Below are 57,671 nucleotides of genomic sequence, written 5' to 3'. Positions count from 1 at the left end.
CAACAATGGTTGCCGGTGATATGTCCGTGTAATACGGAAAAAGCAATCGGCTTGATGATGAAGCCTCATATCGAATCAGGTCGGATCAGGCTGGATTTGGCCGGCTCAGGAAGGAATACTCTTTTGGTTTTGCATGTATCCCTCAGGAAATCAGTGACCGGCATCGTAAATTCAGGTTTCCGTGTGCCCCGCATCATGACGCTCGGAGCTTTGCTGCTGGCCAGCGTCACTTTGGGCGGATGCCTTGAGCAACGCAATTATCAGGGCTATCAGATTCCGGTTGATGCCGAGCAACAGGTCCCGATCGGTGCCAGCAAAGAGCAGGCCCTGTTGGCCTTCGGCACGCCCACCACAACGGCCGAATTCGGCAATGAGGTGTTTTATTACATTTCTCAGGTGTCCAGCCGACCGGTAGACTTTGCGCGTGCCAAGGTCGTCGATCAACGCGTGCTTGCGGTCTATTTCGACGATGATGACCGTGTCCAGCAAATCGCGAATTACGGGCTGCAGGACGGCCGGGTGTTCGATTTTGTCTCCAGAACCACACCGACGGGCGGAAGTGACGTCAGCTTTGTCAGTCAATTGCTGTCTGCTGCAGGCCGGACCAACCCGCTTGGTAATTAGGCCCTGTTCTAAAACACGGGGCGGTTGGATTATGAGACAGGTCCTCCATCGAGCTGGCCAATGCAGCGCATCGGGCAAACCGGCCGGCTGACGATGCCGGTCTATTTGCCGATGCGCGCCTGAAATTCCTCAACCACCGCGTCGGCAAGCCGTATGCTTTCCTTTTGAACGGGAAATGAGCGCTCCCGGACATCCTGGCGGAAGGCCGACAGGCCCTTCAACTGCCAAATGTATCTTCCCCCTTGAAAACCACATTTGGTATCAGCATTTCTGCCGTGAATCCGTCGTTTCCATAAGTTCGACTCATGGTCCCGCCGAGCTGATCTTCAAGCATCGCTCGAATCAGAAAGCTTCCATAGCCTTCTGCGTGGCCTGGTTCAGACTTTGAATCAGGTTCCCGCCAGAGGATCCTCAGCATGGAATCCGTTGGCATCTTTTCGACAGTGACACTTACGCCGCCATCGCCATCCGGATTTCCGTGCTTGAGATGATTTGTTACCAATTCATTGAATATGAGGGAAAACGGCATCACAGCTTCCGTCGTCACCTGAATGTTGGGCACGCTGAGTTGAAGCTGGTCCTTGTCGGCTAACAGCTCAAATGCTTCATCGAGTAATTTGGCCAAACTTAAATCTACGGACGAACGGGGGAATTCGCGGCAGGCACGTGCAACGGCGTGGAGTCGTGTCGTAAATGATGCTGCAAGTTCCGAAACGCTTGAAGCCTTCGCCGCTGAGGCTCTGAATATGGCGGACAGAATCGTCAGACTGTTGCCCAAACGGTGCGCCAGTTCCCGGCGCAGGATGGTGCGTTCTTCTTCCTCTGTTTTGCGCTCAATTGCTACTCCGATTTGTTTCGCAATAGTACGCACCAGACGGACCATCTCATCATCGAATCGGGCCTTTTCAGTGCCGAAGAATTCCATAACAGCATTTGTTTCGCCTCGTTGATCGATTGGCACAGCAATGCCGCGAACCAATCCAACGCTGCTAAAACTACCACGACGAATGAATTCCTTGTTCTCGGGAATGTTTTCTACAGCCACAACTGTCTTGCTCGCCCAAGCCTGTCCCGGCAGACCCTCGCCTTTGGCGAAAAGTTGCCTCTCTGTGTCCTCGACAACTGCCTGAAACTTTTCGTCAGAAATATACCATATGCCTGACGGTTGAAGTCGGCGATTTTCCGCATCGCCGCGAATGTGAAAAAGATGCGCCGCATCAAGTCCCGCGACCTCACAGATCTTGCGCAAACACAATCTGGTGAATTCTTCTAACGAAATATCCTCTATCAGACTGGTCGCAACTGCCAGGAGCACCTCGGCCTCCTGGGCTCGCGTTTCCTGTTCTTGCCGGTAAGCCTCTTCGATGCGCAAGCTGCGGATAAAGGCATAAAAGATGTTGCCGTCGGATTGCCGCATAGGAAAAATTGACAGCTCGATAGGGAATTCAAGGTTTTCGCGATTAACGGCTGTTATCTTTATTCGCTGTTCGAGAACCGGGCCTATTCCGGTTTCGTTATAATGCGCGAGACCCTTCGAATGTGCCGATTTATGCTGCGGTGGGACAATCAATGTTGCCAGTGATTGACCGATTGCTTCGTCACTCTTCCATCCAAATAAATCTTCAGCAGCTTTGTTCCATGCGATGACATTTCCGTCATGATTCATACCCACAACGGCGTCCAATGCTCGATCAAACAGCGTGTTCAAATGATCCATATATTTGCTCCGGCGCATGTTACAGGTGTTTGCGTTGAAGTTCGGTCGAGCACAAGTGGCTTTTGCCGGATGCTGGCACGAAATCAGAATTCGACTCACCCGCCCTCAACTAATCGGTAAGACAGGACGCGAAGATGGCACTTTCGAGAGGCCAACTTTACCTATGATGAATTCCAGCCCGGACTTAGCCCCCTGCACACATGGAAAGGTATGCAATTGCGTTGGACATTATATTTGGCCCAAGCAATCTTGCAGAGCGCGGTTGACAACGGGGTTTGACCACATGAAGTTCCAAAAATTGTTTTCTGATGAAAATGGCAAAAGTCATTGGGAAGACATCGATGTCGCCATGGAGGTGCGCAGCTTCGCGTCACCAGCGCAGAATATCGAAATTTCTGAGCCTGAACTGGTGAAACAGGCGATGTTTCTCAGGCTACGGTCAGGATGGAATGAACCAATCCATCCGACACCAGTTGCGCAGAAGCTGATTTGTCTGGCAGGCACCGTAAGAGTCACCGCCAGTGATGGTGAATCCCGCGACATTGGCCCCGGCGATGTTTGGCATATGGAAGACAGGCACGGGAAAGGTCATCATACGATGGTAACAAGCAAAGAAGACTTTGAATCGATGATCATTCAATATGAATGAGCGGTCCACACCCGCTGCACACTTCTGAGCTGGCGTTTGATCATTGGCTGGGTATCCAGAAGCAGACATTGGGTGGCTTGCCTGCTTCTGGAAGCCGGGAGTGTGAACGCACTGCGGCTAGGCCGTGTCCTGATCACATTGCAGCATTTTGCTGACACCGACAAAATCCACTTTTCCCGTGCCCAAAACCGGCACATGTTTGATGACCCGGACTTCTGCAGGGCTCATCAGATCCTGCGCACCCCTGGCGGTCTGCTTCGACTGCACAGTTGCCGCATCTAAGCTGCCTTCCGTTCACGCGTGAAGAACAGCATTGCAAAGGCGATTGCAACAATGGGGAACACGATCAGATTGATCGCGCTCCAGCCGAAAGCGTTCAGCACGCCGCCTGAGGACAGCGAGGCGACCGCTACAAAGCCGAAAACGATGAAGTCATTAACGGCCTGGACACGGTTTTTTTCTTCCGCACGATACGTATCGGTCAGCATGGAGGTTGCGCCGATAAATCCGAAATTCCAGCCAACGCCCAACACCACCAGCGCACCCCAGTAATTGGCCAGGTCCTGGCCCGACAGAGCCAACACGGCACTGGAAGCGAGCAGCACCAATCCGGTCGCGACAATGCGTTCTTTACCGAAGCGCTGGATCAACGACCCGGTAAAGAAACTGGGACCAAACATCGCCAGAACATGCCACTGAATACCCAATACGGCATTTGCAGTGCCGTGACCGGAGGACATCATCGCCAAGGGCGCAGCAGTCATGACAAAACTCATCAGCGCGTAGGAGCTGACCGCACACAGAACCGCGATGATAAACCGTTTCTGGCGCATGATTTCAGGAAGCGGGCGGCCCCCTGCAATGACCTGCCGTTTGACGACAGGGGGAAATTTCAGGAAACTCAATACCACCCAGGACAGGGCCGCCAGCGCAGATAGCCCGACAAATGCTCCGGCAAACAATGTCGGTGCCAGCAAATCCCTTGTCAGCGCTGCAGTCTGCGGGCCGATAATTCCGGCCAGCACGCCACCGGCCATAACCCAGGAAATGGCCTTTGGCCGAAAGCTCTCACTGGCGGTATCGGCAGCGGCAAAGCGGTACTGTTGAACAAAAGCGCTGTTGGTTCCGGCCAACAGGACACCAAGGCAGAACAGCCAGAAAAAGCTGAGAAATATGCCATAGGCCGCCAGCAAGCCACCGCAAATCCCGATCAGTGATCCGGTCATCAGACCCTTGCGCCTGCCGAATCTTTTTGCCAGCACACCGGCTGGCAGGGTGGCAAGCGCCGTTCCGACAACGAAGGCGGTGACAGGCAAAGTGGCCAGAGTCTTGTCGGTTCCCAGCAGGTAGAAACCGACAATGCCACCCAGAGAAATTGCAATCGGCGCACCGGCACCGGCCAGAGCCTGTGCGGAAGCCAAAACTAGCACATTGCGGCGCGCCAGATGGTCATCTGCCGCCGGTGTTGCCGAGGCAGGCGGTAAAGTGCTCTCTGTCATGAAATCCCGGGTCCGATCCGAATCTGCCTCCTCTTACTCCGGTTTGAAGTAAGACGAAAGCAAATCCATTGAATATTTGGATTTCGATACAAGCTGGATCCTGCTTAGCGCTTTGCATGCGAACAGTGGCATGGCACTTTATTGCAATGCAGGTTCTTGATTTCTGGTTTGACTTTGCCAGCACCTACTCCTATCCGGCGGTGATGCGGTTTTCTCCACTGGCAACCGCGCTCGGCGTGAGTGTGCGATGGCACCCGTTTCTGCTCGGCCCGGTGTTCCAGGCTCAGGGGCTTGCCACCTCCCCGTTCAATGCCTTTCCGGCAAAACGCGCCTATCTGCCGCGGCTGTGCCGAGGCATAAACCCAGCAAGTGAAAGACCGTCTGCGCAGCAACACGGATCATGCGATTAGTCTGGGTATATTTGGTGCGCCGAGCTTGACTGGGCCAGTCAGGAAAAATGATCGAATGAGGACAGATCGGCAGGCAACGCCTGTCCCTGCGGATCAAGCAAGCGCACACAATCGCCCATAGTCGCCTGACCAATACAACTGACCGGTATACCGGCCTGCATCATCGCCGCTTCAAACGGAGCGCAGTTCTGCGGCGGGACTGTGCACAGGATCTCGTAGTCGTCGCCCCCGGTAATCAGCCGGATGCGCAAGTTACTTTCGCCGAGATGCGGCTGTATCAACGGATGGTGCGGAATATCATGCAGATTGATATCCAGGCCGATGGCGCTGGCACTGGCAAGCGTCCTGGCGTCTCCTGCCAGCCCGTCAGAAATATCCATCGAGGCGGAGGCATAGCGCAGCAGAACCGGTGCTGCCGCGACACGCGCAGGCGGTTCCAGATAGCACAATTCGAGTTGGTTGCGCTGTGTTGGCGTCAGCTGTGCAAGCGTTTGTTGCTCAACAGAACCCAGCTCGCTGTCCGCCAACAGTCTGGCACGCCGTGTCCACAGGCCGAGCGTGCTGTCGCCAATCGTCCCGGTGACATAAAGCCGGTCTCCCGGCTTTGCCGTGGATCGCTTTACCATCTTTCCAGTCGGGATGAACCCGAAGGCACAGATGGTGATCGATGCAACCGTATCGGTCATTACCGTATCGCCGCCCATGATCTGCAGGCCGAAAGCCTGCTGGTCCCCGGCCAGGGCATTGCTGAAAGCGCTCATCCAGTCATCGGAACGCAGCCGTATTTCCGGCAGCGCCAGAGACAGAAAATAGCCTTTCGGATCGCAACCCTTTGCCACCAGATCCGAGATATTCACCCGCAGCGCCTTTCTGGCTATGGAAGCGGCGGGATCATCGGAAAAAAAATGAATGTCAGACATGATGGTGTCAGTGGAAATCACCAGAGACAGGCCTGCGGGCACATCAATCTGGGCCGCATCATCATGCAGCCCGAGCGCTGCCTTGTCACCCGCGAGCGGAGCAAAATAGCGTTGGATAAACCGATCTTCGGCTTTTCCCGAAGGGCTCATTTTCCGGTAAACTCGGATGCCCTGATATCCCGGGCGATATGATCGAGAACCCCATTTACCATTTTTGGCTCATCGTCCAGAAAATAGGCTTTGGTGACATCAACATATTCACTGATGATGACTTTTGCCGGCACATCTTTTCGTTTCAGCAATTCAAAAGTGGCTGCCCGCAAAACCGCCCGCAACAGGCTGTCAATGCGCTTCAGCGGCCAATCGGGCGTCAAAGCCTTGTGAATGATCGGATCAAGCTGGAGCTGTTCCTTGACCACACCTGCAAGAATGCCGCGGAAATAGGCGGTGTCCGCTTCCAGATACTGTTCGCCGTCGATCTCCTTGCCAAGCCGTACATTTTCAAATTCAGCGACGACCTGCTGCAGGCCGGTGCCGCCAATATCCATCTGGTAAAGCGCCTGCACCGCGCCGAGACGGGCGGCACCGCGTTTGTTTGCCGGGCGCGGTTCGGAGACTGTATTCTCTGGTTTGGACATCTCAGGTCAATCCGAACTGACTGCGCAACCGGATCATGGCAATGGCAGCTGCTGCGGCGCCGCCGCCCTTGTTCTTGTCGCTGCGTTTTGCGCGGGCCCAGGCCTGATCAGTGTTTTCAACAGTCTGGATGCCGTTGCCAAGGGCGAGCCCTTCGACAACTGCCAGATCCATTAATGCCCTGGCAGATTCTCCCGCGACAATATCGTAATGGGTGGTCTCTCCGCGAATGACGCAGCCAAGGGTGACGAAGCCGTCATACTGAACACCGCCATCTAATTCGCCGCCGATCAGGGCCATGGAAAGCGCCGCCGGGATTTCCAGAACGCCGGGAACGGCAATTCGATCATACTCAATCCCCGCCGCCTCAAGCGCAGCAATCGCTCCGGCGATCAACTCGTCGGCAATATCTTCATAAAAGCGCGCTTCTATGATGAGAATTTTGGGGCTTTTGTCAGCCATAGAATTCAGTCCTATCGGGTTTCCAGCAGCCTTGCAGCATAACGGGCCATGGTGTCGACTTCCAAATTAACGTCATCGCCCGTGACGCGCGTTCCCCATGTGGTAACGGCCAGGCTGTGGGCGATCAGCAGCACGTCGAAATGCGCCTCTGAAACGCGGTTGACGGTCAGCGAGGTGCCATCTAGCGCAACCGAGCCTTTCGGCGCAATGAATTTCGCCAGGGGCTCCGGTGCACGCAGCACAAATCTGGTCGCATCCCCCTCCCCGGTAATGGCTGTGATTTCGGCTTTTCCATCAATGTGTCCCGATACGATGTGGCCACCCAGTTCATCGCCAACTTTCAGGGCGCGTTCCAGATTGACCCGGCTTCCGACAGTCCAGTTGCCCGCTGTGGTGAGGCGAAGCGCTTCCTCCCAGGCTTCCACGGTGTAGCGCTGAGAGGCGGGATCCAATTCAGTTACGGTCAGACAGACACCGCTATGGGCAATTGAAGCGCCGATCTTAAGGGTGCTGTAATCCAGATCGGCACTGATCTGAAAGCGACGCCCCTCTGGCAACGTGTCAATTGCCGTGATCGCGCCGATATGGCTCACAATACCAGTGAACATGTTCAGCCCTTTCGCCAAAGCAGGGTCAGACGGTCTGCACCCAGTTGCCTGCTGTCAATCTCTTCAAACCGATCAGCATCCAGGATCAATTCCAGCGGAGCCGCCACTCCGCCGCTGCCGATGAAACTATCACGGGACCGGATCAAATGGCATGCATTCACCAACCCGGCTTTGAGAAAAGCGCGGGCGACCCGGGCACCGCCCTCTATCATCACCGTCTGGATGCCCTGCCGCGCCAGAACTTCCAGCACCTGCTCGCAGGACCGACCCTCGAAAATGCGGGTTTCGGCGATTGACTGATCCTGCAGTATTGCGGCGTTTGCCGGCAGACGATTGCCTGAATCCAGCACGACGCGCAATGGCGAGCGCCCGGCAAGACCGGGCAAGCGGCAGGTCAGAGAGGGATCGTCACTGATAATCGTGCCAACACCAACCAGGATGGCATCGCTGGCTGCACGCAGGGCATGCACATAATTCCAGGTTTCCGGCCCGGTAATCGCGACCTGTCCGGCATCGGCCAAACCGATCATGCCATCGGATGATACCGCCAGTTTCAACACCACATGAGGTCCCAGACCCAGCCTTGCCGCGATGTGGCCGGCGTGAAAGCGACGCGCTGCGGGTTCCAGTACAGGGGTCACGACTGTCACACCGGCGGCTTTGAGCCGGGCAAATCCAGCCCCCGCAACACGCGGATCGGGATCTGCCGTACAGGCCACGACCCGGGCAATACCGCTGCTCAAAATGGCGTCCGTACAGGGCGGCGTCATGCCATGATGGCTGCACGGCTCCAGGGTGACATAAAGGGTTGCCCCTACTGCCTCCGCCGCGGCCTGCAGCAAGGCCTGCGCCTCGGCATGAGGGCGGCCGTCTGGGCCAGTCACACCACGACCGACCACGTGATACGCATCGCCGGTTTTGCGCACCACGATAGCGGCAACACACGGATTTGGACTGGTCAGGCCTTCATGCCGCCTGCCAAAGCGCAGTGCAGCGGCGGCAAAGCGCAGATCGAGGTTGGAAACCGGGCTTGTCATGATGTTCGATCGCGCAGACAGGACGGTGGATCAACTGTCTCTGTCATCATCTCCGCTGTCCTGCGCATCTTCTTCCATGTCACCAAGAAAACTGGAGAAGTCTTTTGCTTCACGGAAGTTCTGATAAACCGATGCAAAGCGCACATAGGCTACATCGTCGAGATGCTTGAGCGCTTTCAAGACCATCGTGCCGATTTCATCGGCGTTGATTTCCGGCTCCCCGCGGCTTTCCAGACGCCGCACGATGCCAGACACCAGACGCTCGATGCGTTCCGGTTCGACATCGCGTTTGCGCGTTGCCACCTGAACGGATCGCACCAGCTTGTCGCGGTCGAACGGCGCGCGCCGGCCGCTTTTTTTCAGCACTGTCAGTTCACGCAACTGAATGCGTTCAAATGTGGTGAAACGCCCGCCGCAATCCACACAAATGCGGCGCCGGCGGATCGTGGTATTGTCTTCGGTGGGCCTGGAATCCTTGACCTGTGTATTGTCAGCACCGCAATAGGGACAACGCATGACCGGCTAGCCCTGGTAAATCGGGAAGCGGTCTGTCAGCGCCAGAACCTTTGTCTTCACGCCGGCTTCAATATCTGCATTGCTGTCCTCGCCATTTGCGGCGATTCCATCCAGAACCTCGACAATCAGCTTTCCGACATCTCGAAATTCGGCCACACCGAAACCCCGGCTTGTGGCCGCTGCCGTGCCCAGCCGAATACCGGATGTTATGGTCGGCTTTTCAGGGTCGTTGGGGACACCATTCTTGTTACAGGTGATGTTGGCCCGCTCCAGCGCTGCTTCCGCAACCTTGCCGGTGACATTTTTTGGTCGCAGATCAACGAGCATCAAATGATTGTCAGTTCCACCGGAAACGATCGCCAGACCTTCTTCCGTCAGACTGGCTGCAAGGACCTTTGCATTGTCGGCGACGGCGCGCATGTAACTCTTGAAGTCATCACTCAGGGCTTCACCGAAGGCCACTGCCTTACCGGCAATGACATGCATCAGCGGACCGCCCTGCAATCCGGGAAACACTGCAGAATTGATTTTCTTGGCGATGGCTTCGTCATTGGTCAGCACCAGACCGCCCCGCGGTCCGCGCAACGTTTTGTGCGTGGTGGACGTGACAACATGGGCATGCGGGAACGGGCTTGGATGCAAGCCGCCCGCCACCAACCCGGCAATGTGGGCCATATCGACCATCAGATAGGCACCAACCTCATCGGCGATTTCGCGAAATTTGGCGAAATCGATAATCCGGGAATAGGCCGACCCGCCGGCGATTATCAATTTTGGCTGGTGCTGGAGGGTCAATTCGCGGATCTGCGCAAAATCAATCAGATGGCTATCGGCCTCGACACCATATTGAACTGCGTTGAACCATTTGCCGGACAGATTGGGCCGTGCCCCGTGGGTCAGATGTCCGCCCGCATCAAGGCTCATGCCGAGAATCGTGTCACCGGGCTGCAGCAGCGCCAGAAATGCCGCCTGATTGGCCTGGCTGCCGGAATTCGGCTGAACATTGGCGAAACCGCAATCGAAAAGCTGTTTAACCCGGTCTATGGCCAGAGTTTCGGCAATATCGACAAACTCGCAGCCGCCATAATAGCGCCGCCCGGGATAACCTTCCGCATATTTATTGGTCAGCACCGATCCCTGGGCTTCCAGAACCGCGCGGGACACAATGTTTTCCGAAGCGATCAGTTCGATCTCATGCTGCTGCCGCCCCAGTTCGCGGGCGATGACATCGGCTATGGCCGGGTCTGCTTCTGACAGATTTTTCGAAAAGAAACCGGAGAAAAGATCGGATTGTGCGGGATCTGAACTTACGGACATGGGCTTGACCTTTTTCATGGGTTGAGCGTGGTGTGGTTAGCGTCTTTGGGAACCAAACCGGTTTTCGGACGATTACCCTTTGGGATGCGGGGGCGGACATCTGTCCATTGTTGCTGGATTTCAGCCAGATAACACAAGCCAAACCACAGACCAAGCGGGGAACACCGGACAGACAATTTATTATTTCGCAGTTTACCGCTATGACACCTCACTGTAACGCCCTTCCGCTAGCATAATAACCGCCACTCACAACGTATACTGGAAGACATGAATGGAAAATCTCATCACCCTGTTTCAAGACCCGGCTGTCTGGGTCTCGCTGATCACTTTGATTGTGATGGAGGTCGTTCTGGGCATAGACAATCTTCTGTTTATCTCGATTCTGACCAACAAGCTGCCTGAAGGCCAGCGCGACCGGGCGCGAAAACTCGGCATCGGTCTGGCTCTCATCCTGCGCCTGCTACTGCTCAGCGCCGTCGCCTGGATCGTCAAGCTGACAACGCCGGTGTTTGAGTTGTTCGATCAGGGCTTTTCCTGGAAAGACCTCATTCTGATTGCCGGTGGCCTGTTTCTGGTGTGGAAGGCGACCAAGGAAATTCACCACTCTGTTGACCCGGAACCGACACCGGATATGTTCGATTCACGGACACTAAGCATGACCTTCACAGCCGCAATCGGTCAGATATTATTGTTGGATGTGGTGTTCTCAATCGACAGCATAATCACCGCAGTCGGCATGACACCGCATATTCCTGTGATGGTAATCGCCGTCGTCGTGGCCGTTCTGTTGATGCTGCTTGCCGCCAATCCGCTGGCACGTTTCATTGCCGCGAACCCGACGATTGTCATGCTCGCCCTCGGATTCCTGCTGATGATCGGCATGACCCTTATTGCCGAAGGATTTGGCGTCAAGGTTCCGAAAGGATACGTCTATGCAGCAATGGCGTTCTCTGCGGCCATCGAGGGGCTGAATATGCTGTCGCGCCGCTCCAAACGCAAAAAACGCGAAGCCAGTATGCAAAGCTCATAGCGCTGACAACAATGCTGCTCCGCTCGCCGGAGCAGCATTCGGGCCGTCCTATTCCGCAGTGACCTCGATTTCCAACAGATCGATCAGTGTGCCCGGCGCTGTGGCACCACCGGCAATGACCTGCATCATGGAAACTGGCGCGCCGGGTTTGGCGGTCGCTTTCAAGGCACCGCCTTCGTCCAGCAGTTTGGCAACCACTGTTCCAACATTCTCGACGAAATCCGGTTTGTTGAGTGCTCCCAGCAGAAATGGCAGCGCTCCCACAACTTCCTGTTTCAACTGGTCGGGTGCTTTGCCCTGCTGCTCTGCTGCTGCCGTCACCGCGCGGTCCAGAAGCGAATTGTCGTCAAACACGACCGAGGCGGCATTGAAGGTAAGCAATGCCAACACATTCTGTGCGGTTTCAGGATTTTCGAAAACGCTTCGGGGGATACCGCCAATTTCCAGATCCGCGTCCAGCGATCCGCCATCTTCAAGAGCGTTGCGGCTGATCAGCGACAACACTTCCCTTGCTTCATTCCACACCAGGGAAAGTGAATAGGATACATTGAGCCGCTCATAGCCCATTCTTTCAAAGATCTGTCTGCTGCCTTCTTCCAGACTGGCAACTGCGATTTGCAGATTTTCAAGTGTTGACGTGACTTTGGTCGGAATACGTTCGATGAAGTTCGCCATTTCCAGACGGTTCACGTCCATTTTCAAACGCGTCCCACCCACTACATTAATATCAACACCAAGGAACTCGATCAGTCCCAGTGTCGGCAGGGCAGCAATTATTGCGCGAATGTCGTTTTCTTCGTAAGCGCGTTCAGCATCCAGCAAGGCGTCCAGCGTGGGGAAACCCACATCCCTGATCTGAAACACATCCGTGCGCACGGCATCGCCAAACCGCTCAACATTCAAACCTTTCGCCGACAGTTCACCCAGCCCGCCGGACCATAAATCCGCGATGCGGAAATTATCCAGTTCAGCGGTTATTTTGGTTAGGTCTTCGGCCTCGATATCATCCAGTTTGAGGCCGCTCATCTCGAACGCGCCGAGGCGAAACATCGAATAGAGCGAGGCGACCGCTCGCACTATGGTTTCATCTTCCGGCTCCGATCCCTCCTCGGCAGCCTTCAGATAGAATTCGTCGGCCTGCGCCAGCAATGGTTGAGCTGACGGGCGAATACCTATGTCTGTGTAAGAGACTTCATCAAGTGTGACGGTCATACCTTCACGGCCGCTCAGTTTACTGCCAAGAACCGCGAATCTGTCGAGCAACGGTTTGAACGGTGTGTCACGCTGGCTGGCCGGCAGATCAGGGTCAAACTGGCGCAGGAAGGTGCCGATATTATAGCCCTTGCTTTCGAGCCGGGTGATGGTCAGATCAAATGGTTCCGCATCTGTCTGGTCGGAATCCGGCCGTGCGGCGGTCCTGATGGTCATGCCATCAACTGTTACGCTGGAAAAATTACTGGCTTTGACCTCACCCGCGACCATCGGCCCGTACTCGGATATCAACAAGGTGTCGTCGTCCAATTGCTGCGCGCTTTGCGCTCCGGCAATGGCAAATGATCCGAAATTCACATCAGCCAGGGCGGCAAAGAACGGATAGTATTTCGATATCGGTTTTTTCGGATCATTCACGATGTCAGGCAGTTTGGCCCACTTTGCACCACGCACAACCATGCCATTATAGCTGCCGCGGGTCTCACCACCGGGAACCGTGCCATCGCCGTCGTCAGAGTCGTCGTTGGGGCTATCGTCAATGGAAAGCGAGAAACCGATTTCCTCGGCGATAATCAGTTCGGCAAGATAGCTGCTGGCGTTCTCGGTCAGGCCAGTGTAGCGCAACATCGGGGCTTCGAAGGTGTAGCTGACATGAAGAGCGTCTACTTCGTCCAACGAAGGAGCCGCCAGTTCGGGGGTAAAGACCGCTTTCAGGCCGGTCACCGTTGTCACGTCGGTGGCCTCATCATAGCTCAATCCCTGGTAAGACAACTCAAAAAACGAAAAGGCGTCTGACTCTGCCACCCAGCGATCAATAATCGCCGGACCCTCGCCGGCCGCAAAAGCTCCCGGTGCAACCAGCAGACAAGCAACAATGACAAGTCCCTGATATGTAATGTGTTTGTTGCGAATTGCAGACATTTCAGCAGATCTCCGTTTTAGAGCTCGGTGTTTTCCGGTATGGCAGCGTCGGGGGTCTTTGTGAGCAGACCAAGGCCTGCGGCGCGTTCTTCCCACTGCTTGCGTGCCTGTGCCTGAAGGTCTTCTATTGTGTCTGCCTCATCCACAATTTCCAGACCCAGCAAGGTTTCCACAACATCCTCCAATGTGACGATACCGGCGGTGCCGCCAAATTCGTCAACCACGAGCGCAATATGGCGGTCATTTTCCAACAACAACTCAAACAATTCCCGCAGATGCATCGTCGCATTAATATGGGTCAGATCCCGGCGCAGGTCGGAAACCGGGATGTCGAGCTTGTCCTGCACCGCCTTGATCAGAATTTCGGTCTTGAGAACAAAACCGGTGACCTGGTCAACTGTCTCTTCATAAATCGGAATTCTCGAAAAGCGGATGGCCTCCAGATCGTCCAGCAAGGAGGCGATTTTCGTCGTCTGCGGCAGCGCATAGACAACTGTTCGCGGCGTCATGATGTCAGACACGGTCAATGCGTCAAACCGCAGCAGGTTCTGGACAATGCGTGTTTCGCTTGCGTCGACAACCCCTTCCCGTGCCCCGACTGTCGCCAGAGCGGATAGTTCCTCACGGCTGATGACATGCCGCTTGTGTCCGCGCGACAGAAATTTTGTCAGGATCTGCGACATTTTCACCAGCGGCCACAAAGCCCAGATGAGCGGCGGCAATATCCGCGAGACTACCGGAATCAGTGCACTCCAATAGGTTGCTCCAAGCGTTTTGGGAATAATTTCAGACAGCACCAGAATCAGAAAAGTCAGAACCGCTGAAAACACGCCGAGCGAGGCATCGCCGAACACCACCGCAGCCTGAGCGCCGGCCCCTGCCGCGCCAACGGTATGGGCAATTGTATTCAGCGTAAGAATCGCCGCCAGGGGTCGGTCAATGTCCTCTTTCAGCCGCGCGATCCGCGCTGCAAGAACGGGCCGCGTATTTTCCAGCGCGGCCAGATAGGACGGAGTTACGCTGAGCAGAACGGCTTCCAGAATCGAACACAGAAAGGAAACGCCAATCGCCAGCGACACAAAGAAAACGAGAAGAATCATATACAGGTTCCACGCAATGGCTGGCCCGCAAATTTTGTTGCGCGACACTTTTACCAGTGTGCCGGACCCGGTGCGGCGAAGCAATCGCCTGCGTCAGCCTTTTTGGCCAAGGCGATCCAGAGCGCGTTGCAGTTTGCGCACTGCCAGGGTTTCCATATCTTTTCGCAAGGTGGCGCGCGGCGCAATAATGCACACTTCAGTGCGCGTAACAGCGTCAATAGCACTCACCTTGACCTGCGCCCCGATAGGCAAAAATTCAAAATAAACCTGACGCGATGAATTCCCGTCCGACGCACTCTTCATATCCTGAACCTATCCCGGCCGCTTTTCCAACGCAAAACGAGTTGACCAACTGGATACTCGCCAGAGATATCATCGCGGAAATGGGAGCTGCCGTCTATCGGCGATCATATGATTGCGGTGCAACAGAGCGGATTGTGCACAAGGTCACTGACATTGCCGGTCAGCAATTCCTGTGCTGGAATTGCATCCACGAGCAATGCATCACCGCTTGACGGTCCGGGCAGTCCATCTTCTGCTAAAGCCGGTACAGAATCTGGTCGGTCCAGAACCGTTCGAGCCTTTGCAGGGATCTGTTGAGATTTTCGAAGTCTGCTGTGGCAAGGCCACCGACCTTTTCGATCGAGCGCATGTGGCGCTTGTAGAGCCCGTCGACAACGGCAGCGATTTCCTTGCCCTTGTCGGTCAGCCGGACGCGGACCGATCTGCGGTCCGTGCGCGAACGCTGATGATGGACATAGCCCATATCGACCAGCTTCTTAAGATTATATGAGACATTTGAGCCAAGGTAGTAACCGCGACTGCGCAATTCACCTGCCGTCAGTTCCGCGTCGCCGAGGTTGAACAGCAGCAAGGCCTGTACCGCATTGATGTTGCCCTCGCCGGTGCGCTCAAATTCGTCTTTGACCACATCCAGCAGGCGACGGTGCAGCCGCTCCACAAGCGTTACGGATTCCAGATATAGTGGGAGCCCGGATTCTACTTCTTTGTCGCTTCCCGCATCAACCGGGGCTAGTTGTGTTGTTTGTTTCATCTTTTATCCAGCCAGTTTTATCTTGCACATATGAGGGGAATATCCCTCGTTGATAAGTACAAACTAGGCATGGCGCGTCAAAAACCACTTAAGTTTCAGGCTTAAGGAAACCTTACTCCCAAATGCTTGATTTGATGGTTTAGAATTTATGTATTCCGGATTCATTTTTCATTTATATTACTGAACCTTAACCAGATATTCTGAAAAATTGAATCATCCTGGAAGAAGCAGCTTTGCCGCCCAGCCGAAATGGGGCTGTGTCTGGCGTTGAGATTGGTTTCAGCGCAGCCGTGTGCGACGTATGAGCATCGTCAAAGTGACATAGATGATGATCATGATCAGGTGAAAAATCAGCGTCAGGGGAGAAATCCCGAAGGTGCCGGAAAAGAAAACCTGTGAAAAAAAGTCCACGCCAACCGTGATCAGCCACACGACAATGCCCCATGGCATCTTGTTCCACAGACCAACAGCAGCTGTGAAATTGAAAATCGTAAAGAAAATCAGCAGGACGCGACGCTGCATCGACAGCGCCAGAAATGCCTCCTGCGGGTCCGACACCACGCCGAAGATGATCATAGCGCGCATCAGACCGGCCAGCAGCAGCAGCACGCCGAGAATGCGCATGAAGTTTTCAAGCGCCGCCACCAGGTAACGCCGGGCGGACAGATCGCCTTCTAGAATTTGTTCAAACATGAGTGCATCCTTGCCAGAAGCTGTGACCGCTGCCAAGTCGCTTATCAAGTGGAATTGGGCATGCTATGGCGGTTTTGATTATTTTTCGGAGTTAGCCATGACAAATGATGAATTGCCAATCAGCCTGAGTGCTTCGGATGTGGCAGGTCCCATCCGGATGCGGCGCAACCGGCGGCATGACTGGTCACGCCGTCTGGTTCAGGAAAACAGACTGTCAGTCAATGATCTGATCTGGCCGATCTTCGTCAGGGACGGCGACAATCAAAGTGAAGCGATCGCATCGATGCCCGGTGTCTTTCGCTACAGTGTCGATCAGGCAGTAAAGCAGGTCCAGCGTGCCGCGCGCCTCGGTATACCGGCGGTCGCCCTGTTTCCCTATACTGATCCGGCTCTGCGCGATGAAACCGGCAGCGAAGCGCTGAACAGTAACAATTTGATCTGCAAAGCCTGCCGGGCGGTCAAGGCTGTGGTTCAGGATGTCGGTATCATCACTGATGTGGCGCTCGATCCCTACACCTCCCATGGTCATGACGGCCTTCTGGAGGGAGATGAAATCGTCAATGACGCGTCGGTGGAGATGCTGGTCAGACAGGCGCTGAACCAGGCTGCGGCCGGTGCCGACGTCATTGCACCCTCGGATATGATGGACGGACGCGTTGGCGCGATCCGTCACGGGCTTGACCAGAATGGCTATCAGCATGTCCAGATCATGGCCTATTCGGCCAAATATGCCTCGGCGTTTTACGGTCCGTTCCGCGATGCCGTCGGCAGTAGCGGCACTCTGAAAGGTGACAAACGGACCTATCAGATGGACCCGGCCAACAGCGACGAGGCGCTGCGTGAGGCTGAACTTGATATTGCCGAAGGCGCTGACATGCTGATGGTCAAACCCGGCATGCCCTATCTCGACATTGCCCGCCGCCTGAAAGATACATTCCAGATGCCAACCTATGCCTATCAGGTGTCCGGGGAGTTTGCGATGATTGAAGCTGCAGCTGCCAATGGCTGGATTGACCGCGAGAAAGCCATCCTGGAAAGTCTGCTTGCTTTCAAACGCGCGGGTTGTGACGGGATTCTGACTTACTTTGCAGCGGAAGTTGCCGAATTGATCGGCCAATAAATAGTTTTGGCTCTGCCGCGAAGCTACCTATATCGATGTCAGAAACCAATACCCGAGGATGATCTGAATGTCAGTGCTGGAAGAAATCGATATCACATCGCGGCGCGAGCTTTATGATGGAATCCTGTCGCGCCGTGTCTTTGCATTTCTGTTTGATTTCATCGCGATCTCCATCGTTTCGGTGGTAGCTGCCCTGGTTGTGTTTTTTCTCGGCATTTTTACCTTCGGGTTGGGATGGGCCTTGTATCTAATCTTCATGCCGCTGGTCATCGCCGGATATCTGGCTTTTACCCTTGGCGGCCCGGATGCGGCCACCCCAGGTATGAAAATCATGGGAATCCAGATGCGATTGCATGATGGCAGCCGGACCGGACCATTTGGCGCAATGGTGCACGGTTTGTTGTTTTATCTGTCAGTTTCCTTCCTGACTCCGTTTGTTCTGCTGGTTGGGCTGTTTACACAAAGGGGTCGACTGCTGCATGATCTGGTTCTGGGAACATATATTGTCAGAAGCGACTACCTGTAACGCATCAACACTGAATCCCAACGGCATTCGAACCCATGACAGAACGGCCCTCTCATACGTCCCAGTTCTATCTGACAGCACCTTCTCCGTGCCCCTATCTTCAGGGTCAGGAAGAACGCAAGGTCTTTACCCATCTGGGCGGCGAGCGGGCCTCGGAGCTGAATGATATTCTCACCCAGGGCGGATTCCGGCGCAGTCAGAACATTGCCTACCGGCCCGCTTGTGAACGGTGTCGTGCCTGCATGTCGGTTCGGGTTGTGGTTTCCGAATTTGAAGCCAACAAATCGATGCAGCGCATTGTCCGGAAGAATCGCGATCTGATTGTGCAGGAACGTGCTGCCGAATCCAGTTCGGATCAATATGATCTGTTCCGTTCCTATCTGGACTCACGCCATCCGGGCGGTGGCATGTCAGATATGAGTGTCCAGGATTACACCTCGATGGTGGAAGAGAGCGAAGTGGAAACCCGGGTCTTCGAGTTTCGCCAACGCGACGTCGATAGCGGCATTACCGGGCGCAGCCAGCAGCCGCTTGTTGCAGTCGCCCTGACCGACATTCTGGGGGACGGCCTGTCGATGGTCTACAGCTATTTCGACCCCTCGGAAGCTGCCCGCAGCCTTGGCACCTATATGATTTTAGAGCATCTGGAACGGGCCAGCCGTCTTGGCCTGCCCTATGTCTATCTGGGGTATCTGGTCGAAGGCTCGCCGAAAATGGCCTATAAGGCCCGGTTCCAGCCGCAGGAGCGGCTTGGCGGCAAAGGCTGGGAGCGCCAGCAGATACGGGATTTTTTCTAGAGCTTTGAGCCCAGGGCTCTAGCCGCCAAACCTGTTGCTCCGCGGAAAGCCCTGAGGTGCCATCCTGCCGGCCTGGGCACGCTCACCGACCCATTCTGCCAGGTCTTCCAGGCTGCGATTGTACTGCCGCCCGGAACTGTCGGACCATGTCAGCCCGGCTTCTGCCGCGAACACTTTGATATCGGCGACCGTGCCATCCTTATAGCGTTGCAGGCGGACGCCTTTGCCGCGGCTCATCTCGGCAATCTGCTGCAGCGGGAAGACCAGCAGTTTTCGGTTTTCGCCGACAATCGCGATCCAGTCGCCTATCGCTGGCGGGCACAAGACCATTTTGTGCGGTGCCGACATGTTCAACACCTGCTTGCCTTTGCGGGTATTGGCCAGAAGATCATCTTCAGAGACTACAAATCCACGCCCTTCTGTGCTTGCGACAAGACGTTTGCGACCCGGCTGATGGGTGAAGATGGTCAGGATGTCCTGGTCTGCTTCCATATCGACCATGATTCGGACCGGCTCGCCATGACCACGTCCGCCAGGCAGTTTGTCCGCACCTAGGGTGTAGAATTTCCCGCCGGTTGACGCGACCAGCAACTTGTCGGTGGTCTCGGCGTGGAACATCAATTTCAGAGCATCGTCCTGCTTGAAGGTCAGGGTCTCGGCATCGGCAAGATGCCCCCTCAGAGCGCGCACCCAGCCCTTTTGCGACAGCACAATCGTCACCGGTTCGCGCTCGATCATGGCCTGATGAATATCATCGAGATTGTGTTCAGGCGCGATTGCAAAGCTAGTCCGGCGTTTGCCAAGGGGGGTATCGGGTCCGAAAAACTTTTTCAGATCCCTGATTTGTTCGGTAATGCGTGTCCATTGCAGATCTTCCGAAGCGACAAGTTTCGCCAGTTCGGCGCGTTCGGCGGTTAGATTTTCATGTTCCTGGCGCAGTTCTATCTCTTCCAGCTTGCGCAGGGACCGCAACCGCATATTCAAAATGGCCTCGGCCTGAATATCTGTCAGGGCAAAGGTCTTCATCAGATCCGCCTTGGGATGGTCCTCTTCGCGGATAATCCGGATCACTTCATCCAGATTGAGAAATGCCACCAGATAGCCGACCAGAATCTCCAGCCGGTGATCGATCTTGCGCAGACGGAAATTGGCGCGCCGCACCAGCACCACCTTGCGGTGGTCCAGCCATTCGCGCAAGACGCCGCGCAGGCTCAGGACTCTCGGCACCCTCCCATGAGACAGCACATTCATGTTCAGCGAAATTCGGTTCTCAAAATCGGTCAGCTTGAACAGTGATTCCATCATCAGCGCCGGGTCGACGGTACGGCTTTTCGGCTCCAGAACAACGCGGATATCTTCAGCTGATTCATCGCGGATATCAGCCAGCAGCGGCAACCGCTTGGCCTGCAGCAATTCGGCGATTTTTTCGATCAGTTTCGACTTTTGAACCTGATAGGGAATTTCGGTGACAACCACCACATAGGCACCGCGTGACAATGTTTCGGCATGCCAGCGCGCGCGTACACGAAATCCACCGCGCCCGGTTTCATAGGCGGTGCGGATCGAGGCTTCGTTCTCAACGATGACACCGCCTGTCGGGAAATCAGGGCCTTTGACGAATTCGCAAAGTTTTTCGATGCCGGCATTGGGATATTTTACCAGATGCAAAGAGGCATCGCACAATTCGACAATGTTATGGGGCGGAATCGAAGTCGCCATACCGACGGCAATGCCGGTTGAACCATTGGCCAGAAGATTTGGAAAATTCGCCGGAAGAACAATCGGTTCCTGTTCCTCGCCGTCATAGGTCTCGCGAAAATCAACCGCATCTTCATCAAGGCCTTCGAGCAGACGGTTGGCAACTTCGGTCATGCGCGCTTCGGTGTAGCGCATCGCGGCTGCATTATCGCCATCGACATTGCCGAAATTGCCCTGCCCGTCGACCAGCGGATAGCGCACCGCAAAATCCTGTGCCAGGCGCACCAGCGCATCATAGACCGACTGGTCGCCATGTGGATGGTACTTACCAATAACATCACCGACTACGCGGGCCGATTTCTTGAAGGAAGAGTTCGGGTCCAGCTTCAACTGGCGCATGGCATATAACAGGCGGCGATGCACCGGCTTCAGGCCATCCCGCACATCCGGCAGGGCACGGTGGGTGATGGTTGACAGCGCATAGGCTAAATAGCGCTCCTCCAATGCGGAGCGCAGATTAATGAGTTCTATCTCGCCTTCGGGAATCAGTTTTTCGCCCATTGAAATGAATTAGAACATTTTTTGTTGATCAACCAGAGCACGTTTCATGAAAGGCCGGACTCTGCTGGTCTAATCAAATTGCGGCTGAAATCCCGGCGGTACCGAGAAGCCCAGATCACCGCGTGCAATGACGGCATCCCTGCCGCCCTTCTTGGCGAGCAATTCGGCCTGCATCGCCCTGGCGTCGCGATCCATCGCTTCGGGATCGCTCACCTTCAGGAGTTCTGCCTTCAAATCTTCCATGATGGGTTGAGCATCGGCGTGCAGAGATAGATCCGCAAGTTCCTCGGGATCATTGGTCAGATCGAAAAGCTGGGGCGGATAGAGTGTATAGTAAACCAGCTTGTAGCGCCCTTTCCGCACCATATAGGCAGCGCTCTTCGGACATAAGAATGATCAGGTTTTTCGGCTCCAAACTCTGGTCCCTCCGATTTGCGTATTCATGTTTAACATCCGGGATGCCCACAAGGCGTTGGCCGATGGCCGGTTCCACTTCATCGGAGTAGGAAAATTTCTTGCCGGTAAACCGCTTTTTCCTGTCTTTCGCAGCGGGTCACAACGACATTTGGCATTGTCAACCGAGCAGGGAGGTGGTCCCCAGATCAAGCAGGTAGTTGGTCGGCGGCATATGAAAGTCCTGATAATACATCGGCGTGCCTGACAGATCATAGGCGATTACATTGAGCACCGTTGCCAACTGTCCAGCTACACAATCGCAATGTTCGGTAAAGTGATCGGGAGGGATTTCGAACCTTATTTCCTGGCGAATGCGGTGAACGGGCATCTGGTGATGCCGGGCAATCAATATCTTGATGTTCTGACCGGAAAGTTGTTCCAGGTCGCCATCGGCCAGTTCAGGAAACCGTTCAGCTATGGCATAAAAGGTTGAGTAGACTCTCAGATCATTGTTGATGCTGAAGATCCGGTCGATACGAATAATATCCTGATCCTTCTGGCCCAGAGGAGCCGACCAGTCTCCGGTTTCCTGTGACATCCTTCTGCCGATTACGTGCGTGTAGGCGGGCAGTGTCTGTTTCGTTTCATCGTCCCTTCGATGAAACCGCATGTGCCAGGGCTGTTCGATCGGACGGTTCAGATCAGCTACAACGGACCCGCTGCCGCGTCTGCGCGTGATGACGCCTGCCGATGCGAGATCGCGCAAGGCACGCTGTACCGTGCCGAGACTGCAAGGTGTTGCCGCGACAAGCTGGGCTTCCGTGGGAAGACGCGATCCGGACGACCAATAACCCTCCATGATTGATCGGGTGAATGCCTGCGTCAGTTTCACGTGTTTTGGAATGCTTTCGCTTTCATCCCAATAACGCACGACGAAATCGGATGCAGTCTGCTGGGGAAATGCTGCCATGGAATTCATACAAGCCAATCTATCAGTCGTACCTTGATGCTATGCATAACGCGAATGTGCCCGGGTTTACAGGTCACGTTAATAGATCATGGTTGACCGGACAAGATCACTATGTCTTAATTGCTATATAGTAATTACACGGCAGAACCACCTGCCGTGCAACGTCCAAAAAATTTAACATGTTCTGGGAGGAACTTTCATGCGTAATTTTCTGTATGGAGCAATCACGAGCGCTGCGATTGCAACTCTGACCGTCTCAACTCTGACGGTCGCACCGGCGCTTTCAGCTGAACGGCTTTCACTTTCCACTTGGGGCAGTCCGGCCCATTACCAGGTGGCGGAATTCGTTCCGATGTTCAAGCAGCTGCTGGAAGAAAAGTCGGACGGCGACATTCGTTTGAAGACATTCGAAGGCGGAGAAATGGTCAAGCAGCAATTTGTTGCCACCGCAGTACCCCAGGGAACAATCGATATATCCCTGACGACCCTCGACAACTGGTCAGGGCGCGTTGCCGATGTGGGTATCCTGACCACCCCGTTGTGGGACAAATCAATGGAATGGACCCGCGACAACCTGAAACCGGGCAATCCTGTGTTCGATTACTTTGATGCGAAATTGCGCGACGAAGGTGCCATCATTATCGCCATGTTCGACATTGGAGCGCCGGTGGTTTCGACAAGTTTTGAGATTACGGGCCCCGAAGCATTCGCCAACATGCCGATCCGAGCCTACTCCAAAGGGTCGGCCCAGGTCCTGCAGACTTTGGGAGCAGCTCCGACAATCATGGGGGTTGGAGATGTGTATTCGGGTCTGCAACGCGGCACGGTCAAAGGCGCAATGGGCGGTCTTGGGGGTGCGGTTGGCCTCAAACACTACGAAGTCACCTCGAATATGTTCGTACCCAACGGCGTTATGGGAACGCTCATCCATGCCTATGTCATGAACAAGGCAAAGTTCGAGGGCATGTCTCCTGAAAATCAGAAAATTCTCATGGAAGCTGCAGCGGAAGCCCGCGACCACATGCAGCAGGTGGCCATCGACCAACTGGCCAGCCTTCTTGATACGGTTCGCGAAAATGGCAACACGGTAACCATTGTCGAGCCGGGTAGCCCGACTTGGGAGGCGTTTGCCAAGCAGCTGGAACCGCTTGCCAGGGAAGCAACACAGAGCTATCCCCAGGAAGTTCAGGACTTGATTGCAGCTGATTGAACCTTTTGCGGTGATGGGACCCGGTTCTGCCGTGTCCCATCATCCAAACTGGCGCTGCCGACCTCTGCATGCCTTCAAACCGATGCAAGCAGCGCCTGAACCAGAGCACGTTTTATGATCAGTTTTGCCCGCCTGATCGGCAGGATAATGACCTTCATCTCCATCTGCCTGATGGTCCTGTTGTGTCTGCCCATTGCCTATGAAGCAATCATGCGCTCGTTCAACGCCCCCACGATCTGGGTGTTTGAAACCACGCTTTACGCCTTCATATTCCTTGGTTTTCTCGGCAATGCGCTGGCCGTCAAGTCCGGTGCTCATTTCCGCGTGACGTTGCTGATGGAAGTGTTTCCGCAGTGGACGCGGCTGTTCAACCGTATCTCCGAATTTTCCACACTGCTGCTTGCGCTGCTGATCATTTCCTCGGGCATCTACTTCGTCAACAATATGGTGCAAATGGAGATCGTTTCGGCGACCCTTTTGGAGGTGCCTTTGTGGATACCCGCCCTGGCGATACCAATCGGCGGGTTCGGGCTGTTTCTGCAAACTCTGGTTCAGATGATAACCGACGAAACAATCATCGATTCTCACATGGTGGGAGACTGACGATGATTGAAGATTTCGTCTATGATTACGCCGGATTCATCTCGATTTTCCTTCTGTTCTTTTTCATGCTGCTCACCATACCCGTCTTCGTATCGATGGGATTGGCAGCTTTCATTGCAGCCTTGCTGGTCGACGATCCGTTTCTGGTTTTCAAAACTCTGGTCAACACCAGCTGGCAGGGTGCCTCGATCTTTGAGTTGATTGCTTTGCCGTTGTTCATATTCACCGGCACCATCATGCAGCGCACAGATGCCGGGCGCGATCTCTTCGAGGTGACCAAAGCCTGGGCCGGAGCGATTCCTAACTCGCTCGGGGTGTCGACAATCATGGCCTGCGGCATTTTCGCAGCCATTTCCGGCTCGTCCGTCGCGACCGCGGCTACTGTCGGGCTCGTCGCCATTCCCCTCCTCCTGGAGGAAGGCTATGGCGAACGACGTTCCGGCGGCTTTGTGGCCGGAGGCGGGACGCTGGGGATTATTATTCCCCCGTCGATCCCCCTTATTCTTTACGGAGTGATTACAGAAACCTCAATCGGGCAACTGTTTATCGGCGGCGTTGTGCCCGGCATCATCATGATGTCGTTGTTTACCCTGTATGTCCTGTTTTCCCGGCCACGGATAAAAATTACGCACAACGTTCCGATGCGCGAACGGGTGAAAATCACGTTCAGTTCCCTCGGGGTCGTTTTACTGCCCGTCGTCATCATCGCTGCAATCTACACAGGTATCTTTACACCAACTGAAGTGGGTGCGCTGAGTGTCATCTATGTCACCATTCTGGGACTGGTACAGGGCCGACTGAACTTCGATAAACTGAAGAGCGCCGCTATTGTTGCCACAGCCACGACATCGATGCTCTTCATGCTCATCGTTTACGGGCAGTATTTCGCGCATTTCCTGACATTCGAACAGGTGCCTCAGTCAATCGCCGCCGCCATCATCGAAAATGCCAGCGGGGTCTATGCGGTTACGCTGATGATCCTGGCTTACATTGTTCTGGGCATGTTTCTTGAAAGCGCAGCGATGCTGCTGATCTCAATTCCCATCTTTTTTCCGGTTGCCACCCAGTTGGGAATGGACCCGCTGGCATTCGGTATTTTTGCCGCCATTGCGATGGAGATTGCACAGATTTCTCCGCCAATCGGCGTCAATCTCTTCACCATACACGGAATTTCAAAGATCAATTTATGGACGCTTGCACGCGGTGCCCTGCCCTTCCTGCTGATCCAGATCGTGATGCTTTACGTCGTCTACTTCTTTCCGCAAATCGTGACCTGGCTGCCAAGCCAGATGCGTTGAGGCAAATTTTATGATTGTTGGAACAACGACTTTTCAGGAGTTTTAATAAATGAGACTGACCGAAGAAGAGCAAGCCATGCTGGCTGGCGAGCGGGGCGAAGCCATGCAATGGGCCATCGACCATCAGCTCAAGGTTGGCCGGATGTTCGATGCCGATGATCTCGTTGAAATCAGCCAGTCTCACATGATGGCTGATCCGGAAAGTGTCGGCGAAGCTGGTGTCGAATTTCTGGAAAAGATGGCCGATACCGGTTCTCAAGTGGTCGTCCCCATGATTACCGATCCACGCGGTGTTGACCTTGATTATTACAGCCCGCTTGGTCAAACCGAGCAAATGGCGGATTTGGACCGGCGAACAATTGCCGCTTGCGAACGTATGGGCATTTTGATGACCAACACCTGCATCAATTATCAGACGATCATGCCACCTGTGCTTGGCGATCACGTTGCGTATGGCGATACGGGCGTCGTGATCTATTCCAACAGCGCGTGTGGTGCGAGGTCGAATTTCGAGGGTGGGCCTTCCGCTCTTGCCGCAGGTCTCACAGGGCGGACACCGCGTTACGGCCTTCATCTGGATGAGAACAGACGCGCCACCAGGCGTTTTGTCGTAAAGCACCAACCACAGGAGCTAACCGATTGGGGAGTGCTCGGCGCGGTTGTTGGCCGCAAGGCCGGTTCCTATTGGGAAGTTCCGGTTATTGAAGGCCTGGAAAAGGTGCCGACCTCAGATGAGATGAAGCATCTGGGCGCGGCGATGGCCAGTTATGGGTCTACTCCGCTGTTTCATCTGGCGGGAATCACCCCCGAGGCGCAGGCTCTGACGGATGTCGGCGGTGATCGATTGCCGGCTGAAGATATCGCTGAGGCCGATCTGGAGGCAATGCGTTCGAATTTCGGGCGCAGGGGCGACAAAATCGATGTGGTTGTGTTTGCCGCACCGCAATTATCCATCGTGGAAATGCAGCAGGTAGCCAATCTGTCACGGGGGAAAAAATTCAAGGTTCCTGTCATCGTTTGTACCGCTCCCCAGGTCTATCCCGATGCGGTTCGCATGAAACTGGTAGAAGCCATCGAAAATGCCGGTGGCAAGGTGCTTCAAGGCACCTGTTTTTATAATCAATATGCTCGGGAAATTGGACAGGCGAACGGCTGGACCCGGCTTTTGAGCAACTCTGCAAAAATCGTCAACATATTGGGTGGCTACGGCTATGAGCCGGCGCTTGCCGGGATGGAAGACTGCATAGATGCGGCTGTAGCAGGGGAGATCGTGTGATGGTGGTCCTGAAATGTCACAAGGGTATCGGCCCGAAAGTAACGGGCGAAGCGCTGGTTGCAGACGACAATTTTTCCGCGCGTTATGACCTTGATCGCTTGAAGGGTACATTTTCGCGACCCCAGCATAAACTGGTCGGCCAATCCTATGATGGAAAGATCCTGGTGCTGAACACGGCCAAGGGCGGAGTTGCTTCAGCCTGGATGCTTCATGAAATGAAATCGCGTGGAATTACGCCAAGGGCGATCCTGTTCAATCAGGCCAATACGATCCTGGCTCAAGGTGCTGCATTGGCGAACCTTGCCATGTGTGACCGGTTCGAAGACGGCGACGTGACAACACTGATCAGGAATGGTCAACGCGTCGAAGTCGACCCGGATGCTGGAACCGTGACCATCCTCGAGGATTGAGATACTTTGTTACCACCAACATCCGGGATCAGACAGCCAGGTTGGAACGCTGCGCTGCGGCAAGGATCAGGCGCACGGCTTCTTCACGCGATGCCGAGGCGCGCAGACCACGAGGCTGGTAGACGTGGCGCTGCAGAAAGAAATGCGACAGGGCAAAGCCGTGCGACAGGTCCTCAGGCGTCCGGTCCGCGGTCATCGCATGCTCCCTGGTCAAAAACGACGGCAATGGCAGCAACCGGTCCTTATAGGGCGCGCCGGCATCGGACCCGACCGCCCTGCCCGACTTTGGTGAAACATATATCAGGCCGGCCTTTGCACCTGTCTGGGCGCAGGCCTGGAGATCCAGTCCGAAGCCGAGTGCATCCAGCATGGCCAGTTCCAGCCGGACCAGCAATTCGGCCAGCAAGGTCGGGGCATCCAAATGCTCAAGGCAGACCTGAAGCGCGGAAAACAGCTGAGTGTTGGGTTCTCTTTCCGGCAGCAGGCGCAGCAATTCGGTCTGCATCTGCAATGCGCTGAGCGCCATCCGGTCCTGCAGAATTGCGCCCGCCCGGGATTTGAGCGGTTCGATGGTCATAACGCCGAGATGCTCGTCAAGGCGTGCCCGCCAGATGACGGTGACATCATTTCCCGGTTGCAGCACCGGCTGCAATCGCTTCGAGCGGCCCCCGCGCACCAGCCCCAGATGGCGCCCGCGCAATTGCGTCATCAATTCCACAATGACACTGGTTTCACCGTGGCGCCGTGTGCCCAATATTGTGCCGCGATCCGTCCATTCCATGCATCAAAGCCCTCGGGCTATCGCGTTACGGTGTGAAATCAATTCCCATTTCACGGTAACGTTCAGGATCATCGATCCAGTTTTCGCGCACTTTGACAAACAGGAAAAGATGGATTTTCTGGCCGTAAATTTCGGCCATTTCGCGCCGGGCGTCGCTGGAAATGCCGCGAATGGTCTGGCCTCCCTTGCCGATGACAATCTTCTTCTGGCTTGCGCGCTGCACGTAAATCGTCTGTTCGACCCGGGCACTGCCATCCCTCAGGGTTTTCCAGTCCTCGGTTTCCACAGTTGAGGCATAGGGCAGTTCTTCATGGAGACGCAAAAACAGCTTCTCCCGAGTGATTTCAGCAGCAAGCTGGCGCATCGGCAGATCCGATGCCTGATCCTCCGGGTAAAGCCACGGCCCGATGGGCATCTGCGCGCACAGATATTGCATCAGATCGGCGACGCCATCGCCATTCAGCGCTGAGACCATAAAGGTCTCATCAAATTTGCAGATGGCATTCGCTTTTTCCGTCATTTCCAGAAGTTCGTCTCTGGGCACCAGATCAATTTTGTTGAGAACCAGCAATCGCGGCTGGCGGACTGTTTTCAGCCGCTCCAGGATTTCAACAACAGACTTGGTAAGCCCGCGTTTGGCATCAACCAGCAGGCACACCACATCGGCATCCTGGGTGCCGCTCCAGGCAGTCTTGATCATGGCGCGGTCGAGCCTGCGCCTTGGATCAAAGATGCCGGGCGTGTCGACGAATATGATCTGGGTCTCCCCCTGCATGCCAATTCCCCGGATCAATGCCCGGGTGGTCTGCACCTTGTGGGTGACAATTGACACTTTTGCTCCGACCATATGGTTCAAAAGCGTCGATTTTCCCGCATTTGTCGCCCCGAGCAGGGTGACAAATCCGCACCGGGTCTGAACATCATTCATCATTGGCCTCGTCTTCCTCTTCGGCCTTGATCACACCTTCACGAAGCAGCAGGCGGTATGCCGCTGCATGTTCAGCGGAGCGTCTGGACGCACCTGCTGCGAGCATCGGTTCACTACCTTCTACAAAGACGCTGACGAGAAATTCCGGGGCGTGATCCGGCCCGCTGCGGCGAACAATCTGATAATCTGGAACCGCCTGTCCCCTGGCCTGCGCCCATTCCTGCAACTCGGTCTTGGAGTCCCTGTGAGCCTGGTTGTAGCGCTGCATTTTCGGCTGCCAGTAGCGTTCGATGAAGCTGCGCGCCGCTTTCAGGCCACCATCCTGATAAATTGCTGCAATGACGGCCTCGCAGACATCGCCCAAAATCGCTTTCTTGCGGCGTCCCCCGGAACCGGCTTCGCCCAGCCCAAGATAGATCGCGGGACCCAGATTCAGCTCGCGGGCCACTTCCACACAGGTTTCATTGCGCACCAGAGCCGTCAGCCGGCGTGCAAGATCGCCTTCATTGGAATGCGGAAATTCGGCCATCAGCATATCGGTCACCACCAGTGCCAGCACCCGGTCGCCCTGAAACTCCAGCCTTTGATAGCTTTCGCTGGACTGCTTGTCACCAATGACGCTCATATGCGTCATGGCGCGTTTCAGCAGTTTCAAATCCTTGAAGTCGTGCCCCAGACGACTGGCGACTTCTTTTAGCCTTGCGGTATCCTTGCTGGTCAGAGCGCTCAAAGCGTGTTCATCAACCGGTCGAACCGAACATCATTGGGCCAGCGCCAGATGTGGCGCGCCCGCGCGGGCGGCTCAATGGAGAAGAAAATAATCTGGGCCTTTCCGACAAACAGCTCCAACGGCACGGCGCCCAGACCAAAACGGCTGTCGCTTGAGCCATCCCGATTGTCACCCATCATGAAATAGTGCCCTTTGGGAACGGTGAAAACCGCCGTGTTTTCGCCAGCAGCACTGATCGGACTGTCGAGGGTATAATGGGTCACGCCATTGGGCAACGTTTCCACATAGCGGCGCGATCTGAGCTTGCTTCCATCCGGCCGTGTCATCGAGACATCATCGAGAAATTCTTTGGGAACGGCCTCATCATTGATGTAAAGCACTGCGTCCTTCATCTGAATTTTATCACCAGGCAGCCCGATAACGCGCTTGATATAATCCTTGTCACCATCAGAAGGCACACGGAACACCGCGATATCGCCGCGTTCCGGGGCGTCTTCCAGAATCCGCCCTTCGAAAAGATCGGGCGCAAACGGAATTGAATATTTGCTGTAGCCATAGGAGAATTTCGACACGAACACATAGTCGCCGATAAGCAGCGAGGGCATCATCGATCCGGAAGGGATGTTGAAAGGCTGAAACAGAAATGTGCGAAAGATCACTGCAATCAGTAGCGCCTGAACGATCACCACGATCATTTCGCGGACACCGCCGTCTTTTTTATCCGCTTTGGAATGTGCCGTGCTCATGAAAACTCGCAATTCTGAGAAATTGACGGTCCAGATTGCTGAAACGGATCACAGTCTTCAAACTGCCATTTGAACCAACAAGGACGCTTGTTGAGGCCGTATGTAAACCCTCACTTACGGTTTCGCAATGTGTAATGGGTTACAATTCAGACAGACCTGTTTATGGCGGTAATGATGACAATTGCCTGGGCAAGCGGATAGTCATCGGTAATGGTGAGATCAAGCTGGGCAGCCATGCCGTCCGGGGTAATCTGTTGCAACCGCGCCAGCGCACCGCCGGTCAGTATCATCGTTGGTTTGCCGCTGGGCATGTTCGCAACGCCAAGGTCGCGCCAGAACACACCTTTGCGAAATCCGGTGCCCAGAGCCTTGGCACAGGCTTCTTTTGCGGCAAACCGTTTGGCATAGGAGGCGGCCCTTTGATGGCGGCGCTCGGATTTGGCTATTTCAATTGGTGTAAAAATACGCTCGATAAAGCGGCGGTCGAATTTCTCAAGTGTTTTTTCAATGCGGCGGATGTCGCACAGATCACTGCCGAGGCCGATGATCACAGGACGGCCCTGTGCGAGGCAGACTGGCGTGCCTGCTGCATCAGCCGCCGCATTTTGGCAATCGACTGTTCCAGCCCGACAAACATCGCCTCGCCCATCAGGAAATGACCGATGTTGAGTTCCCGGATTCCCAGCATGGCAGCAACGGGCTGCACCGTATCGTAAGTCAAGCCATGCCCGGCATGCACTTCCAGACCCTTTGCCACCCCGACATCAGTCATTGTCTGAAGACGTGCGCGCTCGCGCTCAAATGCATCCATATCGCCGCAAAGCCAAGCTTCGCAATAACTCCCCGTATGCAGTTCGACCACCGGCGCGCCCAGCAGAACTGCCGCATCCAGCTGGCTTTCATCTGCCTCGATAAACAGGGAGACGCGAATACCGGCGTCGCGCAACTGCCTGACCAGAGGCGCCAGGCGGTTATGGGATGAGGCCGCATCCAGACCGCCTTCGGTGGTCCGTTCTTCACGTTTTTCAGGGACAATGCAGGCGGCATGCGGCTTTTGCGCCAGCGCGATGTCGAGCATTTCATCGGTGGCCGCCATTTCGAAATTCAACGGTATGGTCAGATCGCGACGCAACCGTTCAATATCCCTGTCGGCAATGTGGCGGCGGTCTTCGCGCAGATGCGCCGTGATGCCGTCAGCACCGGCCTTTTCGGCCAGAAGCGCCGCCCGGACAGGATCGGGATGCGGGCCACCGCGGGCATTTCGCACCGTGGCAACATGGTCAATATTAACGCCCAGTCTCAGTTCCGGCGTGCTGCCGGATTCATTGTTCGGAAGGTTTGCTTGGTTCGGCATGGCCCTCTCCTCGGTGCAGCATCTTGTCCAGAACGCGCTTTTCTGTCCGCCTTGCAATGGCAGCCAGTCTAGATCGTTGATAGACAAAGACAAGCCGCCTGACGATGAAATAGGAAATGAAAGCCGCCGGAACGCCCAGCAATATGCCGCCTATAGTCATTGGCTTCAGCAGTTCGATGAGATTGGCGAAGGACACATTCAGCAGCCGGCCGGAAATCTGCCCCATGGTCAATGCGCCTTCATGGCCATGCAGCACAAGATTGCCCAGCTTGTAGGTGTAGAACCATATAAAGGGAAATGTGAATGGGTTGCCGACCCACGTTCCCAGCGCTGCTGCAACCAGATTGCCGCGCATGAAATAGGCTAAAATGAAACAGATTACGAAATGAAACCCGATAAAAGGTGTAAAGGATGCAAACACCCCGGCGGCAAATCCAATGGCCACCACATGGGGCGATGCGGACAGGCGCAACACACGTTTCGACACATATTGAAACGACCGCCACCAGTTCCTGCGCGGCCAGACTGCGACCCTCAGTCGCTGCCAGATATGTTCAGGTTTTTTGCGTCTGAAGAGCATGGGATTAAAGAATCAACGCGCTGACTTGAATCTGGTTTCAGGTAAAAAATGCCGGGCGAAAAACAGGTCCATAACTCTCTGAAACCGGGATTTTCCGCCGAACCTGCGACCACTCTCACCAACAACAGGCAAAATGATGGCGGTGGCAAATTTCTTGCCGGGGGCAACATAGTTCTGCAGAGCACAAGCAATGCTGAAAACGTCCAGATTTTCAGCTTGTCGCATTGATGGTTCCTTTCTGACTGGCTCGTATCTGCCGGTTCGTCACTCACTGATCCTCTCGACAAGCGACACCATTTTCAGATCACGCACCTCATGTATGATCCGCATCAGATGTTTCAAATCCCAAACTTCCAAATCAATTGCCATTTCGGTGAAATCATCCGCGCGCTTGGTCATTTTGATATTGTCAATATTGCCGTCAGTCTCACCCACAATATTTGCAACTTTGGCAAGTGATCCGGGCTCGTTGATCAGCGACACGAACAGGCTGGCCGGAAAGCGTTCATTGCTGGCCGGATCGACATCCCACTGAACGTCGAGCCAGCGGTCGGGTTCCTCGTCAAACCGCATCAGGCTTTGAGAATGGATCGGATAGACTGTGATGCCCTCGCCTGGCGTGATAATGCCGACGATGCGGTCTCCCGGAACAGCACCCCCGCCTGGAGCAAAATGGACGGACAGATTTCCGGCCAGTTGACCGATATTCAGCATATTTCGGTCTAGATTGCCAGTGTCCTCACCGGTATCAAGGCCGTTGGGCAGGCGGAAACGCATGGCCCGATTGGTTTCCAGACTGAACCAGCCTTCACTTTCCGGCAAAGGCTTGATCATGGCCCGGTTCTTCTGAAATTCGGGAAAAATGGTCTTCATCACCGTATCAATGCCAAGGTCCCCTTCCCCCAGGGCTTCCATCAGATCCTCCCGGTTGCCGCGTTTCAATGTGCTGACGGCCTTGTCTATCAGGTCCGCGTCAAAGCTGTGATCGACCGCACGGAAGCCCCATTCCAGCATCTGCCGGCCGAGTGAGACGAATCTTTCACGCTCAATCGCACGGTTGGCCCGGCGGATGGCTGACCGGGCGCGGCCGGTGACCGCGATCTTCTCCCAGGCAATTGGCGGTGTCTGGCCCGATGACGTCATGATTTCAACCTCATCGCCATTCTTCAAAGTGCTGGCAAGTCCGATGATCCGGCCATTGACCTTACAGCCAACGCAGGTATTGCCCACATCGGTATGCACAGCATAGGCGAAATCAACCGGCGTCGCGCCGGTTGGCAGCGCAATCAAACGGCCCTTGGGAGTGAAGCAGAAGACCTGATCGTGAAACAGCTCAAGTTTGGTGTTTTCCAGAAATTCTTCAGCAGTACCCCCGGTTGAAAGTGATTCAATTGTGCGGCGCAGCCAGGAATAGGCGTTTGATTCAAAAACGACTTCGCCGATGCGCTCTTTGACGACCACCGGATCCTTGTAAAGGCTGTGGGCAGCAATTCCGTATTCTGCAATCTGATGCATCTCTTCAGAGCGGATCTGCAATTCAACCCGTTCCCGGGCCGGTCCGACCACTGTGGTGTGAATCGAGCGGTAATCATTCTGCTTCGGCACGGAGATATAATCCTTGAACCGGCCGGGAACCAGCGGCCAGGTGGTGTGGATGATACCAAGAACGGCATAACAACTAGTCTCGTCAGCGGTGATGATCCGGAAGCCCAGAATATCCGGCAATTGCTCGAAGCTGATCGATTTGCGCTCCATCTTCTTGAAAACGGAGTAAGGCTTTTTATGGCGGCTGGTGACCCTGGCGCGGATGCCGGCCTTTTGCAGCCGTTGGTGGAGTTCCTGCTCGATCTTCTCTTTGACGGTTTCGTTTTGCTCGGAAAGCTCCTTCAGCTTCGAGCTGACGGCATTATGGGCTTCGGGATTGCTGTGGAAGAAGGCCAGATCCTCAAGTTCCTCCCGCATGTCCTGCATGCCCATCCGGCCCGCCAGCGGGGCGTAGATATCCAGGGTTTCCTGCCCGATCCGGACGCGTTTCTCCGGTGCCATATGGTCCAGAGTGCGCATATTATGCAGACGATCCGCCAGCTTCACCAGCAAGACCCGGACGTCGTCAGAAATCGCCAATAGCAGTTTGCGCAGATTTTCCGCCTGCTTGGCTTTCTTCGAGACCTCCTGGCGGGAATCCAGATTGAGTTGCTTGATCTTCGTCAGGCCATCGACGAGACGGCCGATTTCTCCGCCGAACAGATCGTCAATTTCATCGCGGGTTGCATCGGTGTCTTCAATGGTGTCGTGCAACAGGGCAACGGCAAGGGTTGCATCATCCATCTCAAGTTCTGTGAGAATGGCCGCAACTTCAAGGGGATGGGAAAAATAGGGATCGCCAGATGCACGCTTCTGTTTGCCGTGCTTCTGCATGGCGTAAATATACGCCTTGTTCAGCAAAACCTCATCGGCTGCCGGATTGTAACGCTGAACGCGCTCGAGCAGTTCAAACTGACGCATCATTGGCGTCCAAACACCTTTTCATTCCCACAATTGACGGCAGGCATCCGCTTGCCTTGTAACATTGTGCAATTGCGAAAAGGTTACAAGATAAAGCCGCTCCGGAGTTTGTTCCGGCGCGGCTGAAAGTCTTAAATACCGAACTGTTTAATCGTCTGAACGCTCCGGCGGAACCAGGCCTTCCAGACCGGCCAGAAGATCATCTTCCGACATCTGGTCAAACGTCACTTCCGGCTGGTCACCGTTTGCAGGCGCGGCTGCCGAGGTGTGTTCCAGCATCGGTACCGGAGCAGATTCGGGCTCATCCACTTCAACATATTTCTGCAGAGAGTGGATCAACTCTTCCTTCAAATCATCCGGTGAGATCGTCTCATCTGCAATTTCGCGAAGCGAAACGACCGGATTCTTGTCGTTGTCGCGATCAATGGTCAACTCCGAACCGGTGGAAATCATCCGGGCACGGTGAGCAGCCAGAAGCACGAGATTGAAACGGTTTTCGACCTTATCGACGCAATCCTCAACGGTTACGCGTGCCATGATATACTCCTTGTATGGGAATTAAACGCCGATATACGCGCCCTGTATGTCAATTGCAAGGCATGTTGATGTGGCGCAAGTCTTTCAAGATGTTTGCCTGGCCAATAAAGAATGTAATCGTGTCCCGAAAGCGGCGAAAAATCTGGTCGAGACATCCCGGCGGTGCAAGATCAAAGACAGACTGTCCATGTAGGTTGCCGTCCGAGCCAGGCAGTCCTAGCTAACCGGCACTGACCGGAAAGCAATTTGAAGTCGGGTCTTGAAGACCTACCGCCGACGCGATACCGATAGCAATATCAACAGAGAGCCGCTTTCCGGGTCCCTATGTGTCACGAGGAGCCGCCCTGTCCATCATGATTGCCGATCCGAACACTGCGACAGACCCTGAGCGTGACTGCCCGCGATGCCCCCGGCTGGTGGAATTTCGCGAGAAATGGCGCGCCGCGCATCCGCAATGGCACAATGCGCCGGTTGCGACCTTCAGCGCAGCCGAGCCGCGGCTGCTGATCCTGGGTCTGGCGCCGGGAATCAGAGGCGCGAATGCCACCGGACGGCCCTTCACGGGAGATTATGCGGGAGATCTTCTCTACGCGACTTTGAAAAAATTCGGATTTGCCAGCGGTGACTATCAGGCGCGGGTTGATGATGGTCTGACACTGATCGATACCGCCATCACAAATGCGGTGCGTTGCGTGCCGCCGGACAACAAGCCGGTGGGTGCGGAAATCAATGCCTGCAGGCCGTTTCTGCAGAACACGCTGCATGCAGATAGATCCATTCAGATCGTAATGGCGCTTGGCCGTATTGCCCATGAAACCTTTTTGCGGATGATGGGCCTACGGCTGGCGGCCTATCCGTTCAGTCATGGTGCGATTCACAACTTGCCGCAGTGGCAGTCCCGTTCGTTCACGCTCGTCGACAGCTATCACTGCTCGCGTTACAACACGAATACACGGCGGCTGACGCCAGAGATGTTTGAAGCTGTGTTTCAGGATATTCGCGATCTCGTCGACAGGGGCAGTTGACCGGAAACAGCAACAGGCAATGGCAATTTGCCGGATAAACCAGCTTCAACCGTAATTCTTCAGTAACCGGCTTTTTTCCCGATTCCAGTCACGTTGTTTCTCGGTTTCGCGCTTGTCGTGGCTTTTCTTGCCTTTTGCCAATGCCAGCTCGACTTTGACCAGACCACGTTCGTTGAAATAGGTTTTGAGCGGCACAATGGTCATGCCCTCGCGCTGAATTCCGTTCAGCATCCGGTTGATTTCGCGCCGGCTCATCAGCAGCTTTCGCGGCCGCCGCGGTTCATGATTGTTGCGGTTGCCTTCGGTATATTCGGGAATATGGAAGTTGAACAGAAACAGCTCGTTGCCATTCGGCCCGGCATAGGATTCCTGAAGATTGGCGCGGCCATTGCGCAGCGCTTTGACTTCTGTTCCCAGAAGCATGATGCCGGCTTCGACCACATCACCGATTGCATAATCAAACCGCGCCCGGCGGTTGTCGGCAATGATATTGCGCTTTGGCTTTTCAGCCTGTTTGGCACTCACGGCAACATTCTTCCAGTCTTTGGGGCTACAGCAATCCGGCGTGTTGCATTGCAGAGCGGATTTCAGCTCGGGTGTTTTCGGATGCGGGCACCATGGGCAGACGCAAGTCCTCGCCGCATATATCTAGGAGCGACAAGGCGTATTTGCTAGGCGCAGGATTGGGTTCGATAAAGAGGGCTTTATGCAGCGGGTATAATTTATCCTGAAGCTCCAGCGCGCGGGCATAATCCCCTGCCAGACAGGCGTCCTGAAATTGTGCACATAAAGCGGGGGCAACATTCGAGGCAACTGAAATGCAGCCATGTCCGCCATGGGCCATATAGCCGATGGCGGAGCCGTCTTCTCCGGACAATTGAAGGAATTTGTCACCCATCGCAAGACGCTGATCGCTGACGCGTGTGACATTTGCGGTGGCGTCCTTGACCCCGACAATATTGGCGCATCCGTCGAACAGGCGCTTCATGGTCTCTACCGACATATCCACCACGCTGCGCGGCGGAATATTATAAATGATGATCGGAATGTTGATCGCATCATTGATCGCCTTGAAGTGCTGGTAAAGTCCTTCCTGGCTGGGCTTGTTGTAATACGGCGTCACCACAAGAACCGCATCGGCACCTGCACTTTGCGCATGTTGGGCAAAATCGATGGCTTCGACAGTATTGTTGGACCCGGCACCGGCAATCACTGGAACGCGGCGGTCGGCCAACGCAACAGTCTGAGTTACTACCCGCTTGTGCTCGGCATGAGTAAGGGTCGGCGACTCCCCGGTTGTTCCCACCGGCACCAGACCATGTGTGCCCTGATCGATCTGCCAATTGACGAGGCGCTCCAGGCCCTTTTCATCCAATGCTCCACCTGGAGAAAATGGAGTCACGAGCGCTGTCATTGAGCCTTTAAACATGGTCATTTCCGTTGTTGGATGCGGCCCTGATGAAGAAACCGGCTTGTCATGGTCTGAAAGTGAACGGGACCATAGAGGGGCGATCCTGTTTCTTCAAGCGCTTAGGAACAGTGCAAGCGTCGCAAACACGCCACACAAGCGTAACTTTGTGCTGCAAATGACAGAAATTTACCCCAATTGTCTGGTTTCAAAGCCTCGGTTAACAATTTTCAGCTACAATCAACCACACAGAATCTTTCGTTGAAAAGGGCTCTAGCGCCAATGTATCACCGTACGGCTTCAGAACACTCGATTCACTCTGCGTCGAAACGCTTCCCTGTGCATCCTTTGCGACTTGTATCGCTGTTACTGTTATCCTTGGTGACAGTGCACAGTTCTGCGTCCAGCGCCGCGCCTCAGGCGGATACAATTGCCAGCCTGATTACAAGTTCCAAAATACCGCTGCCCAAGCCGCGACCGGCGGATGCACCCAAATCACTGTTGTCCTATCTTCCGGACATCGCATCCGAGTTGCCGAAAGTGGCCGCCCGCAAGGGCAAGTTGAAAGATGCGCTGGAGGCCGTCGACAAGAATGACATTCTCGATGCCCTGGCCGTACGCGCCGGCATGAGTGATCCGGTGGACAAGGCTATTCTGACCTGGCGTCTGATACGGTCCGGAGATCCCCTGATACCGTATGACATGATTGTGGAATTCCAGACCCAGTACAGTGATTTTCCTTTGCAATCTACCATGACCAGACGGGCTGAAGAGGCTCTGGCGCGGCAGAAGCTGGGAAGCAATCTGGTTCTGTCGGTGTATGGAAATGTCAATCCGATTTCAATTCAGGGCATTATCCAGAAATCTGAATCCCTGATGGCTGCGAACCGGACCAGTGAAGCCGCCAGTCTGGTGCGGGAGCTTTGGAGGACAAGCCGGCTGTCATCTTCATTTGAGAAGGAAATCACGACTAAATTCAAGAGCATCCTGCGGGAAAGCGACCACAAATGGCGCACCGACATGCTGCTCTACCGCGAGTTGACTTCCGAAGCTCTGCGGGTCGCCGGACTTGTCAGCAAGGATTATGTGGTTCTGGCCAAAGCCCGCCAGGCGGTTATTCGCCGAACAAAGGCTGCGGAAAGCCTGAAACAGGTGCCTGCAAATCTGCGCAAGGATCCCGGTTATATTTTTGCCAAGGTCCAGCATCTGCGGCGTACCAACAATCCGCGGGATTCAGCCGCGCTTCTGCAAACAGCGCCATCGGATCCGGAGTTGCTGGTCGATCCGGATGAATGGTGGGTCGAACGGCGGCTGGCGTCGCGGGAAATGATGGAACTGGGTCGTTTCCAGCAGGCCTACGATATTGCTGCCGTTCATCGTGGCGGTTCGCCTGCCACAGTGGCAGAAGCTCAGTTTCATGCCGGATGGTATGCCTTGCGGTTTTTGAAGAAGCCCAAACTCGCCAAACCGCATTTTGAGAATATTGCCAAAATTGCCACCAAACCGCGCAGCATCGCAAAGGCCTATTACTGGATGGGCCGTGCCGATGAGGCCATGGGTGATACGGCGCAGGCCAGGCAGAATTTCCAACGGGCAGCGCGTTATCCCACGGTATTCTATGGCCAGTTGGCCAATGAAAAGATTGGCAGCGCGAGCCTGTCCCTGGCGGACAATCCAAAAATCACCCAGGAAGTCCTGCAACGCTATCAGTCCCGCATCCCGATCAAGGCGATCAGCCGGTTGATGAATATCGGGCGGGAAGACCTGGCCGGAACCTTTGCCCGGTCTCTGGCGCAGACCCTGACAGATCCGGCAGAAATCGTATTGCTGGCGCAATTTGCCGAGAGGACCAAGCAGCACAGGCTTGCCCTGCAGATCGGCCGGCTGGCCGAGGATGAAGGCCATGAACTGCATATGTTAGCGTTCCCGGTGGCGGCAATACCTACAAAAACACAGGTGCCACGCACGGTCGGCAAGGCGCTGGTCTATTCCATCGCCCGCCAGGAAAGCGGCTTCAATCCAACGGCTGTCAGCGGTGCGGGCGCGCGCGGATTGCTGCAGCTGATGCCGGCAACCGCGAAAGAAGTCTCGCGCAACCTGAAACTGAAATATTCCCAGGCGCGGCTGACCAGCGATCCGGCCTATAACGCAACTTTGGGCGCGGCCTATCTGGAACAATTGCTGGCGGAATATAATGGCTCTCTGATCATGACATTTGCCGGCTACAACGCTGGCGGTACACGCGTGCGCAGATGGATGAAAGCCTATGGCGATCCACGCAAAATGCAGGTTGACGACATTGTCGACTGGATAGAGACGATCCCCTTTACCGAAACGCGGGCCTATGTGCAGAAAATCATGGAAAACACACAGGTCTATCAGGCCAGACTGCGCGAAGGCAGACTGAGCCTCGCCAAAGATCTGCGCCGGGGCGGATAATTGTATGGCGGATGTGGATGACGGCGACGCAGGCGCGCAGGAAGATGCGCGCCCTGACGATACTGATGCCGGGAACGACAGGGCTGCCGCCATATCTGATGTGCCCGGCGCATCTGCTTCGGAATGGCGTGATGTGTTTCTCCACGCTCAGGACGGGATAGAACTTCATGTCAGAGTGTATGGCGAAGGCCATGCAAATATCCCGGTGGTGTGCCTGCCCGGTCTGACGCGGAACGCCAAGGACTTTCACGACATTGCAACCTTTCTGAGCATTGAGGCCAGTCCTGCCCGCAAGGTGATTTCGGTTGATTACCGGGGCCGTGGCCTGTCGCAACCGGATCCGGACTGGCGCAATTACACAATCGAGCAGGAGGCCAATGACCTGCTCACAACGCTGGCGCGATTGAACGTCGAGCATGCCCATTTCATCGGTACATCGCGTGGCGGCCTCATTTTGTTCGCGCTGACGGCGATGCGGCCCGGCATCATGAAATCGGTGGTCCTGAATGATATCGGTCCGGTTGTGGAAGCAAGCGGTCTGGCGCGAATCAAATCCTATTCCGACAATATGAAACCGCAGGACACAATCGAGGAAGCTGCGGCCTATATGCAGACGGTGCACCACCGGCAGTTTCCAGCGCTTGATGCTGACGGCTGGCTGAAGCTGGCGCGGCAACTTTACGTGCAGGGCAAGAAGCGTGCCGAGCCGGATTATGACAAACGCTTGCTGAAAAGTTTCGACTATCTGGATCTCAGCCTGCCGCTGCCGACAGTGTGGCCGCAATTCGCCGCTCTAAAACATTTGCCAACCTTGGTGTTGCGTGGCGAGCGGTCCGATATCCTGACGCGGGAAACGGTGGATCAGATGAAAAAAGCCCACCCGGCAATGGTGGCAAAAACTATCAAGAGCGAAGGGCACGCTCCGCTGTTATGGGACAGCAGCACCCAGAACGCGATTCTGCAGCATCTCAATCGCGCTGAAACACTGGCAAGCCAGGACTGATCCAGCCTTGGCCAGCCCGTCCCGGGGTATGCCACTGAGATGCCCGGGCCGGGACATGCCAATTAGATGATTGTGACCCGTTTCAGACCGTGCGCTTGGAAAATTCCGTATCGCCGCCGGAGGCCAGAACCTTGGCCTGCTCAATCCAGTCTTCCCGTTCAATGCGGCCCGGAAACGACAATTCCTTGCCGATCCACTCAGCCTGGGCCGAGGTCCAGTTGCCGATCTGGTCAAAATGATAGATGCCGAAAGCATTGAGTTTTTTCTCGTTGGAAGGCCCAACTCCCCTGATGCGTTTCAGATCGTCAGCTGTGCCATCGCGCGGACCGTCCAGACGTTCCGGCTTGCCAGGGTCTTTAGCTGCAACCGGCTTTGCCGGTTTTGCCGGTTTGGCCGGGCTGGGCGTTGCAACAGTGCTGGCCGCGACCGGCGCAGCTTTACCCGGCATCGTTTTATCCGGCTCTACTTTCGCTGTTGAAGCGGTTGTGCCGGCCGGTTTGGCAGGTGTCGTCCGGCTCGGAGCGCTTGCAGCGGACCCGGAGGCGGTGTGTGCAGATGATGTTGCTGAAGCGGTCGCCCCGCCCTGCTCTGCCTGTTTCTTTGACCACCACCAGCGGGCAACCAGCCAGCCAATGACAAAAAACAGAATATAGAGCAGTATCGCCGAAATCGAGAACATGGCTCCTATCCCTTCCTGTCAGGTGATTGCGGACGTGTGGTCCAACCAGCGTAATATCCGGCCGCCAAAAAAATCAGCGCCAGAATCCAGGTTCCAAATGTAAATCCCATCACAGCCTAAATCCCCTTAAAACAGTGAAACATCGCCGACAGCACCGTATCAACACCAGAGGATTGAACATCGCACGCCGTTCGTCAACTGCCACGTCTCCGGCAGGGCGATTTGCCGGCCCGGTTTCGGATGCAACAGCCCCGCAATCGCTTGCGAGACTATTAACTCTGGCGGTGGCCCATGGAGATAAAGAAGGGGTTGGCAAAGGGCTCATCATGGCTCTGCTGCTGTTTGCCATAGGCAAAGGCCGAGCCGTCGGCGCAGGTTGTCGATCCGCCTGCAGCGCGCAGCACGGCATCACCAGCCGCAGTATCCCACTCCATGGTGCGGCCAAAGCGCGGGTAGATATCGGCATCGCCTTTCGCCAGAAGGCAGAATTTGAGAGATGAACCGACCGAAACGCAGTCCGTGATGTGACAGGATTTCAGAAAAGCGTCGGTTTCTTCGGTTCGGTGTGAGCGGCTGGCGACGGCAATTTCCGGTCTGGCTTTGCCACTGACTTTTACAGCGACCTTCCGGCCAATGCGGCCTTGTACCACCTCGGTTTCGGTTGCTGTTGTGCCAAATCCGGAATACATCGCGCCGCGCACCGGTGCATAGACGGTGCCCGCGACCGGCTGACCATCCTCGATAAGAGCAATGTTGACGGTAAAGTCAGAGCGCTGATTGATGAATTCGCGCGTGCCATCCAACGGATCAACCAGGAAAAACCGCTGGCCGACCGTTGCCGTCATGTGCCCGGCACAGACTTCCTCTTCGGCGACCACCGGAATATCGGGATAGGCCGCGCGCAATCCGGCCAGAATGATTTCTTCAGCGGCGTGGTCAGCGGCGGTCACCGGAGAATTGTCCTGCTTGATCTGCGTCTCGCAGCCATCTTCGTAGAATGGCATGATGGCCGCTCCGGCCTTCAGAGCCAGCTCTTCAAACATGCCGATCATGGATGCCAGCGCCGCTTCGCCGAGTTTTTCCTGCTGTTTACCCGTCATGCCATAATTCCTCTGGCGCGCAGAGCCTCTTCGAGCGTGTCGAGCAATTCAGCAGGTGTCCGGCCCGATGTTTCAAGATGAATATCCGGGTTTTCGGGAGCTTCATACGGCGAATCGACGCCAGTGAAATTCTTGATTTCGCCGCGCAAAGCCTTGGCATAAAGCCCTTTCGGATCGCGCCTCGCGCATTCTTCAAACGGCGTATCGACGAAAATCTCGATGAATTCGCCCTCTTCCAACATATCACTGACCAATTGCCGTTCCGCTCTGAATGGCGAGATAAACGACACCAGCGCAATCAGTCCGGCCTCGACCATCAATCGGGAAACCTCGCCAACGCGGCGGATGTTCTCCACCCTGTCTTCTTCGGTAAAGCCAAGATCACGGTTGAGGCCGTGACGTACATTGTCGCCGTCCAGAATGGTGCTGTGACGGCCTTCTGCCAAAAGTTTCTTTTCCAGCAGATTGGCAATGGTCGACTTGCCGGACCCGGACAGGCCGGTAAACCACAGAACGACGGCTTTCTGGCCCTTCTGGTCGCTCCTGGTTTTCTTGTCGACATCGATTGCCTGCCAGTGAACATTCGAAGCGCGGCGCAAGGCATGGACGATCATGCCGGCACCGACAGTGGCATTGGTCAGCCGGTCGATCAGGACAAAAGCGCCGGTCGCACGGTTTTTGGCATAAGCATCAAAGGCTATCGGTGACTGGCTGGAGAGATGGCAATAGCCGACTTCGTTGAGCTCCAGGCTTTTGGCCGCCTCATGGGCAAAGCTGTTGACATCGATGCGATGACGCAGATCGTTGATCGATACGGTGGAACTGTCGGTTTCGGTGCGCAGAATGAACTGGCGACCCGGCAGCATGGCGTCTTCGGCAAACCAGACGATATTCGCGGCAAACTGGTCGGCAACCTCGGGGCGGTCTTCCGGAGCGACCAGCATGTTGCCACGCGAGACTTCAATCTCGTCCTCCAGCACCAGCGTCACCGCCTGGCCTTCAGCAGCTTCATCCAGATCACCATCCATAGTGACGATGCGTTTGATGTTGCTGGTTTTTCCCGATTTGGCGACCACCACCGTGTCGCCGGGTTTTACCGTGCCTGCGGCAATTGTTCCGGCGAAGCCGCGGAAATTCAAATCGGGACGCACAACATATTGCACCGGAAAACGGAAAGGCCCCTGAATGCGCTCAGATTCGAATTCCACTGTCTCCAGATGTCCAAGCAGCGTCGGGCCATTATACCAGTCCATATTCGGCGAGGGCGCTGTGACATTGTCGCCGTAGCGCGCCGACAACGGGATCGGCGTAATGCTGGCAAAGCCCATATCAGCCGACATGGCGCGGAAATCCGCATCGATCCTGTCAAATACGGACCGATCATAATTGACCAGATCAATCTTGTTGACCGCGACAATGACATGGCGAATGCCGAGCAGCGAGGCAATAAAAGTGTGGCGGCGGGTCTGGGTGAGAATGCCCTTGCGCGCATCGACCAGCACCACGGCAACATCCGCCGTCGACGCGCCGGTGGCCATGTTTCTGGTGTATTGCTCATGACCGGGCGTATCGGCGACGATGAATTTGCGTTGCGATGTTGAAAAATAGCGATAGGCCACATCGATGGTGATGCCCTGCTCGCGCTCCGCTTCCAGGCCATCAACCAGCAGTGCCAGATCAATGTCTTCGCCGACCGTGCCCCATTTGCGGCTTTCGCTTTCCAGAGTGGCCAGCTGATCTTCATAAATCAGCTTGGTGTCATAGAGCAGACGGCCGATCAGGGTGGACTTGCCGTCATCAACCGAGCCGCAGGTGAGAAACCGCAGCAGGGTTTTCTGTTCCTGTTCGGCCAGAAACGATTTCAGAGCGGCGGGCGTGGCAAGGCCGTCCATCAGAAATACCCCTCGCGTTTTTTCTTCTCCATGGAACCGGCTTCATCGCGGTCGATCAGCCGGCCCTGCCGCTCCGATGTGCGGGCGACCAGCATTTCGCTGACAATCGCTTCCAGTGTATCGGCATCGGATTCAATGGCACCGGTCAGCGGATAGCAGCCAAGGGTGCGGAAACGCACCAGCTGATTGCGCGCGCTCTCACCCGGCTTCAGCTGCATGCGCTCATCATCCTTCATGATCAGCATGCCGTCGCGCTCGACCACCGGGCGCTGGCGGGCAAAGTACAGCGGCACAATCGGAATGTCCTCCAGCAGAATATATTGCCAGATATCCAGTTCGGTCCAGTTGGAAATCGGAAACACGCGGATCGATTCCCCCTTCGCCACACGGGTGTTGAAGATCTTCCACATTTCCGGGCGCTGGTTTTTCGGGTCCCAGCCATGCTGGCTGTCGCGGAATGAGAAGATGCGCTCCTTGGCGCGGCTTTTCTCCTCGTCGCGGCGCGCGCCGCCAAAAGCCGCATCAAAACCGTATTTATCCAGCGCCTGACGCAGTGCAGCGGTTTTCATGATGTGGGTATGAGTGTTGGAGCCGTGATCGAACGGATTGATGCCCTGGTCGACGCCATCCTGATTGATATGCACCAGCAGCTCGATGCCGAGGCGCTTTGCGGTTTCATCGCGAAATTCAATCATTTCGCGGAATTTCCACGTCGTGTCGACATGCAGAAACGGAAATGGCGGTTTGGCCGGATAGAAGGCTTTCATCGCCAGATGCAGCAGCACTGAGGAATCCTTACCGATGGAATACAGCATCACAGGATTTTCAAACGAGGCTGCGACTTCGCGAAAGATATGAATCGCTTCAGCTTCGAGGCGTTTGAGATGAGACAGTTTCTGGGACATTTAACCACGCTTTTGCAAATATGGCGCTGAGATAGCAAGTGTGGCACCGATTTGCCAGACATGGATTTCTATTGTGAGGCGAAAACGGGAAATTGTGGGGTTTTGGGCTTTCACCAATACGCCTTATTCGTTCACGAGCTTGTCCCGAGAATCCAGACACTTGTTCGCTCACGCTCTGCAATGCCTTGAACGTACCAAAATCCTCCAACACCTCTGCAATGTTGAGGCGGATGAAATGAGTGGAACCCCAAAACCCGTATGGAAATCGACACGCAACAGATCGCCATCGATTGTGCTATGATAAAACAGCATGTTTGCAGTCGGTGGAAACACAAGATCAAGTCGATATATCCCCTTGGTGTAAATAACAGTATCACCCTATTGTTTGTGTCTCGACTACCCTACTGATGTGTCCTGAAAATGCGGATAATTCTGTATTTTCTCGATCTGAATGTTGGCGACACTCACCACGTTTTCAACGATCTGTTCCGTTCCCGGGGCCGTCTCCCTTTGCGCGAGCATCTTGAGTAAATCACGGTAGTATCGGAGATTGGCGTCAATGATTTCCTTCTCCGCTTTCAAAACCATCGCAACGGTATCACCTTCCTGAATACCCGAATCAAGTTTACTCAACGCATGCTTTAATACACGGCGCAACGCGTTTGGTGCGGTCTCTTGGGGGATATAGAGGTGCGACAATTCAACTGTTTTCTTTTCTGGTTTGATAACAATCCTGGGCAAAAAGAACTCTAAATTCTTCAAGTGAGGCTTCAGGTTCGCATGCTTGACACGCCGAAGAGAAGATAGCACATTTATTGTTTGGCTTCCGAAATCGATTGTTAGAGGCACCGAGCGAACATACTTTGCATGTGGCTCTGGGTAGCCATACGCAAACAACATGTCTACTGCGTCATAAAGTCCGTAAATTACAAAACACTCATCGTTGTCTGCTATCGGTTTTGAATTGCGAACCGTCAATTTTGGGCCGGGTGAATATTGAAAACCGAGTGAGTTGGGATGATGATTGATGCAGTCCATGATCGGCATGCATACTTGAATTTTCGCGCGCTGATTGGCATCAGCATGAGTGAAGTATGGGTTTTGATATAGTTCGTTTTTGACGCCCAGTACCCGACTGTGAAAAAAGTCGTCCAATAAGAATTCGTTCAGCGTTACGCCTTGAAACCTTCCATAATTTTTTTGACCATCACTTCTCATTTTAAACAGTAAATCAAGAAATTCACGATCCTTGTAATACAGTGAACGCGTCGATGTTTTACTGTGCTGCGCGAATTTATCCAACGCGTTGAAGAGCTTGAGCATGAGTTGCATCATCTCAACTTGCTCGGATGCCAGATCATCGTCATAATATTTTATGACGATCTGGCTCTGGTTAAGGTCAAACTTGAACTTCCTGTACGGCAACAGGCATCTCGCCGTTAAGGAAATCAGCCGCTCTCCCTCCTTGATAGTTTCGGGTGCGCGAATGCGCATGTTTCCTGCGCTGCATTCAATGATAACATCCGGATGGATGAAGCTGCCACACTCCTGAATCTTGTCACATAGCTCAAGGAACGGTTTTTCGACTTCGACTTTGTCCGATATGAACTTCATATTCTCTTTCTTGGCAATATATTATAAAATTCCTGTGGGCATTGTAGTGGTGGCTTACCTGAAACGGAGGTATTTCACCAACCGGAGTGGATTTGAAAAATGGTTCACACATGCTGAAATCATTGGCGACGATGCAGGCGAATAAATCCCATATGGCTCAAACCTTGAAAATTACAAACGTTTTGCCGCAAAAGTGGAGAAGCTGGTCGATCTGGCGGTAAGGCAGGTGCCGATGCAAGTGACTTCCGCACCTTTCTAAAATTCACCCGCTTTGCGTTTGCTGTCATATCAGACAGGTTATGCGCTTTTGTCAAACTCTGTAACCCAATGCTTGATGTCATCCCTTGCCCGCCGCAATTTTCTCCGTCTTTCCGGAGAGTGGATTCACGCGCTGCAATACCATCGCAATTCGGGGCGCTGGATCCTCGGAACAAGTCCGAGGATGACGGGATTGGGAGGTCGGGCTGGCCTTGTATCATCGAAGTTCGCTGCGACGGGCGTATCGCTCAATACACATCTATCCCTATCGTCATCCCCGGACTTGTCCGGGGATCCAGAGGCTGGGGACGTGTAAACGCTGCAATACCATCTCGATTCGGGCCGCTGGATCCTTGGGATAAGCCCAAGGATGACGGGATTGGGAGTCGAGGGCTTGTAGCGGAGGCCTCACCGCCTGCCTTGACGACATGCCCTGATTTCCCTGCCTTGATGGTTTTCACAACTCCCGGGTTTGGCGTCAGCACTTTCCGGCGTTCACCAATACTCTCTCGTCATTCCCGGGCTTGTCCCGGGAACCCAGACGCTTGTGCGCTCACAGCTGCAAAACCATCGCAATTCTTAGCGCTGGATCCTTGGGACAAGCCCAAGGATGACGGGATTGGGAGGTCGGGCTGGCCTTGTATCATCGAAGTTCGCTGCGACGGGTGTATCGCTCAATATACATCTATCCCTATCGTCATCCACGGTCTTGTTCCGGGGATCCAGAGGCTGGGGACGTGCAAACGCTCAATACCCATCCCGATTCGGGTCGCTGGGTCCCCGGAACGAGTCCGAGGACGACGAGTTTTAGGTGAGTGTCGGGGCTTTACCTGGTGTCTCACTGTCTCACATGAAAAAGGCCCGGCGGTTTCCCGCCGGGCCTTCTTGAAGACGTAAAACTGACTGGTGTCAGATCAGCTTAGAAGTTGCGCTGAATGCGCAGTTTGGCTTCCCAGCTGTCGCTGCTGTCGTCGGCATCCAGATCAAGTGCTTCATTATCTTCGATCTTCGTGTCGACGTACTGACCGGCCAAGCTGACGAGGAGATTTTCGACAACTTCATACTGCAAGGTTGCGCCAACCATCCAGATTTCAGCCTGATCGTCGAAATCATGGTAAGCACCGGTGATACCAAGATTAAGATTACTGGAGAAATCCTGGCTCAGACCGGCCAGAACATACCAGCCACTCATCGTGTCGGTGATGTTGCCGGTGGTCAGATCAACAGCTGCTTCATAAAAGTCGCTGCCGCCAATATAGTGCATGGCACCATCAGCATAGGCACCGACAACCTTGACTTTGGTCATGGAACCGACATTCAGCTCGACACCGGCCTGAACGGCCCAGCCATAATCTGTGTCAAGCGTACCGGCTGCAACCAAAGGAGGCGTCACAAAGAAGGTGGAGGTCGGTGAAGAGAAAGGACCTGCTGGCATGGTAGTGATTGCACGAATCTGGTGCAATGCACCGGAAATCTGCGCAGAACCCCAGCCCTGGGAAATACGCAGGCTGGCAACCACATCAGGAATTTCCATGCCGCCATATTTGGCGTCACCGAGATTCGAACCAGTCGAAATTACGGTGTTGACGTTATAGACGACCGTTTTCGTGAACACGGAGGACACAAAAGTCTTGGTGCCGCCGATTACCGAGGGGCCATTGGTATCTGTCTTGAACGTCTTTGAATCCACAAACTGAGTCGTATAGGTTCCATTGACCGTGACGTCTTCGCCAGCATACTGGGCGATCTTGGCGCGGCGGTCACGACCGTCTTCCAGACCCAGGGTCATGGACAGGCCGTTGCCGAATGGCATGATGAAGGTGAACTGGTTGATGCCTTCATCAACATAGTAACCGTCATAAATGCCGTAGCCACCGCCGAAATCGTAACGGGAAGTCTCGCGACCAACCAGAATGTTTTCACCGATTGTGATCCAGGCATCGCCAAGAGACACGTTGCCTTCATTGGAACCGGAAATCGCAAACTGGCCAACCAGCATGCCGACTTCTGTCATCGAAGACGCATTCACAACCAGCTCAAAGTTTGAGTTGAAGAAGGTGCTGTCTACGGTGTCGTCATCATTGTCGTCACGAATGCCGAATTCCGTCCGTACACGGCCGGAGAATCTCAGGCAGGTTTCTGTGCCGGGAATGTAGTGGAAACCAGCGCCGAATGCATCACACACACGAACATAATCAACTGGTTCTACGATTGGCATGTCAGCGGCCTGAGCACCGGAAACGGCGATCAGAGCAGCGGCGGAGCCGAGCAAAAGGCTCTTTTTCATAATATGACCTCCAAAGTCATTTCAATTTTCCGGGCTTGACTTGCTGGTTCACTGAACCGGGATCAAACCCCCCAATGTTGAGGCGATGTCTTCTGACGGATAGTCCCGCCGAATGAATCGCCCCGAACGCAAGATGACCATTGCGGATCAAATGCATTTCATCAATGGAAAAAAGCGCAATGAACCCCTCACGCGGCACCTTGCCCTGTCAGTGTTGCATTCTGAACACAGATTGGGCCGGAGTTCTTAAGACTCTGTTGTGAAGTGTGGCGGAAATCCGGGGATTGACGGCGGCGCAGGCGGGGTTGGTGTGCGGTGTTGATATGCGAATCCGGGGCGTTTTCAGGGTGGGCGCGCATGCGATTCCCTGAGTTTGATGGTTCTTTCTTCCCTGTGATCATCACCGGGCTTGTTCGGGGAATCCAGAAATCGGGGATGAGAACGCGCTGCAAGGCCGTCGCGATTCGGGGTACTGGATCCCCGGAACAAGTCCACTGGTGTCCGGGGATGACGGCTTTGGGGGTTGGGCGTGACGGGATTGGGGGTCGGCGGGGGTTTGGCGGGTAGCTCTATGCTGACCTCGCACGGGTGCATACGCGGGTATATATTGTAGTGCGCGTGCAGATGCTGCCAACACTATCGCTCGTCATCGACATCCTGATTATCTATCGCCCCTGCCCCGTGGTTTGCTCCTACCCCCCTATTGTCATCCCCGGACTTGTTCCGGGGATGACAATAGGGGGAACTGTCGAGGCGCTGCACGGCCATTGCGATTCTGGGCGCTGGGTCCCCGGAACAAGTCCGGGGATGACGGCTTTCCGGACAATGCCGGTTTTTGCCGTGACTTTACAACAGTGGCGCAATAGAAGCGCAGCACATCCCCGACCCGCACACAGGAGCATTCATGCAAGTCACCATCATCGGCACCGGTTATGTCGGCCTGGTTTCCGGTATCTGTTTTTCGGAATTCGGTTTTCAGGTCACCTGCGTTGATCTGGACAGCCAAAAAATCGAGGCGCTGAACGCGGGCATTCTGCCAATCTATGAGCCGGGGCTTGACCGCCTGCTGGAAGAAAACCGCGAACGCCTGACCTTTACCACCGATTTTGATGCTGCGGTGGCCAGGGCTGATGTTGTGTTTATTGCGGTGGGCACACCATCGCGGCGCGGCGATGGCGAGGCGGATCTGCAATATGTCCATGCGGCGGCCCGGCAGATTGCGCGGGCGATGAAGCCGGAAACGGTGATTGTGCTGAAATCCACCGTGGTCGTTGGCACCAGTGCCGAAGTGCGAGGCATCATCGAGGCGGAGCGGCCGGGCGTCGCCTTCTCGCTGGCGTCCAACCCGGAATTTCTGCGCGAAGGCTCTGCGATTGAGGATTTCATGCGCCCGGACCGGGTTGTGGTTGGCGTCACCGACGATCATGCCAGAGACATTCTGCAGCAATTGTACCGCCCGCTCTATCTGCGCGATGCGCCGATTGTGGTGACAACCCCCGAAAATGCGGAATTGATCAAATATGCCGCCAATGCCTTTCTGGCGATGAAAATCACCTTTATCAATGAAGTCGCGGATCTGTGCGAGCAGACCGGCGGCGATGTGCGGGAAGTTGCCAAAGCGATTGGACTGGACAACCGCATTGGCGGCAAATTCCTCCATGCCGGGCCCGGCTTCGGCGGCTCGTGCTTTCCCAAGGACACACGGGCCTTTGCCGCCACCGGCCGCAAATACGGTGCAGCGCAAAACCTGATCGAGACTGTCGTCAGCGTCAACGAGAACCGCAAGGTGGCAATGGCCCGCAAAATTCTGGCAGAACTCGGCGATGCGCCCCAAGGCAGGACTGCCGGCATTCTGGGGCTGGCCTACAAGCCGAACACCGATGATATGCGTGAAGCGCCAAGCCTTACCATCATTCCCATCCTGGAGGCTGCCGGGGTGGTGGTGAAAGCCCATGATCCGCAGGCGATGGCGGAAGCAAAGCCGCATCTTCCGAACACACTTCTTTGCGAAAGCGCCGAACAGGCCATCAGCGATGTCGATATTGTCGTCATTCTGACGGAGTGGAACGCCTATCGCGCGCTCGACATGGCCACGGTCAAACGGCTGATGCGCGGTGATGTGGTGGTCGATCTGCGCAATATATATCAGGCCGACACTGCCAGGGATGCGGGTCTGAGCTACGTTTCCATTGGACGATCCGCGACAAGGTGATAAAACGCCCCCGATTTTTGCTGATAAAGATACAGATACAGATAGACCGGTGAGAGATATGAACCGCGCAGAAAAAAGACGGCTGGCAAGACAGACCCAGGCAAATCAGGCTTCCGCTGTGTCCCTGGCACCTGCCCGCAAGAAAAAACGTGGCGGGGTATACCGCACCAAGGGCGACCCCCAGCAATTGATGGCGATGCTGGAACAGGCCCACAAACTGTATACCGGCGGCCAGCCGGAGCAGGCCAAGCTGGCCTATCATGCGATTTTGCAGATCGACGAAAATTTTCCCGACGCCAATAATTCTCTCGGGATCATAGACGTCGAAGCCGGCAATCATGGTCTGGCGGCACGCTGGTTCAGGAAAGCCATCAAGGCCGAACCGACCCGCCCGACCTTTCACAACAATTGCGGCCTGGCGTTGCTGGAACTGGAAAAGGCCAAAGAGGCGGTCGCCTGTTTCGAAGCCTCGCTGAAAGCCGACCCCGACTTCGTGCCGGCAATGGTCAATCTGGGCAAGGGCTACAATCTGATCATGCAATTCGCTCTGGCTGTACCGGTGCTGGAAAAAGCCATTTCCATCACGCCTGATTTTCTGGAAGCCTATGTTGAAATGGCCCTTGCCCACGGTGAACTGGGTGCGCTGGACAAGGCTGTCGCGGCTCTGGATACGGCGCTCGAGACGCAACCCAACCACGGGCGGCTGCTGAACCAGAAGGCAAATCTTCTGATTACGTTTGGCAAAATCGATGACGCGGAGGCGATTTTCCGGGAGATCCTTAACCGTTCGCCAAACAATGTCGGTGCCTACACATCGATTGCCCGGTCGAAGAAATTCGAATCCTACGATGACGATCTGGCCAATATGGAGCGCCTCTATAAAACCATTCCGGATGTGGATTATGCAAAAATCCTGCAGGGCGAACAAGAAAAGGACGGGCATGAAGACCCGAAAATGAACCTTGCCATGGCCCTGGCAAAAGCCTTTGAGGCGATCAAGGACTTTGAACAATCCTTCTTTTACTACAAGGAGGGCAACCGGCTGAAGCGCAAGAAATTCTTCTACAATCAGGCCGATGATTTTCGCCAATTCGATATGCGCATGAAATTGTTTACACCGGCTCTGATCTCTGAGTTCAAAGGCGGGTTTGCAGATAAAACACCGATCTTCATTGTCGGCATGCCACGCTCCGGCACCACCTTGCTGGAACAGGTGTTTCACGCTCACCGCGATGTCTTCGGGGCAGGAGAGCTGGGCTTCATGCCGCAAGCTGTGCGCGCCCGATTCAAGGACATGCAGACCTTTGAAGATAAGTTGAAGGCGGGCAAGGTGACGCAGGAAACCTTCCGCGAGATCGGCGCCGCCTATATTGAAAAGATTCGCGAGATCGATTCAGACAGTCCCTTTATCACCGACAAGATGCCGCATAATTTTGTCCAGGTCGGCTTCATCAAACTGGCCCTGCCGGAAGCTAAAGTGATTCACAGCTATCGCAATCCGATTGACAACGCCTTTGCCATTTTCAAGCAGATTTTCGGCAATGAGGGCCACCAGTATGGTTATGACCTTGTAGAACTGGGCCAGTATCACAACAAATACCGCGAGCTGATGGCACACTGGAACAGCCTGTTTCCCGGCGAAATTCTGGAGAACCGCTATGAGGATATGGTGGCCAATCTGGAAAGCCAGACCCGCAAGGTGCTGGATTTCTGCGGGCTGGAGTGGGACCCGAACTGCCTCAACTTCCACGAGGCCGAGCGCGCCGTGCGCACCGCCAGCGTGACCCAGGTGCGCCAGCCGATCTACAAGGGATCGGTGGAGAAATGGCGTAAATACGAGACCCAGCTGCAGCCGCTGATCCGGGTGCTGGAGAAAGGTCTGCCGTTTTAGAGTTTGTCAGGCCGCCGCCAGCAGCGAGGCATTGCCGCCCGCTGCCGTGGTGTCAATGCAGACATGGCGCTCCAGAATGCAGGGCGAAAAATCCTGATTGCTGATCAGCGGCAGAATCGCACCTTCGCGGCGCGCCAAAGCGATACGCATCTGCCGCAACACCGCGTCATCCGCCCAGGCGGCGACTCCATCAAAACCGGACAGCGTTGCCAGATCGTCCAGGTTGAGAACCCCGTCCAGTGCATTCGCCCCGCTCAGCCCCGGCGCCACGGCCAGGCTGGCACAGCCGAAACCTGCCGCCAGGCGGGCCTGTTCCAAAGCCGCCTCGGAAGTTGGCCCAAGGCAGAGGATGACTCCGCGGGAAAAACTGCTCAACCGGTTGGATTCGCCGGTCGGGCCGGCCATGTCTGTGATTTCCAGCAGTTGCTGATCGTAGCGGATTGAATTGAGCGCTGATTGCACTTTGGCAAAATCAAGTGTTTGCGCCGGTTTCTTCCCCGCCACAACCGCCACCGCTGCTGTTCTGGCAAAGCGCTGCAGATAATGCGGGCCGCCGGCCTTCGGACCGGTGCCCGACAGTCCCTCGCCGCCGAAAGGCTGCGAGGCCACCACCGCGCCGATCTGGTTACGGTTGATATAGATATTGCCGCATTTGATACTGTCGACAATGGTCTGCACGCGATCATCGATACGGGTGTGCAGCCCGAACGTCAAACCGAACCCCTTGGCGTTGATGGCCGCGACGACGGCGGCAAGCTGATTGCCCCTGAAGGTCGCGACATGCAGAACCGGTCCGAAAATTTCCTCGGCAATTTCCTCGATTCCATCGACACGGATCAGCGCTGGCCCGACAAATGTGCCGGACTGTGGCGCTTTGACCTGTTTCAGCAGCCGGCCTTCCTGTTCGGCTGCATGGATATGGGCATCGATCTTGTCCCTGGCGTCAGTATCGATCACCGGGCCGATGTCGGTGGTAATATTGGCCGGATCTCCGACCACCAGCAGATTCATCGCGCCCTGCAGCATTTTCAGCAGTTTGGGGGCAATGTCTTCCTGCACATAGAGGACGCGCAGGGCGGAGCAGCGCTGGCCGGCGCTCTGGAATGCGGAGGCAACAATATCACGCACCGCCTGCTCCGGCAGTGCGGAACTGTCGACGATCATGGCGTTGATGCCACCGGTTTCGGCAATCAGCGGCGCATCGGGGGCGGCATTGTCTGCCATCGCCCGATTGATGCGTTTTGCGGTTGGTGTCGAGCCGGTAAAGCAAACGCCGTCAATGCGCGGATCGGAGACCAGCGCCTGTCCGATTTCAGCACCGGGCCCCGGCAGCAATTGCAGGGCATCGGCTGGAATGCCCGCCTTGTGCAGCAGGCTGACGGCATGAGCGGCAATCAGCGGGGTCTGTTCCGCCGGTTTGGCGAGCACCGCATTGCCTGCAGCCAGTGCTGCCGCGATCTGACCGCTGAAAATCGCCAGCGGGAAATTCCACGGCGATATGCAGACAAAAACGCCCCTGCCCTGCAACGGGTCTTGCGCCTCAAGGCGTTCAGCCTCTGATGCGTAATATCTCAGGAAGTCAACAGCCTCGCGCAGCTCGGCAATGGCGTCTGCCGCAGTTTTGCCCGCCTCCTGACAGGCCAGAGCAAAAAACAACTCTGCGTCAGCTTCATAGAGATCAGCCGCGGCGCGCAGACATTTGGCACGCTCGGTAGCAGATTTCGCTGACCAGCCGGCAGCACCGCCAAGGGCTGCCGTGATCGCGGCCTCCGCCTGGCTGACTGTCGCCGGGATGACTGAGCCGATTTTCTGCTGCGGATTTGCCGGATTATATCTTGGCTCGGCGGGCATACCCGCTGCGTCACCGGAAGCGGCGACAATCGGCCCGGTGGTTTGGTCCGGCAGAGCGCTGCTCATGGCGTTGACGACAAAAGCCTGATCCCGCAGATCGGTGATATCCCAGCCTTTGGCATTGCTGCGTGCCGCACCAAACAGGGCTTGCGGACGGGCAATTTTCGGGTTTTGGGCGTCGGGCAGATAGTGGGCCACCACTTTGAACGGATCGGCGACGATAGCTTCGACCGGCACCTGTTTGTCGACGATCTGATTGACAAAGGAACTGTTGGCGCCGTTTTCCAGCAGGCGGCGTACCAGATAGGCCAGCAAATCCTCGTGAGCCCCGACCGGGGCATAAATGCGGGAGCGCGTGTTGTGGCTGGCCATCACCGCATTGTGCAGGGTTTCACCCATGCCGTGAAGGCGCTGAAATTCAAACACCGGGCTGGATTCCACCGGACTGGCTTCATCGGCGGCAATGGCCAGTACAGCTGCGATTGTCTGGGCATTATGGGTGGCAAATTGCGGGTAAATCCGGTCGGCATATAAGAGCAATTTGCGGGCGCAGGCGATGTAACTGACATCGGTCGAGGGTTTGCGGGTGAAGACGGGAAAGCCATCGAGGCCGAACACCTGAGCACGTTTGATCTCTGTATCCCAATAGGCGCCCTTCACCAGGCGGACCATGATGCGCCGGTCAAGTTTCAGCGCCAGGGCATGCAGCCAGTCGATGACAAAGGCGGCGCGCGGTCCGTAGGCCTGAACGACGACGCCAAATCCATCCCAGTCGGAAAGTGCCGGATTTGACAGAATGCCTTCAATCACATCAAGCGACAGATCAAGCCGGTCCTGCTCTTCAGCATCAATGTTAAAGCCCATATTGGCCGATTTGGCGAGGCTGGCCAGCGCCAGAGTGCGGTTCACCAGATCGGGAACGATACGCGCCGCGTGGGGTGCCTCATAGCGTGGATGCAAGGCAGAGAGCTTGACGGAAATGCCCGGATTTTCGCGGATATCCTCACTCTCGCAGCGTTTTGCGATGGCACTGATGGCCTCCGAATAGGCCAGATGATAGCGCTTGGCGTCAGCTTCAGTGCGAGCTGCCTCGCCGAGCATGTCATAAGAGTAGGTGTAGCCGCGTTCTTCCTGTTTTGCCGCCCGGTTCATCGCCTCGTCAATATTGCGGCCAAGGACAAATTGCTGGCCAAGTTCGCGCATCGCCTGCGCCACCGCCTTGCGGATCACCGGTTCGCCGACGCGTTTCACCAGCGCGTGCAATGTGCCTGCAATACTGGCATTCGGGCCTTCATCGTCGCGCAGCACTTTGCCGGTCAGCATCAAAGCCCAGGTCGAAGCGTTGACCAGAGACGAGTTGGAATGGCCCAGATGCGCGCCCCAGTCCGAAGGGGAAATCTTGTCTTCGATCAGCGCGTCAATCGTATGGCTGTCCGGCACGCGCAGCAGTGCTTCTGCCAGACACATCAGAGCAACGCCTTCCCGGGTCGACAGGCCATACTCGGCCAGAAACACCTCCATCAGACCGGGATTTTTGGCCTTGCGGACTTCTGTCACCAGTTTTGACGCACTTGCTTCGATTGATGCAGCCATCTGCGGGGTCTGCCCTGCGAGCTGGATCAAACGCTGCAATGCGCCTGCTTCATCAGCCAACACATTGTCACGAATGATTTCCC

The 57,671-nt window shown here is 55.2% G+C and carries 52 protein-coding genes (1 of these 52 running past the window's edge); 17 read left to right on the top strand and 35 right to left on the bottom strand.

The window, feature by feature from the left end; translation table 11 throughout:
- Positions 1-153 precede the first annotated feature (153 nt).
- On the top strand, positions 154-624 hold the full coding sequence (locus RAL88_RS20470) for an outer membrane protein assembly factor BamE (protein ID WP_306266054.1): 471 nt from the start codon (positions 154-156) through the stop codon (positions 622-624).
- 217 nt (positions 625-841) lie between these two features.
- On the opposite strand, the gene RAL88_RS20465 is transcribed toward RAL88_RS20470, so the two are convergent.
- Positions 842-2,341: a GAF domain-containing protein gene (locus RAL88_RS20465; protein ID WP_306266052.1), complete on the bottom strand. Its 1,500-nt coding sequence runs from the start codon at positions 2,339-2,341 to the stop codon at positions 842-844.
- A 283-nt stretch (positions 2,342-2,624) separates the two neighbouring features.
- Between RAL88_RS20465 and RAL88_RS20460 the strand changes: the two genes are divergently transcribed.
- A complete protein-coding gene (locus tag RAL88_RS20460) occupies positions 2,625-2,990 on the top strand; it encodes a hypothetical protein (protein WP_306266050.1) in 366 nt (121 codons plus the stop codon).
- Positions 2,991-3,268: 278 nt separating this feature from the next.
- Here the strand turns inward: RAL88_RS20460 and RAL88_RS20455 are convergent, their stop codons facing one another.
- Positions 3,269-4,489: an MFS transporter gene (locus RAL88_RS20455; RefSeq protein ID WP_306266049.1), complete on the bottom strand. Its 1,221-nt coding sequence runs from the start codon at positions 4,487-4,489 to the stop codon at positions 3,269-3,271.
- A 146-nt stretch (positions 4,490-4,635) separates the two neighbouring features.
- Here RAL88_RS20455 and RAL88_RS20450 point away from each other — a divergent pair, with 146 nt between their 5' ends.
- The gene (locus RAL88_RS20450) at positions 4,636-4,899 is read left to right on the top strand and encodes a DsbA family protein (protein ID WP_306266047.1); all 264 of its coding nucleotides are present in this window, start codon (positions 4,636-4,638) and stop codon (positions 4,897-4,899) included.
- 38 nt (positions 4,900-4,937) lie between these two features.
- On the opposite strand, the gene thiL is transcribed toward RAL88_RS20450, so the two are convergent.
- From thiL to glyA, 7 genes are read right to left on the bottom strand one after another with little or no spacing between them, the layout of a single operon-like run.
- Entirely contained in the window at positions 4,938-5,969 is a 1,032-nt protein-coding gene (gene thiL / locus RAL88_RS20445) for a thiamine-phosphate kinase (protein ID WP_306266045.1), read from the bottom strand.
- A complete protein-coding gene (gene nusB, locus RAL88_RS20440) occupies positions 5,966-6,457 on the bottom strand; it encodes a transcription antitermination factor NusB (protein ID WP_306266043.1) in 492 nt (163 codons plus the stop codon). The genes thiL and nusB overlap by 4 nt, the downstream gene beginning before the upstream one ends.
- 1 nt (position 6,458) lies before the next feature.
- Complete coding sequence (gene ribH, locus RAL88_RS20435) at positions 6,459-6,917, bottom strand: 6,7-dimethyl-8-ribityllumazine synthase (RefSeq protein ID WP_306266042.1); 459 nt, start codon at positions 6,915-6,917, stop codon at positions 6,459-6,461.
- 11 nt (positions 6,918-6,928) lie between these two features.
- Entirely contained in the window at positions 6,929-7,525 is a 597-nt protein-coding gene (locus RAL88_RS20430; RefSeq protein WP_306266040.1) for a riboflavin synthase, read from the bottom strand.
- A gap of 2 nt (positions 7,526-7,527) precedes the next feature.
- A complete protein-coding gene (gene ribD, locus RAL88_RS20425) occupies positions 7,528-8,562 on the bottom strand; it encodes a bifunctional diaminohydroxyphosphoribosylaminopyrimidine deaminase/5-amino-6-(5-phosphoribosylamino)uracil reductase RibD (RefSeq protein ID WP_306266038.1) in 1,035 nt (344 codons plus the stop codon).
- Between the two features lie 30 nt (positions 8,563-8,592).
- A complete protein-coding gene (gene nrdR / locus RAL88_RS20420; protein ID WP_306266036.1) occupies positions 8,593-9,078 on the bottom strand; it encodes a transcriptional regulator NrdR in 486 nt (161 codons plus the stop codon).
- A gap of 6 nt (positions 9,079-9,084) precedes the next feature.
- Entirely contained in the window at positions 9,085-10,395 is a 1,311-nt protein-coding gene (glyA, locus tag RAL88_RS20415) for a serine hydroxymethyltransferase (protein ID WP_306266035.1), read from the bottom strand.
- A 271-nt stretch (positions 10,396-10,666) separates the two neighbouring features.
- On the opposite strand from glyA, the gene RAL88_RS20410 reads away from it, so the two are divergent.
- Complete coding sequence (locus RAL88_RS20410) at positions 10,667-11,425, top strand: TerC family protein (protein ID WP_306266034.1); 759 nt, start codon at positions 10,667-10,669, stop codon at positions 11,423-11,425.
- A 48-nt stretch (positions 11,426-11,473) separates the two neighbouring features.
- On the opposite strand, the gene RAL88_RS20405 is transcribed toward RAL88_RS20410, so the two are convergent.
- The 5 genes from RAL88_RS20405 to RAL88_RS20385 form a co-directional block, all read right to left on the bottom strand.
- Positions 11,474-13,558, bottom strand: a complete 2,085-nt coding sequence (locus RAL88_RS20405) for a hypothetical protein (protein ID WP_306266033.1) — start codon at positions 13,556-13,558, stop codon at positions 11,474-11,476.
- Positions 13,559-13,575: 17 nt separating this feature from the next.
- Positions 13,576-14,658, bottom strand: a complete 1,083-nt coding sequence (locus RAL88_RS20400) for a CNNM domain-containing protein (protein ID WP_306266031.1) — start codon at positions 14,656-14,658, stop codon at positions 13,576-13,578.
- A gap of 93 nt (positions 14,659-14,751) precedes the next feature.
- Positions 14,752-14,961, bottom strand: coding sequence for a serine hydroxymethyltransferase (locus RAL88_RS20395; RefSeq protein WP_306266029.1), 210 nt, complete (start codon positions 14,959-14,961; stop codon positions 14,752-14,754).
- A 235-nt stretch (positions 14,962-15,196) separates the two neighbouring features.
- Positions 15,197-15,712 carry a transcriptional regulator LdtR gene (gene ldtR / locus RAL88_RS20390; protein ID WP_306266027.1) on the bottom strand — a complete coding sequence of 172 codons (516 nt, stop codon included), beginning with the start codon at positions 15,710-15,712 and terminating at the stop codon, positions 15,197-15,199.
- 279 nt (positions 15,713-15,991) lie between these two features.
- Positions 15,992-16,405, bottom strand: a complete 414-nt coding sequence (locus tag RAL88_RS20385) for a DUF6163 family protein (protein WP_306266026.1) — start codon at positions 16,403-16,405, stop codon at positions 15,992-15,994.
- Between the two features lie 97 nt (positions 16,406-16,502).
- On the opposite strand from RAL88_RS20385, the gene hemB reads away from it, so the two are divergent.
- The 3 genes from hemB (at position 16,503) to RAL88_RS20370 (ending at position 18,848) form a co-directional block, all read left to right on the top strand.
- Positions 16,503-17,525 (top strand): porphobilinogen synthase, encoded by a 1,023-nt coding sequence (hemB, locus tag RAL88_RS20380; RefSeq protein ID WP_306266025.1) that lies wholly within the window; start codon positions 16,503-16,505, stop codon positions 17,523-17,525.
- A gap of 67 nt (positions 17,526-17,592) precedes the next feature.
- Entirely contained in the window at positions 17,593-18,051 is a 459-nt protein-coding gene (locus RAL88_RS20375) for an RDD family protein (RefSeq protein WP_306266024.1), read from the top strand.
- Between the two features lie 35 nt (positions 18,052-18,086).
- Positions 18,087-18,848 (top strand): arginyltransferase, encoded by a 762-nt coding sequence (locus tag RAL88_RS20370; protein ID WP_306266023.1) that lies wholly within the window; start codon positions 18,087-18,089, stop codon positions 18,846-18,848.
- An 18-nt stretch (positions 18,849-18,866) separates the two neighbouring features.
- Here the strand turns inward: RAL88_RS20370 and parC are convergent, their stop codons facing one another.
- From parC to RAL88_RS20355, 3 genes are all read right to left on the bottom strand, one after another.
- Positions 18,867-21,107 carry a DNA topoisomerase IV subunit A gene (gene parC, locus RAL88_RS20365; protein WP_306266021.1) on the bottom strand — a complete coding sequence of 747 codons (2,241 nt, stop codon included), beginning with the start codon at positions 21,105-21,107 and terminating at the stop codon, positions 18,867-18,869.
- A 69-nt stretch (positions 21,108-21,176) separates the two neighbouring features.
- Positions 21,177-21,473, bottom strand: coding sequence for a hypothetical protein (locus RAL88_RS20360; RefSeq protein WP_306266019.1), 297 nt, complete (start codon positions 21,471-21,473; stop codon positions 21,177-21,179).
- Between the two features lie 208 nt (positions 21,474-21,681).
- Positions 21,682-22,473 carry a GntR family transcriptional regulator gene (locus RAL88_RS20355; protein WP_306266017.1) on the bottom strand — a complete coding sequence of 264 codons (792 nt, stop codon included), beginning with the start codon at positions 22,471-22,473 and terminating at the stop codon, positions 21,682-21,684.
- A 199-nt stretch (positions 22,474-22,672) separates the two neighbouring features.
- Between RAL88_RS20355 and RAL88_RS20350 the strand changes: the two genes are divergently transcribed.
- The 5 genes from RAL88_RS20350 to RAL88_RS20330 all read left to right on the top strand — a co-directional run bounded on the left by RAL88_RS20350 (position 22,673) and on the right by RAL88_RS20330 (position 27,270).
- Positions 22,673-23,683, top strand: coding sequence for a TRAP transporter substrate-binding protein (locus tag RAL88_RS20350; RefSeq protein ID WP_306266015.1), 1,011 nt, complete (start codon positions 22,673-22,675; stop codon positions 23,681-23,683).
- A 114-nt stretch (positions 23,684-23,797) separates the two neighbouring features.
- Positions 23,798-24,286: a TRAP transporter small permease gene (locus RAL88_RS20345; protein ID WP_306266014.1), complete on the top strand. Its 489-nt coding sequence runs from the start codon at positions 23,798-23,800 to the stop codon at positions 24,284-24,286.
- A gap of 2 nt (positions 24,287-24,288) precedes the next feature.
- Positions 24,289-25,584 (top strand): TRAP transporter large permease, encoded by a 1,296-nt coding sequence (locus tag RAL88_RS20340; protein ID WP_306266013.1) that lies wholly within the window; start codon positions 24,289-24,291, stop codon positions 25,582-25,584.
- Between the two features lie 49 nt (positions 25,585-25,633).
- Positions 25,634-26,860, top strand: coding sequence for an aconitase X catalytic domain-containing protein (locus RAL88_RS20335; protein ID WP_306266011.1), 1,227 nt, complete (start codon positions 25,634-25,636; stop codon positions 26,858-26,860).
- Positions 26,860-27,270, top strand: coding sequence for an aconitase X swivel domain-containing protein (locus tag RAL88_RS20330; RefSeq protein WP_306266010.1), 411 nt, complete (start codon positions 26,860-26,862; stop codon positions 27,268-27,270). The genes RAL88_RS20335 and RAL88_RS20330 overlap by 1 nt, the downstream gene beginning before the upstream one ends.
- 28 nt (positions 27,271-27,298) lie before the next feature.
- Here RAL88_RS20330 and recO read toward each other — a convergent pair whose 3' ends face one another.
- The 9 genes from recO to rpoZ form a co-directional block, all read right to left on the bottom strand.
- The gene (gene recO, locus RAL88_RS20325) at positions 27,299-28,051 is read right to left on the bottom strand and encodes a DNA repair protein RecO (protein WP_306266008.1); all 753 of its coding nucleotides are present in this window, start codon (positions 28,049-28,051) and stop codon (positions 27,299-27,301) included.
- A 25-nt stretch (positions 28,052-28,076) separates the two neighbouring features.
- Positions 28,077-28,982: a GTPase Era gene (era, locus tag RAL88_RS20320; RefSeq protein WP_306266006.1), complete on the bottom strand. Its 906-nt coding sequence runs from the start codon at positions 28,980-28,982 to the stop codon at positions 28,077-28,079.
- Complete coding sequence (gene rnc, locus RAL88_RS20315) at positions 28,972-29,709, bottom strand: ribonuclease III (RefSeq protein WP_306266004.1); 738 nt, start codon at positions 29,707-29,709, stop codon at positions 28,972-28,974. Before rnc ends, era begins: the two co-directional genes overlap by 11 nt.
- Positions 29,706-30,455, bottom strand: a complete 750-nt coding sequence (gene lepB / locus RAL88_RS20310; protein WP_306266002.1) for a signal peptidase I — start codon at positions 30,453-30,455, stop codon at positions 29,706-29,708. The genes rnc and lepB overlap by 4 nt, the downstream gene beginning before the upstream one ends.
- Before the next feature lie 146 nt (positions 30,456-30,601).
- Complete coding sequence (acpS, locus tag RAL88_RS20305) at positions 30,602-31,006, bottom strand: holo-ACP synthase (RefSeq protein ID WP_306266000.1); 405 nt, start codon at positions 31,004-31,006, stop codon at positions 30,602-30,604.
- Entirely contained in the window at positions 31,003-31,809 is an 807-nt protein-coding gene (locus tag RAL88_RS20300) for a pyridoxine 5'-phosphate synthase (protein WP_306265998.1), read from the bottom strand. Before RAL88_RS20300 ends, acpS begins: the two co-directional genes overlap by 4 nt.
- Positions 31,778-32,389, bottom strand: coding sequence for a DUF2062 domain-containing protein (locus RAL88_RS20295; protein ID WP_306265996.1), 612 nt, complete (start codon positions 32,387-32,389; stop codon positions 31,778-31,780). Before RAL88_RS20295 ends, RAL88_RS20300 begins: the two co-directional genes overlap by 32 nt.
- Before the next feature lie 264 nt (positions 32,390-32,653).
- Complete coding sequence (locus RAL88_RS20290; RefSeq protein ID WP_306265994.1) at positions 32,654-34,897, bottom strand: bifunctional (p)ppGpp synthetase/guanosine-3',5'-bis(diphosphate) 3'-pyrophosphohydrolase; 2,244 nt, start codon at positions 34,895-34,897, stop codon at positions 32,654-32,656.
- 144 nt (positions 34,898-35,041) lie between these two features.
- On the bottom strand, positions 35,042-35,431 hold the full coding sequence (gene rpoZ / locus RAL88_RS20285; protein ID WP_306265993.1) for a DNA-directed RNA polymerase subunit omega: 390 nt from the start codon (positions 35,429-35,431) through the stop codon (positions 35,042-35,044).
- A 353-nt stretch (positions 35,432-35,784) separates the two neighbouring features.
- Here rpoZ and RAL88_RS20280 point away from each other — a divergent pair, with 353 nt between their 5' ends.
- Positions 35,785-36,456 carry a uracil-DNA glycosylase gene (locus tag RAL88_RS20280; RefSeq protein WP_306269772.1) on the top strand — a complete coding sequence of 224 codons (672 nt, stop codon included), beginning with the start codon at positions 35,785-35,787 and terminating at the stop codon, positions 36,454-36,456.
- Positions 36,457-36,501: 45 nt separating this feature from the next.
- On the opposite strand, the gene smpB is transcribed toward RAL88_RS20280, so the two are convergent.
- Positions 36,502-36,981 (bottom strand): SsrA-binding protein SmpB, encoded by a 480-nt coding sequence (gene smpB, locus RAL88_RS20275; protein ID WP_306265991.1) that lies wholly within the window; start codon positions 36,979-36,981, stop codon positions 36,502-36,504.
- A 25-nt stretch (positions 36,982-37,006) separates the two neighbouring features.
- On the bottom strand, positions 37,007-37,891 hold the full coding sequence (gene dapA / locus RAL88_RS20270) for a 4-hydroxy-tetrahydrodipicolinate synthase (protein ID WP_306265990.1): 885 nt from the start codon (positions 37,889-37,891) through the stop codon (positions 37,007-37,009).
- Between the two features lie 360 nt (positions 37,892-38,251).
- Here dapA and RAL88_RS20265 point away from each other — a divergent pair, with 360 nt between their 5' ends.
- Both RAL88_RS20265 and RAL88_RS20260 read left to right on the top strand, forming a co-directional pair.
- A complete protein-coding gene (locus RAL88_RS20265; protein WP_306265988.1) occupies positions 38,252-40,303 on the top strand; it encodes a lytic transglycosylase domain-containing protein in 2,052 nt (683 codons plus the stop codon).
- A 4-nt stretch (positions 40,304-40,307) separates the two neighbouring features.
- The gene (locus tag RAL88_RS20260) at positions 40,308-41,306 is read left to right on the top strand and encodes an alpha/beta fold hydrolase (RefSeq protein ID WP_306265986.1); all 999 of its coding nucleotides are present in this window, start codon (positions 40,308-40,310) and stop codon (positions 41,304-41,306) included.
- Positions 41,307-41,388: 82 nt separating this feature from the next.
- Here RAL88_RS20260 and RAL88_RS20255 read toward each other — a convergent pair whose 3' ends face one another.
- From RAL88_RS20255 to RAL88_RS20230, 6 genes are all read right to left on the bottom strand, one after another.
- Positions 41,389-41,985, bottom strand: coding sequence for a hypothetical protein (locus RAL88_RS20255; RefSeq protein ID WP_306265984.1), 597 nt, complete (start codon positions 41,983-41,985; stop codon positions 41,389-41,391).
- A gap of 272 nt (positions 41,986-42,257) precedes the next feature.
- Positions 42,258-43,085, bottom strand: a complete 828-nt coding sequence (gene cysQ, locus RAL88_RS20250; protein WP_306265982.1) for a 3'(2'),5'-bisphosphate nucleotidase CysQ — start codon at positions 43,083-43,085, stop codon at positions 42,258-42,260.
- Complete coding sequence (gene cysN, locus RAL88_RS20245) at positions 43,082-44,977, bottom strand: sulfate adenylyltransferase subunit CysN (RefSeq protein WP_306265980.1); 1,896 nt, start codon at positions 44,975-44,977, stop codon at positions 43,082-43,084. Before cysN ends, cysQ begins: the two co-directional genes overlap by 4 nt.
- On the bottom strand, positions 44,977-45,882 hold the full coding sequence (gene cysD, locus RAL88_RS20240; protein WP_306265978.1) for a sulfate adenylyltransferase subunit CysD: 906 nt from the start codon (positions 45,880-45,882) through the stop codon (positions 44,977-44,979). The genes cysN and cysD overlap by 1 nt, the downstream gene beginning before the upstream one ends.
- Before the next feature lie 396 nt (positions 45,883-46,278).
- A complete protein-coding gene (locus RAL88_RS20235; protein WP_306265976.1) occupies positions 46,279-47,496 on the bottom strand; it encodes a hypothetical protein in 1,218 nt (405 codons plus the stop codon).
- A gap of 1,177 nt (positions 47,497-48,673) precedes the next feature.
- Positions 48,674-50,041: a porin gene (locus RAL88_RS20230; protein ID WP_306265975.1), complete on the bottom strand. Its 1,368-nt coding sequence runs from the start codon at positions 50,039-50,041 to the stop codon at positions 48,674-48,676.
- 904 nt (positions 50,042-50,945) lie between these two features.
- Between RAL88_RS20230 and RAL88_RS20225 the strand changes: the two genes are divergently transcribed.
- On the top strand, positions 50,946-52,253 hold the full coding sequence (locus RAL88_RS20225; protein ID WP_306265973.1) for a UDP-glucose/GDP-mannose dehydrogenase family protein: 1,308 nt from the start codon (positions 50,946-50,948) through the stop codon (positions 52,251-52,253).
- Between the two features lie 58 nt (positions 52,254-52,311).
- Positions 52,312-54,144 (top strand): tetratricopeptide repeat-containing sulfotransferase family protein, encoded by a 1,833-nt coding sequence (locus tag RAL88_RS20220; RefSeq protein WP_306265971.1) that lies wholly within the window; start codon positions 52,312-52,314, stop codon positions 54,142-54,144.
- Positions 54,145-54,150: 6 nt separating this feature from the next.
- Here RAL88_RS20220 and putA read toward each other — a convergent pair whose 3' ends face one another.
- Positions 54,151-57,671 carry the 3' portion of a bifunctional proline dehydrogenase/L-glutamate gamma-semialdehyde dehydrogenase PutA gene (gene putA / locus RAL88_RS20215; protein WP_306265969.1) on the bottom strand. It continues 43 nt past the right edge of the window, so 3,521 of the gene's 3,564 nt are visible here — the last part of the coding sequence; the start codon falls outside the window, past its right edge; the stop codon is at positions 54,151-54,153.

Source organism: Pararhizobium sp. IMCC3301 (genome assembly GCF_030758315.1).
In the GTDB taxonomy this organism is placed as follows: Bacteria; Pseudomonadota; Alphaproteobacteria; order Rhizobiales.
The sequence above is the reverse complement of the archived record's forward strand: the minus strand, read 5'-3'. Positions and strand labels throughout refer to the sequence as shown.

Coding starts and splice junctions, on each gene's coding strand:
- RAL88_RS20465 (WP_306266052.1), bottom strand. CDS start 2,341: ATGGATCATTTGAACACGCTGTTTGATCGAGCATTGGACGCCGTTGTG.
- RAL88_RS20460 (WP_306266050.1), top strand. CDS start 2,625: ATGAAGTTCCAAAAATTGTTTTCTGATGAAAATGGCAAAAGTCATTGG.
- RAL88_RS20455 (WP_306266049.1), bottom strand. CDS start 4,489: ATGACAGAGAGCACTTTACCGCCTGCCTCGGCAACACCGGCGGCAGAT.
- RAL88_RS20450 (WP_306266047.1), top strand. CDS start 4,636: ATGCAGGTTCTTGATTTCTGGTTTGACTTTGCCAGCACCTACTCCTAT.
- thiL (WP_306266045.1), bottom strand. CDS start 5,969: ATGAGCCCTTCGGGAAAAGCCGAAGATCGGTTTATCCAACGCTATTTT.
- nusB (WP_306266043.1), bottom strand. CDS start 6,457: ATGTCCAAACCAGAGAATACAGTCTCCGAACCGCGCCCGGCAAACAAA.
- ribH (WP_306266042.1), bottom strand. CDS start 6,917: ATGGCTGACAAAAGCCCCAAAATTCTCATCATAGAAGCGCGCTTTTAT.
- RAL88_RS20430 (WP_306266040.1), bottom strand. CDS start 7,525: ATGTTCACTGGTATTGTGAGCCATATCGGCGCGATCACGGCAATTGAC.
- ribD (WP_306266038.1), bottom strand. CDS start 8,562: ATGACAAGCCCGGTTTCCAACCTCGATCTGCGCTTTGCCGCCGCTGCA.
- nrdR (WP_306266036.1), bottom strand. CDS start 9,078: ATGCGTTGTCCCTATTGCGGTGCTGACAATACACAGGTCAAGGATTCC.
- glyA (WP_306266035.1), bottom strand. CDS start 10,395: ATGTCCGTAAGTTCAGATCCCGCACAATCCGATCTTTTCTCCGGTTTC.
- RAL88_RS20410 (WP_306266034.1), top strand. CDS start 10,667: ATGGAAAATCTCATCACCCTGTTTCAAGACCCGGCTGTCTGGGTCTCG.
- RAL88_RS20405 (WP_306266033.1), bottom strand. CDS start 13,558: ATGTCTGCAATTCGCAACAAACACATTACATATCAGGGACTTGTCATT.
- RAL88_RS20400 (WP_306266031.1), bottom strand. CDS start 14,658: ATGATTCTTCTCGTTTTCTTTGTGTCGCTGGCGATTGGCGTTTCCTTT.
- RAL88_RS20395 (WP_306266029.1), bottom strand. CDS start 14,961: ATGAAGAGTGCGTCGGACGGGAATTCATCGCGTCAGGTTTATTTTGAA.
- ldtR (WP_306266027.1), bottom strand. CDS start 15,712: ATGAAACAAACAACACAACTAGCCCCGGTTGATGCGGGAAGCGACAAA.
- RAL88_RS20385 (WP_306266026.1), bottom strand. CDS start 16,405: ATGTTTGAACAAATTCTAGAAGGCGATCTGTCCGCCCGGCGTTACCTG.
- hemB (WP_306266025.1), top strand. CDS start 16,503: ATGACAAATGATGAATTGCCAATCAGCCTGAGTGCTTCGGATGTGGCA.
- RAL88_RS20375 (WP_306266024.1), top strand. CDS start 17,593: ATGTCAGTGCTGGAAGAAATCGATATCACATCGCGGCGCGAGCTTTAT.
- RAL88_RS20370 (WP_306266023.1), top strand. CDS start 18,087: ATGACAGAACGGCCCTCTCATACGTCCCAGTTCTATCTGACAGCACCT.
- parC (WP_306266021.1), bottom strand. CDS start 21,107: ATGGGCGAAAAACTGATTCCCGAAGGCGAGATAGAACTCATTAATCTG.
- RAL88_RS20360 (WP_306266019.1), bottom strand. CDS start 21,473: ATGGTGCGGAAAGGGCGCTACAAGCTGGTTTACTATACACTCTATCCG.
- RAL88_RS20355 (WP_306266017.1), bottom strand. CDS start 22,473: ATGGCAGCATTTCCCCAGCAGACTGCATCCGATTTCGTCGTGCGTTAT.
- RAL88_RS20350 (WP_306266015.1), top strand. CDS start 22,673: ATGCGTAATTTTCTGTATGGAGCAATCACGAGCGCTGCGATTGCAACT.
- RAL88_RS20345 (WP_306266014.1), top strand. CDS start 23,798: ATGATCAGTTTTGCCCGCCTGATCGGCAGGATAATGACCTTCATCTCC.
- RAL88_RS20340 (WP_306266013.1), top strand. CDS start 24,289: ATGATTGAAGATTTCGTCTATGATTACGCCGGATTCATCTCGATTTTC.
- RAL88_RS20335 (WP_306266011.1), top strand. CDS start 25,634: ATGAGACTGACCGAAGAAGAGCAAGCCATGCTGGCTGGCGAGCGGGGC.
- RAL88_RS20330 (WP_306266010.1), top strand. CDS start 26,860: ATGGTGGTCCTGAAATGTCACAAGGGTATCGGCCCGAAAGTAACGGGC.
- recO (WP_306266008.1), bottom strand. CDS start 28,051: ATGGAATGGACGGATCGCGGCACAATATTGGGCACACGGCGCCACGGT.
- era (WP_306266006.1), bottom strand. CDS start 28,982: ATGATGAATGATGTTCAGACCCGGTGCGGATTTGTCACCCTGCTCGGG.
- lepB (WP_306266002.1), bottom strand. CDS start 30,455: ATGAGCACGGCACATTCCAAAGCGGATAAAAAAGACGGCGGTGTCCGC.
- RAL88_RS20300 (WP_306265998.1), bottom strand. CDS start 31,809: ATGCCGAACCAAGCAAACCTTCCGAACAATGAATCCGGCAGCACGCCG.
- RAL88_RS20295 (WP_306265996.1), bottom strand. CDS start 32,389: ATGCTCTTCAGACGCAAAAAACCTGAACATATCTGGCAGCGACTGAGG.
- RAL88_RS20290 (WP_306265994.1), bottom strand. CDS start 34,897: ATGATGCGTCAGTTTGAACTGCTCGAGCGCGTTCAGCGTTACAATCCG.
- rpoZ (WP_306265993.1), bottom strand. CDS start 35,431: ATGGCACGCGTAACCGTTGAGGATTGCGTCGATAAGGTCGAAAACCGT.
- RAL88_RS20280 (WP_306269772.1), top strand. CDS start 35,785: ATGATTGCCGATCCGAACACTGCGACAGACCCTGAGCGTGACTGCCCG.
- dapA (WP_306265990.1), bottom strand. CDS start 37,891: ATGACCATGTTTAAAGGCTCAATGACAGCGCTCGTGACTCCATTTTCT.
- RAL88_RS20260 (WP_306265986.1), top strand. CDS start 40,308: ATGGCGGATGTGGATGACGGCGACGCAGGCGCGCAGGAAGATGCGCGC.
- RAL88_RS20255 (WP_306265984.1), bottom strand. CDS start 41,985: ATGTTCTCGATTTCGGCGATACTGCTCTATATTCTGTTTTTTGTCATT.
- cysQ (WP_306265982.1), bottom strand. CDS start 43,085: ATGACGGGTAAACAGCAGGAAAAACTCGGCGAAGCGGCGCTGGCATCC.
- cysN (WP_306265980.1), bottom strand. CDS start 44,977: ATGGACGGCCTTGCCACGCCCGCCGCTCTGAAATCGTTTCTGGCCGAA.
- cysD (WP_306265978.1), bottom strand. CDS start 45,882: ATGTCCCAGAAACTGTCTCATCTCAAACGCCTCGAAGCTGAAGCGATT.
- RAL88_RS20235 (WP_306265976.1), bottom strand. CDS start 47,496: ATGAAGTTCATATCGGACAAAGTCGAAGTCGAAAAACCGTTCCTTGAG.
- RAL88_RS20230 (WP_306265975.1), bottom strand. CDS start 50,041: ATGAAAAAGAGCCTTTTGCTCGGCTCCGCCGCTGCTCTGATCGCCGTT.
- RAL88_RS20225 (WP_306265973.1), top strand. CDS start 50,946: ATGCAAGTCACCATCATCGGCACCGGTTATGTCGGCCTGGTTTCCGGT.
- RAL88_RS20220 (WP_306265971.1), top strand. CDS start 52,312: ATGAACCGCGCAGAAAAAAGACGGCTGGCAAGACAGACCCAGGCAAAT.